This is a genomic window from Paenibacillus sp. J22P15 (assembly GCF_056269345.1).
In genome coordinates this window covers 1-57,179 of sequence record NZ_JBWDNT010000024.1, presented here as the reverse complement: position 1 = coordinate 57,179, position 57,179 = coordinate 1, and the positions used below count along the sequence as shown (strand labels likewise).

The 57,179-nt window shown below is 45.1% G+C and carries 68 protein-coding genes and 1 other annotated feature; of the genes, 1 reads left to right on the top strand and 67 read right to left on the bottom strand.

Going from position 1 to position 57,179, the window contains the following annotated elements:
- Positions 1-34: 34 nt before the first annotated feature.
- The 58 genes from AC0YN6_RS27110 to AC0YN6_RS26825 all read right to left on the bottom strand — a co-directional run bounded on the left by AC0YN6_RS27110 (position 35) and on the right by AC0YN6_RS26825 (position 45,082).
- Complete coding sequence (locus AC0YN6_RS27110; protein ID WP_475750921.1) at positions 35-979, bottom strand: DNA-directed RNA polymerase subunit alpha; 945 nt, start codon at positions 977-979, stop codon at positions 35-37.
- Positions 980-1,105: 126 nt separating this feature from the next.
- The gene (gene rpsK, locus AC0YN6_RS27105) at positions 1,106-1,501 is read right to left on the bottom strand and encodes a 30S ribosomal protein S11 (protein ID WP_054025307.1); all 396 of its coding nucleotides are present in this window, start codon (positions 1,499-1,501) and stop codon (positions 1,106-1,108) included.
- Between the two features lie 19 nt (positions 1,502-1,520).
- Positions 1,521-1,889, bottom strand: a complete 369-nt coding sequence (rpsM, locus tag AC0YN6_RS27100) for a 30S ribosomal protein S13 (RefSeq protein ID WP_475750919.1) — start codon at positions 1,887-1,889, stop codon at positions 1,521-1,523.
- Positions 1,890-1,908: 19 nt separating this feature from the next.
- A complete protein-coding gene (gene rpmJ / locus AC0YN6_RS27095; RefSeq protein WP_003333770.1) occupies positions 1,909-2,022 on the bottom strand; it encodes a 50S ribosomal protein L36 in 114 nt (37 codons plus the stop codon).
- A 44-nt stretch (positions 2,023-2,066) separates the two neighbouring features.
- Positions 2,067-2,282 (bottom strand): translation initiation factor IF-1, encoded by a 216-nt coding sequence (gene infA, locus AC0YN6_RS27090; RefSeq protein ID WP_053373919.1) that lies wholly within the window; start codon positions 2,280-2,282, stop codon positions 2,067-2,069.
- 3 nt (positions 2,283-2,285) lie between these two features.
- Positions 2,286-2,567, bottom strand: a complete 282-nt coding sequence (locus AC0YN6_RS27085; RefSeq protein ID WP_475750944.1) for a hypothetical protein — start codon at positions 2,565-2,567, stop codon at positions 2,286-2,288.
- Between the two features lie 8 nt (positions 2,568-2,575).
- Positions 2,576-3,334 carry a type I methionyl aminopeptidase gene (map, locus tag AC0YN6_RS27080; protein ID WP_475750917.1) on the bottom strand — a complete coding sequence of 253 codons (759 nt, stop codon included), beginning with the start codon at positions 3,332-3,334 and terminating at the stop codon, positions 2,576-2,578.
- Positions 3,334-3,984, bottom strand: a complete 651-nt coding sequence (locus AC0YN6_RS27075) for an adenylate kinase (RefSeq protein ID WP_475750915.1) — start codon at positions 3,982-3,984, stop codon at positions 3,334-3,336. Before AC0YN6_RS27075 ends, map begins: the two co-directional genes overlap by 1 nt.
- Positions 3,985-4,075: 91 nt before the next feature.
- Positions 4,076-5,377 (bottom strand): preprotein translocase subunit SecY, encoded by a 1,302-nt coding sequence (gene secY / locus AC0YN6_RS27070; protein WP_475750913.1) that lies wholly within the window; start codon positions 5,375-5,377, stop codon positions 4,076-4,078.
- Positions 5,378-5,818 (bottom strand): 50S ribosomal protein L15, encoded by a 441-nt coding sequence (rplO, locus tag AC0YN6_RS27065; RefSeq protein WP_475750911.1) that lies wholly within the window; start codon positions 5,816-5,818, stop codon positions 5,378-5,380.
- Between the two features lie 45 nt (positions 5,819-5,863).
- Entirely contained in the window at positions 5,864-6,043 is a 180-nt protein-coding gene (gene rpmD, locus AC0YN6_RS27060) for a 50S ribosomal protein L30 (protein WP_076338888.1), read from the bottom strand.
- A gap of 13 nt (positions 6,044-6,056) precedes the next feature.
- Positions 6,057-6,554 (bottom strand): 30S ribosomal protein S5, encoded by a 498-nt coding sequence (rpsE, locus tag AC0YN6_RS27055; RefSeq protein WP_054025314.1) that lies wholly within the window; start codon positions 6,552-6,554, stop codon positions 6,057-6,059.
- Between the two features lie 30 nt (positions 6,555-6,584).
- On the bottom strand, positions 6,585-6,953 hold the full coding sequence (gene rplR / locus AC0YN6_RS27050) for a 50S ribosomal protein L18 (RefSeq protein ID WP_475750909.1): 369 nt from the start codon (positions 6,951-6,953) through the stop codon (positions 6,585-6,587).
- A 60-nt stretch (positions 6,954-7,013) separates the two neighbouring features.
- Positions 7,014-7,556, bottom strand: a complete 543-nt coding sequence (gene rplF, locus AC0YN6_RS27045) for a 50S ribosomal protein L6 (protein ID WP_475750908.1) — start codon at positions 7,554-7,556, stop codon at positions 7,014-7,016.
- A gap of 31 nt (positions 7,557-7,587) precedes the next feature.
- A complete protein-coding gene (gene rpsH, locus AC0YN6_RS27040; protein WP_053373909.1) occupies positions 7,588-7,986 on the bottom strand; it encodes a 30S ribosomal protein S8 in 399 nt (132 codons plus the stop codon).
- 30 nt (positions 7,987-8,016) lie between these two features.
- Positions 8,017-8,202: a type Z 30S ribosomal protein S14 gene (locus AC0YN6_RS27035; RefSeq protein WP_054025317.1), complete on the bottom strand. Its 186-nt coding sequence runs from the start codon at positions 8,200-8,202 to the stop codon at positions 8,017-8,019.
- Between the two features lie 26 nt (positions 8,203-8,228).
- Entirely contained in the window at positions 8,229-8,771 is a 543-nt protein-coding gene (gene rplE / locus AC0YN6_RS27030) for a 50S ribosomal protein L5 (RefSeq protein ID WP_053373908.1), read from the bottom strand.
- Between the two features lie 31 nt (positions 8,772-8,802).
- Positions 8,803-9,156 (bottom strand): 50S ribosomal protein L24, encoded by a 354-nt coding sequence (gene rplX, locus AC0YN6_RS27025; RefSeq protein WP_076271424.1) that lies wholly within the window; start codon positions 9,154-9,156, stop codon positions 8,803-8,805.
- 46 nt (positions 9,157-9,202) lie between these two features.
- Positions 9,203-9,571, bottom strand: a complete 369-nt coding sequence (gene rplN / locus AC0YN6_RS27020; RefSeq protein ID WP_102715333.1) for a 50S ribosomal protein L14 — start codon at positions 9,569-9,571, stop codon at positions 9,203-9,205.
- A 48-nt stretch (positions 9,572-9,619) separates the two neighbouring features.
- Positions 9,620-9,883: a 30S ribosomal protein S17 gene (rpsQ, locus tag AC0YN6_RS27015; RefSeq protein WP_053373906.1), complete on the bottom strand. Its 264-nt coding sequence runs from the start codon at positions 9,881-9,883 to the stop codon at positions 9,620-9,622.
- A 51-nt stretch (positions 9,884-9,934) separates the two neighbouring features.
- On the bottom strand, positions 9,935-10,135 hold the full coding sequence (rpmC, locus tag AC0YN6_RS27010) for a 50S ribosomal protein L29 (protein WP_053373905.1): 201 nt from the start codon (positions 10,133-10,135) through the stop codon (positions 9,935-9,937).
- Positions 10,125-10,559, bottom strand: coding sequence for a 50S ribosomal protein L16 (gene rplP / locus AC0YN6_RS27005; protein ID WP_028609647.1), 435 nt, complete (start codon positions 10,557-10,559; stop codon positions 10,125-10,127). The genes rpmC and rplP overlap by 11 nt, the downstream gene beginning before the upstream one ends.
- A gap of 2 nt (positions 10,560-10,561) precedes the next feature.
- Positions 10,562-11,224, bottom strand: coding sequence for a 30S ribosomal protein S3 (gene rpsC, locus AC0YN6_RS27000; RefSeq protein ID WP_475750906.1), 663 nt, complete (start codon positions 11,222-11,224; stop codon positions 10,562-10,564).
- 13 nt (positions 11,225-11,237) lie between these two features.
- Positions 11,238-11,573 (bottom strand): 50S ribosomal protein L22, encoded by a 336-nt coding sequence (gene rplV, locus AC0YN6_RS26995; protein WP_475750905.1) that lies wholly within the window; start codon positions 11,571-11,573, stop codon positions 11,238-11,240.
- Positions 11,574-11,616: 43 nt separating this feature from the next.
- Positions 11,617-11,898: a 30S ribosomal protein S19 gene (gene rpsS / locus AC0YN6_RS26990; protein WP_053373902.1), complete on the bottom strand. Its 282-nt coding sequence runs from the start codon at positions 11,896-11,898 to the stop codon at positions 11,617-11,619.
- A gap of 67 nt (positions 11,899-11,965) precedes the next feature.
- A complete protein-coding gene (rplB, locus tag AC0YN6_RS26985) occupies positions 11,966-12,796 on the bottom strand; it encodes a 50S ribosomal protein L2 (protein ID WP_475750903.1) in 831 nt (276 codons plus the stop codon).
- Between the two features lie 17 nt (positions 12,797-12,813).
- Positions 12,814-13,107, bottom strand: a complete 294-nt coding sequence (gene rplW / locus AC0YN6_RS26980; protein ID WP_053373900.1) for a 50S ribosomal protein L23 — start codon at positions 13,105-13,107, stop codon at positions 12,814-12,816.
- Positions 13,107-13,730, bottom strand: a complete 624-nt coding sequence (rplD, locus tag AC0YN6_RS26975) for a 50S ribosomal protein L4 (RefSeq protein WP_475750901.1) — start codon at positions 13,728-13,730, stop codon at positions 13,107-13,109. The genes rplW and rplD overlap by 1 nt, the downstream gene beginning before the upstream one ends.
- A gap of 28 nt (positions 13,731-13,758) precedes the next feature.
- Positions 13,759-14,382 carry a 50S ribosomal protein L3 gene (rplC, locus tag AC0YN6_RS26970; RefSeq protein ID WP_475750899.1) on the bottom strand — a complete coding sequence of 208 codons (624 nt, stop codon included), beginning with the start codon at positions 14,380-14,382 and terminating at the stop codon, positions 13,759-13,761.
- Positions 14,383-14,423: 41 nt separating this feature from the next.
- A complete protein-coding gene (gene rpsJ / locus AC0YN6_RS26965) occupies positions 14,424-14,732 on the bottom strand; it encodes a 30S ribosomal protein S10 (protein ID WP_017692074.1) in 309 nt (102 codons plus the stop codon).
- A 453-nt stretch (positions 14,733-15,185) separates the two neighbouring features.
- Positions 15,186-15,983 carry an ABC transporter ATP-binding protein gene (locus AC0YN6_RS26960; protein ID WP_475750898.1) on the bottom strand — a complete coding sequence of 266 codons (798 nt, stop codon included), beginning with the start codon at positions 15,981-15,983 and terminating at the stop codon, positions 15,186-15,188.
- The gene (locus tag AC0YN6_RS26955) at positions 15,983-16,897 is read right to left on the bottom strand and encodes an ABC transporter permease (protein ID WP_475750896.1); all 915 of its coding nucleotides are present in this window, start codon (positions 16,895-16,897) and stop codon (positions 15,983-15,985) included. The genes AC0YN6_RS26960 and AC0YN6_RS26955 overlap by 1 nt, the downstream gene beginning before the upstream one ends.
- Before the next feature lie 98 nt (positions 16,898-16,995).
- On the bottom strand, positions 16,996-18,039 hold the full coding sequence (locus AC0YN6_RS26950; protein WP_475750894.1) for an ABC transporter substrate-binding protein: 1,044 nt from the start codon (positions 18,037-18,039) through the stop codon (positions 16,996-16,998).
- Positions 18,040-18,351: 312 nt separating this feature from the next.
- Positions 18,352-19,542, bottom strand: coding sequence for an elongation factor Tu (gene tuf, locus AC0YN6_RS26945; RefSeq protein WP_475750892.1), 1,191 nt, complete (start codon positions 19,540-19,542; stop codon positions 18,352-18,354).
- Positions 19,543-19,653: 111 nt separating this feature from the next.
- Entirely contained in the window at positions 19,654-21,729 is a 2,076-nt protein-coding gene (gene fusA, locus AC0YN6_RS26940) for an elongation factor G (protein ID WP_475750890.1), read from the bottom strand.
- 29 nt (positions 21,730-21,758) lie between these two features.
- Positions 21,759-22,229, bottom strand: coding sequence for a 30S ribosomal protein S7 (rpsG, locus tag AC0YN6_RS26935; RefSeq protein ID WP_028609662.1), 471 nt, complete (start codon positions 22,227-22,229; stop codon positions 21,759-21,761).
- 66 nt (positions 22,230-22,295) lie between these two features.
- The gene (gene rpsL / locus AC0YN6_RS26930) at positions 22,296-22,718 is read right to left on the bottom strand and encodes a 30S ribosomal protein S12 (protein WP_054025332.1); all 423 of its coding nucleotides are present in this window, start codon (positions 22,716-22,718) and stop codon (positions 22,296-22,298) included.
- Positions 22,719-22,974: 256 nt separating this feature from the next.
- Complete coding sequence (locus AC0YN6_RS26925) at positions 22,975-23,205, bottom strand: ribosomal L7Ae/L30e/S12e/Gadd45 family protein (protein ID WP_475750887.1); 231 nt, start codon at positions 23,203-23,205, stop codon at positions 22,975-22,977.
- Between the two features lie 246 nt (positions 23,206-23,451).
- Entirely contained in the window at positions 23,452-27,078 is a 3,627-nt protein-coding gene (rpoC, locus tag AC0YN6_RS26920) for a DNA-directed RNA polymerase subunit beta' (RefSeq protein ID WP_475750885.1), read from the bottom strand.
- 95 nt (positions 27,079-27,173) lie between these two features.
- Entirely contained in the window at positions 27,174-30,722 is a 3,549-nt protein-coding gene (rpoB, locus tag AC0YN6_RS26915; RefSeq protein WP_475750883.1) for a DNA-directed RNA polymerase subunit beta, read from the bottom strand.
- Positions 30,723-31,106: 384 nt separating this feature from the next.
- On the bottom strand, positions 31,107-31,706 hold the full coding sequence (locus AC0YN6_RS26910; RefSeq protein WP_475750882.1) for a class I SAM-dependent methyltransferase: 600 nt from the start codon (positions 31,704-31,706) through the stop codon (positions 31,107-31,109).
- A gap of 226 nt (positions 31,707-31,932) precedes the next feature.
- On the bottom strand, positions 31,933-32,292 hold the full coding sequence (gene rplL / locus AC0YN6_RS26905) for a 50S ribosomal protein L7/L12 (RefSeq protein ID WP_475750881.1): 360 nt from the start codon (positions 32,290-32,292) through the stop codon (positions 31,933-31,935).
- A gap of 91 nt (positions 32,293-32,383) precedes the next feature.
- Positions 32,384-32,887: a 50S ribosomal protein L10 gene (gene rplJ / locus AC0YN6_RS26900; protein ID WP_475750879.1), complete on the bottom strand. Its 504-nt coding sequence runs from the start codon at positions 32,885-32,887 to the stop codon at positions 32,384-32,386.
- A gap of 57 nt (positions 32,888-32,944) precedes the next feature.
- Positions 32,945-33,111 (bottom strand) — a sequence feature (ribosomal protein L10 leader region).
- Between the two features lie 12 nt (positions 33,112-33,123).
- Positions 33,124-33,816, bottom strand: a complete 693-nt coding sequence (rplA, locus tag AC0YN6_RS26895) for a 50S ribosomal protein L1 (protein ID WP_475750878.1) — start codon at positions 33,814-33,816, stop codon at positions 33,124-33,126.
- A gap of 101 nt (positions 33,817-33,917) precedes the next feature.
- The gene (gene rplK, locus AC0YN6_RS26890; protein WP_054025340.1) at positions 33,918-34,343 is read right to left on the bottom strand and encodes a 50S ribosomal protein L11; all 426 of its coding nucleotides are present in this window, start codon (positions 34,341-34,343) and stop codon (positions 33,918-33,920) included.
- A 123-nt stretch (positions 34,344-34,466) separates the two neighbouring features.
- Entirely contained in the window at positions 34,467-35,000 is a 534-nt protein-coding gene (nusG, locus tag AC0YN6_RS26885) for a transcription termination/antitermination protein NusG (protein ID WP_475750875.1), read from the bottom strand.
- Positions 35,001-35,024: 24 nt separating this feature from the next.
- Positions 35,025-35,234: a preprotein translocase subunit SecE gene (gene secE / locus AC0YN6_RS26880; protein ID WP_475750874.1), complete on the bottom strand. Its 210-nt coding sequence runs from the start codon at positions 35,232-35,234 to the stop codon at positions 35,025-35,027.
- Positions 35,235-35,252: 18 nt separating this feature from the next.
- Positions 35,253-35,402, bottom strand: a complete 150-nt coding sequence (gene rpmG, locus AC0YN6_RS26875; protein ID WP_015847242.1) for a 50S ribosomal protein L33 — start codon at positions 35,400-35,402, stop codon at positions 35,253-35,255.
- 313 nt (positions 35,403-35,715) lie between these two features.
- Positions 35,716-36,366, bottom strand: coding sequence for an RNA polymerase sporulation sigma factor SigH (sigH, locus tag AC0YN6_RS26870; protein ID WP_475750872.1), 651 nt, complete (start codon positions 36,364-36,366; stop codon positions 35,716-35,718).
- A gap of 301 nt (positions 36,367-36,667) precedes the next feature.
- The gene (locus AC0YN6_RS26865) at positions 36,668-37,192 is read right to left on the bottom strand and encodes an NYN domain-containing protein (RefSeq protein ID WP_475750870.1); all 525 of its coding nucleotides are present in this window, start codon (positions 37,190-37,192) and stop codon (positions 36,668-36,670) included.
- 3 nt (positions 37,193-37,195) lie between these two features.
- Positions 37,196-37,924 carry a 23S rRNA (guanosine(2251)-2'-O)-methyltransferase RlmB gene (gene rlmB, locus AC0YN6_RS26860; RefSeq protein ID WP_475750942.1) on the bottom strand — a complete coding sequence of 243 codons (729 nt, stop codon included), beginning with the start codon at positions 37,922-37,924 and terminating at the stop codon, positions 37,196-37,198.
- Between the two features lie 74 nt (positions 37,925-37,998).
- Positions 37,999-38,427, bottom strand: coding sequence for a Mini-ribonuclease 3 (locus AC0YN6_RS26855; protein WP_475750869.1), 429 nt, complete (start codon positions 38,425-38,427; stop codon positions 37,999-38,001).
- Positions 38,424-39,866 (bottom strand): cysteine--tRNA ligase, encoded by a 1,443-nt coding sequence (gene cysS / locus AC0YN6_RS26850; RefSeq protein ID WP_475750867.1) that lies wholly within the window; start codon positions 39,864-39,866, stop codon positions 38,424-38,426. Before cysS ends, AC0YN6_RS26855 begins: the two co-directional genes overlap by 4 nt.
- The gene (gene cysE / locus AC0YN6_RS26845) at positions 39,863-40,525 is read right to left on the bottom strand and encodes a serine O-acetyltransferase (protein WP_475750865.1); all 663 of its coding nucleotides are present in this window, start codon (positions 40,523-40,525) and stop codon (positions 39,863-39,865) included. The genes cysS and cysE overlap by 4 nt, the downstream gene beginning before the upstream one ends.
- A 522-nt stretch (positions 40,526-41,047) precedes the next feature.
- On the bottom strand, positions 41,048-42,520 hold the full coding sequence (gene gltX, locus AC0YN6_RS26840) for a glutamate--tRNA ligase (protein ID WP_475750863.1): 1,473 nt from the start codon (positions 42,518-42,520) through the stop codon (positions 41,048-41,050).
- Between the two features lie 120 nt (positions 42,521-42,640).
- Positions 42,641-43,123, bottom strand: coding sequence for a 2-C-methyl-D-erythritol 2,4-cyclodiphosphate synthase (gene ispF, locus AC0YN6_RS26835; RefSeq protein ID WP_475750861.1), 483 nt, complete (start codon positions 43,121-43,123; stop codon positions 42,641-42,643).
- Positions 43,120-43,839, bottom strand: a complete 720-nt coding sequence (gene ispD / locus AC0YN6_RS26830; protein ID WP_475750859.1) for a 2-C-methyl-D-erythritol 4-phosphate cytidylyltransferase — start codon at positions 43,837-43,839, stop codon at positions 43,120-43,122. Before ispD ends, ispF begins: the two co-directional genes overlap by 4 nt.
- 148 nt (positions 43,840-43,987) lie before the next feature.
- Positions 43,988-45,082 carry a PIN/TRAM domain-containing protein gene (locus tag AC0YN6_RS26825; RefSeq protein WP_475750857.1) on the bottom strand — a complete coding sequence of 365 codons (1,095 nt, stop codon included), beginning with the start codon at positions 45,080-45,082 and terminating at the stop codon, positions 43,988-43,990.
- A 176-nt stretch (positions 45,083-45,258) separates the two neighbouring features.
- On the opposite strand from AC0YN6_RS26825, the gene AC0YN6_RS26820 reads away from it, so the two are divergent.
- Entirely contained in the window at positions 45,259-45,654 is a 396-nt protein-coding gene (locus AC0YN6_RS26820; RefSeq protein WP_475750855.1) for a nucleoside triphosphate pyrophosphohydrolase family protein, read from the top strand.
- A gap of 111 nt (positions 45,655-45,765) precedes the next feature.
- On the opposite strand, the gene AC0YN6_RS26815 is transcribed toward AC0YN6_RS26820, so the two are convergent.
- From AC0YN6_RS26815 to AC0YN6_RS26775, 9 genes are all read right to left on the bottom strand, one after another.
- A complete protein-coding gene (locus AC0YN6_RS26815; RefSeq protein WP_475750853.1) occupies positions 45,766-47,853 on the bottom strand; it encodes a serine hydrolase in 2,088 nt (695 codons plus the stop codon).
- Positions 47,854-48,058: 205 nt separating this feature from the next.
- Complete coding sequence (pssA, locus tag AC0YN6_RS26810; protein WP_475750851.1) at positions 48,059-48,805, bottom strand: CDP-diacylglycerol--serine O-phosphatidyltransferase; 747 nt, start codon at positions 48,803-48,805, stop codon at positions 48,059-48,061.
- Between the two features lie 88 nt (positions 48,806-48,893).
- Positions 48,894-49,970 (bottom strand): DNA integrity scanning diadenylate cyclase DisA, encoded by a 1,077-nt coding sequence (gene disA / locus AC0YN6_RS26805; protein WP_475750850.1) that lies wholly within the window; start codon positions 49,968-49,970, stop codon positions 48,894-48,896.
- A gap of 11 nt (positions 49,971-49,981) precedes the next feature.
- Positions 49,982-51,349, bottom strand: a complete 1,368-nt coding sequence (gene radA, locus AC0YN6_RS26800) for a DNA repair protein RadA (protein WP_475750848.1) — start codon at positions 51,347-51,349, stop codon at positions 49,982-49,984.
- Positions 51,350-51,736: 387 nt separating this feature from the next.
- Positions 51,737-52,084, bottom strand: a complete 348-nt coding sequence (locus AC0YN6_RS26795) for an antibiotic biosynthesis monooxygenase (protein WP_475750846.1) — start codon at positions 52,082-52,084, stop codon at positions 51,737-51,739.
- Positions 52,085-52,214: 130 nt separating this feature from the next.
- The gene (gene clpC, locus AC0YN6_RS26790) at positions 52,215-54,674 is read right to left on the bottom strand and encodes an ATP-dependent protease ATP-binding subunit ClpC (RefSeq protein WP_475750844.1); all 2,460 of its coding nucleotides are present in this window, start codon (positions 54,672-54,674) and stop codon (positions 52,215-52,217) included.
- Positions 54,675-54,676: 2 nt separating this feature from the next.
- Positions 54,677-55,756: a protein arginine kinase gene (locus AC0YN6_RS26785; RefSeq protein ID WP_475750842.1), complete on the bottom strand. Its 1,080-nt coding sequence runs from the start codon at positions 55,754-55,756 to the stop codon at positions 54,677-54,679.
- 28 nt (positions 55,757-55,784) lie between these two features.
- On the bottom strand, positions 55,785-56,306 hold the full coding sequence (locus AC0YN6_RS26780; protein WP_475750840.1) for a UvrB/UvrC motif-containing protein: 522 nt from the start codon (positions 56,304-56,306) through the stop codon (positions 55,785-55,787).
- A 35-nt stretch (positions 56,307-56,341) separates the two neighbouring features.
- Complete coding sequence (locus AC0YN6_RS26775) at positions 56,342-56,803, bottom strand: CtsR family transcriptional regulator (protein ID WP_475750839.1); 462 nt, start codon at positions 56,801-56,803, stop codon at positions 56,342-56,344.
- Between the last annotated feature and the right edge of the window lie 376 nt (positions 56,804-57,179).

Here is a 57,179-nt window from a genome sequence, read left to right as displayed (position 1 = left end):
CCTCCCTTGCTCTTTTGTCTTAACTAGTTGGTTACTACTCTTCCATGCGAAGGCCCAAACCGAGCTCTTCAAGCTTTTCTTGAACTTCCTCAAGGGATTTACGTCCGAGGTTACGAACTTTCATCATGTCCTCTTCGGATTTCGTGATAAGCTCTTGAACAGTATTGATACCAGCGCGCTTCAAGCAGTTGTAAGAACGGACGGAAAGATCAAGTTCCTCGATCGTCATCTCTAGAACTTTCTCTTTCTTATCTTCTTCTTTCTCAACCATAATTTCAGCGTCTTTGGCTTCATCGGTCAATCCAACGAACAAGTCCAAATGCTCGGTCAAAATTTTAGCGCCGAGGCTTACAGCCTCTTCCGGTCGAATACTACCGTCAGTCCATACTTCAAGTGTTAGCTTGTCGTAGTTAGTTACTTGACCAACACGTGTATTTTCAACGCTATAATTTACACGAGTAATTGGCGTGTAAATCGAATCAACGGGAATTACCCCAATCGGTTGTTCTTCTTTCTTGTTGCGATCCGCTTGCACGTAACCGCGTCCCCGATTAGCAAATACCCGCATATGGAGCCGCGCGCCGGAGGCCAAGGTTGCGATGTGAAGATCAGGGCTTAAAATCTCGACATCGCTGTCTGCTCGAATGTCGCCCGCTGTAATATTCCCTTCGCCATCCGCGTCGATTTCCAACACCTTTTCTTCATCGGAGTGGATTTTCAACGAGAGGCCCTTCAGGTTCAGAATGATTTCGGTAACATCCTCAATCACTCCGGGAACCGTAGAGAACTCGTGAAGCACTCCATCGATTTGAACCGAGGTTACTGCTGCACCCGGCAACGACGACAACAAAATTCGGCGAAGCGAATTTCCAAGCGTCGTTCCATATCCGCGTTCAAGCGGTTCGACGACGAAACGTCCGTAAGTTCCTTCATCATTCAGTTCTACGGTTTCGATTTTCGGCTTTTCGATCTCAATCACTAATAGTACCCTCCTTCAAACGTCGCTCCGTTAGCTTACGTTATTTTAAGTCAAACCTTGTAGTATGCCAAACCTTCACAACCATTATTCACAAGTTGTTGATATTTGATACCACATCAGATCCAACTATACGCGACGACGTTTCGGAGGACGGCATCCGTTATGAGGAACTGGTGTTACGTCTTTAATGAGGTTAACTTCCAATCCAGCAGCTTGAAGCGAACGAATCGCAGCTTCACGGCCGGCGCCTGGACCTTTTACCATCACTTCGACAGTTCTCATGCCATGCTCCATCGCTGCTTTCGCAGCAGTTTCAGCAGCCATTTGAGCTGCGAAAGGCGTGCTCTTACGTGAGCCTCTGAAGCCCATGTTACCAGAGCTTGCCCATGAAATTGCATTGCCGTGAGGATCCGTGATCGTAACGATCGTATTGTTGAACGTTGAGCGAATGTGCGCAACGCCAGTCTCAATGTTTTTCCGGTCGCGACGTTTCGTACGAACGACTTTTTTTGGTTTAGCCATTGTCCATTATCCTCCCTTCTTATTTCTTCTTGTTAGCTACAGTCCGACGAGGACCTTTACGCGTACGTGCATTTGTTTTCGTACGTTGACCGCGAACAGGCAAGCCGCGACGGTGACGAAGTCCACGGTAGCATCCGATTTCAGTCAGACGTTTAATGTTAAGTGAAATTTCACGACGCAAGTCGCCTTCTACTTTAACAGATTTATCAATTGCTTCGCGAAGGCGAGCAAGTTCGTCTTCTGTCAAGTCACGAACACGAGTGTCGAAGCTAACTTCAGCTGTATTCAAAAGTTTTTGCGACGTTGTTTTGCCGATACCGAAAATGTATGTCAGGGCGATTTCGACGCGTTTATCACGCGGCAAGTCTACACCAGCTATACGTGCCATAGGCTATATTCCCCTCCTTCTATCCTTGTTTTTGTTTGTGTTTCGGATTTTCACAAATCACCATAACGTTGCCTTTGCGACGAATGACTTTGCATTTTTCGCAGATCGGCTTTACCGAAGGTCTAACCTTCATTGTGATTACCTCCCGAATCTTTCGTAACAAGCCCCTAATTGGACTTATTTACGATAGGTGATGCGCCCTTTTGATAAATCATAAGGCGATAACTGTATAACCACCTTGTCTCCTGTCAGGATGCGAATAAAGTGCATTCTGAGCTTACCGGAAACATGTGCGAGAATTTGATGACCGTTCTCCAGCTCCACCTTGAACGTGGCATTCGGCAACGGCTCTATAACCGTACCTTCGACTTCAATGATGTCTTCCTTAGCCAACCGTCATTCTCCTTTCGCATTTACATACTTCTGTATTGCATAACGTAACTTTGCGTTTGTCACCCTGCCGGTTTCTTGCATACTGCTTGAAACCTCTGAACTTATTGCAGACTGTAACTCGAGATGTAGAACGTTCTTTTTCTTCGGCCCATCGAATCGGCGCTTATGGCCATCGGCAATCATGACGAATCGCTCATCAACGATTGCTATGATAACAGCATAGCTTTCCTCATCTTTACCGCGAAGAACTTTGACGAACTGACCAATCTGGGGACGAGCTTCCATCGTCATAGTTATGGCTGCTTCGGCAAAATGGTCAATATTTCAAAGCCGTCCTCTGTAACAGCTACTGTATGCTCGAAGTGAGCACACCATGAGCCGTCTTCCGTTACAACCGTCCAATTGTCTTCGAGCGTCCGGACATATCGTTCACCGATATTAACCATTGGTTCGATTGCAAGCACCATTCCGGTCTTCAGACGAGGTCCGCGATCCGGTAAACCGTAGTTCGGTATTTGTGGTTCCTCATGGAGGTCCGCGCCGATTCCGTGCCCTACGTATTCCCGTACTACGGAGAATCCTGCATCTTCAATTACCTTTTGAATAGCATGCGAAATTGTATATAGTCTAATATCCGGTTTGATGAGCGCAAGCCCCGCATAAAGCGATGCTTCCGTCACCTCTAGCAGCTTTTGAACTTCAGGGGTCACAGCTCCAACCGCATAGGTCCAAGCTGAATCTCCGTGATAGCCCTCAAATTGCGCTCCGATATCGATACTAATTATATCGCCTTCGTTCAACTTGCGTGACCCAGGGAAGCCGTGCACCAGCTCGTCATTCACAGAAGCACAAATGCTGGAAGGGAAACCATTGTAACCTTTGAAAGAAGGGATTGCATTTTGACTCTTAATGAACGTTTCAGCGATTTGGTCAAGCTCACGAGTAGTGATGCCTGGTTTCACAGCCTCCGCCATCAATCGATGCGTTTCCGCAACAATGCGTCCAGCTTCTCTCATATATCGCAGCTCCGAATCGGATTTGCATATAATCATTACAATGAACCTCGCAAGCAGGATACGATGTCAGATGTTACAACATCAATGTCCTTCTCGCCGTCGACTTCGCGAAGGAGACCTTTAGCACTGTAGTAATCGAGTAGAGGTGCGGTTTTGGATGTATACTCATCCAAACGCGTTCCGACCTTTTCCTCTGTATCATCAGAACGTTGATACAATTCTCCGCCGTCTTTGTCGCAGATACCTGCAACCTTAGGTGGATTAAAGATTACATGATAAGTCGTACCAGTCGTTTTCGATATGCGTCTGCCCGTCAAGCGAGCAAGCAGCAAGCTGCGATCAACCTTTAAATTAACAACATGGTCAATACTGCGTCCGAGCTCCGCAAGCATAACATCAAGTGCTTCTGCTTGCTGCAGTGTGCGAGGAAACCCGTCGAGCAAGAATCCATTTTTGCAATCGGCTTGTTCAAGTCTTTCCTTTACAATACCGTTCGTGATCTCATCGGGAACGAGCAAGCCTTGATCGACATACTCTTTCGCTTTGATTCCAAGTGCGGTTCCTTGTTTCATAGCGAGGCGAAATGCATCACCAGTTGAAAGATGGGGAATACCGAACTCTTCTACGATCCGTTCAGCTTGTGTACCTTTACCGGCGCCCGGAGGGCCCATGAATAAAATGTTCATTGCTGAGTTCCTCGCTTTAAGCACAATAGGCTCGGGCGGGCAGCCGCAGAGCGCCTGTTGACGAACGCGGAAGCCCGGTCAGAACCTATTGTTATTTATTGATAAACCCTTTGTAATGGCGTTTGATCAACTGGCTCTCGATTTGCTTCATCGTATCAAGTGCAACACCGATAACGATTAGTAATGAAGTACCACCTAGCTGCACTGACTTAGGTAATCCAGCAAGTGTCCCGAAGAATACCGGAATTATAGAGATAACCGCCAAGAAAATTGCACCTGTCAACGTAATACGCGACATAACGCGTGTTAGGTAAGACGAAGTTGGCTTTCCTGGACGAATACCTGGAATATATCCGCCATTTTTCTTCATTTGATCGGCCATTTGAACCGGATTAATTTGTACGAAAGTGTAGAAGAAGGTAAACCCGATGATTAACAATACGTACAATACCATACCCAGCGGTTGGTCATAGCTCATATTTTTAATGATCCAGTCTGCCCAACCCTGAGTGGACCAAAACTGAGCAATCGTAACCGGGAACATGATAAGTGAAACCGCGAAAATGACCGGAATAACGCCTGCGCCGTTCACTTTCATCGGAATGTGCGTCGATTGTCCGCCGTACATTTTCCGTCCAACAACGCGTTTTGCGTATTGAACAGGAATTTTACGAATACCTTGTTGTACGAATATAACACCAACGATGATAGCGATAATCGCGATCACAATCAGTACCATTTTGACGATGTTCAAGAACAATTGGTCTTGGGCACCTACGAACTGATCTTCATAGATCGTACGAATGTGTCCCGGAATACCAGCTGCAATTGCTGCAAAGATAAGAATGGAAATACCATTTCCGATTCCTTTTTCCGTAATTTGCTCACCCAGCCACATCAAGAAAGCAGTACCTGCTGTCAAGATAATAGCAATAAGCAAGTAATCAACGAATGTTGCGCCAACAATCATTTCATAACCGTATTGACGGTTAAAGCCGATCGCTGTTGCGAAACCTTGGATCAAACCAAGAACAATCGTACCATAACGAGTGATTTGTGCGAGTTGACGTTTACCGTTCTCGCCTTCCTTTGCCCACTCTGCGAATTTAGGAATAACGTCCATCGATAACAGCTGTACGATAATCGACGCTGTAATGTAAGGTGTAATTCCGATTGCGAAGATTGAGAATTGGAACAAAGCACCGCCGGAAAACGTGTTAAGCAAGCCGAACAATTCCGCACCGGCTGTATCAACCTGCTTAAACACATCTTTGTTTACACCGGGTACCGGAATAAAGGCACCGATGCGGTATATTAATAGGATGAAAAGGGTGAAGAGGATCCTTGTACGAAGATCCGCCACTTTCCAAATATTGGACACGGTCTTGAACAATTAGATCACCTCGGTTTTACCGCCGGCAGCCTGGATTTTCTCTACCGCAGATTGAGAGAACTTGTTTGCTTTAACAGTAAGTGTAACGCTAACTTCACCATTACCCAAAATTTTGATTCCTGCGAGTGGGTTCTTAACGATCCCTGTCTCGATGAGAACTTCTGGTGTGATTTCAGTACCTGCTGCAAAAGCATTAAGTTCTTCAATGTTGACAATCGCGTACTCTTTGCGGAACGGATTGTTAAATCCGCGCTTAGGCACTCGACGATACAAAGGATTTTGTCCGCCCTCGAAACCAGGACGAACGCCGCCGCCGGAACGAGCGTTTTGACCTTTGTGACCTTTACCGGCAGTTTTACCGTTGCCGGATCCGATACCGCGACCCTTACGCTTAGGCGCTTGGGTTGAGCCCGGTGCTGGTGCTAGCTCATGCAATTTCATCGTTCGTGCACCTCCTTATTTATTTCTTGGAACCTACATCTATTCTTATACTTCTTCTACTTTTACCAAGTGACTAACAGTGTTAACCATGCCGCGGACAGCTGGGCTATCGTTCAAAACAACTGCTTGACGAATCTTCTTAAGACCGAAAGACTCAACCGTTGCACGTTGTTTCTCGTTGCGACCGATTAAACTGCGAACGAGGGTGATTTGCAATTTTGCCATCTTATTTCCCTCCTTAGCGTAGCAATTCTTCGACTGTTTTTCCACGAAGCTTTGCAACTTCTTCCACGCGTTTAAGACGGGAAAGACCTTCAAGCGTTGCATTAACCATATTCATGGAGTTCGAAGAACCTAGCGATTTCGTCAAGATGTCGCCGACGCCAGCAAGTTCAAGAACTGCACGAACCGGGCCGCCAGCGATAACGCCAGTACCTTCTGAAGCAGGCTTCAAAAGAACTTCACCTGCACCGAAATGTCCTAGTACAAGATGGGGGATAGTAGTACCAACGATTGGTACATGGATCAGGTTTTTCTTAGCATCTTCAATACCTTTGCGGATTGCATCAGGTACTTCGCCTGCTTTACCGATCCCTGCGCCAACGTAGCCTTTACCGTCGCCGACTACTACAAGTGCACTAAAGCTGAAACGGCGTCCGCCTTTTACAACTTTAGATACGCGATTGATATTAACAACTTTTTCAGTCAGTTCTAACGTATTTGGATCTACACGCAAGTCGTTTAACCTCCTTATAAATAAAGTCGATTAGAATTCTAGGCCAGCTTCGCGAGCTGCTGTAGCAAGAGCCTGAATTCTGCCGTGATACAAGTAACCGCCGCGGTCAAATACTACTTGGGTTACACCCTTAGCTTGAGCGCGTTTCGCAATCAATTCTCCAACTTTGCTAGCAGCATCGATGTTACCACCGTTGCCGATTGCTTCAGTCAAATCTTTATCCTGTGTGGATGCTGAAACGATAGTTACTCCAGTAACATCGTCGATTAATTGTGCATACATATGCTTGGAGGAACGGAATACAGATAGACGCGGACGTGCAGCTGTACCGTTAATTTTTTTACGAACACGAAGGTGTCTTTTTAGACGAGCCTTGTTTTTGTCGCCTTTCGTAATCATACAAAGTTCACTCCTTTCTTTATGCCTTAAGACGCTATCTTAAGCAAACGATACGTTTGCTTATTTTTTCTTACCAGCTTTACCTTCTTTGCGGATGATGCGTTCGCCTTCATACTTGATACCTTTACCTTTATACGGTTCTGGTTCACGTACGGAACGAATTTTCGCTGCAGTTGCGCCAACTAGCTCTTTATCGATACCACGAACAGTAATCTTAGTGTTCGCAGGAACGTCGAACTCGATGCCGCCCTCTGGAGTGATCTCAACTGGGTGAGAGTAACCAACGTTAAGTGTGATTTTGTCTCCAGTTTTGCTTGCACGGTAACCTACGCCAACTAGCTCCAAGTTTTTGGAGAAGCCTTCAGTAACGCCGCTCACCATGTTAGCGATGATGCTGCGAGTTGTTCCGTGCAACGAGCGATGCAATTTATTATCGGAAGGACGTTCTACTAGGATTTCAGTTTCAGTTACATTCACAACCATATCTTTGTGAACTTCACGGGAAAGTGAGCCTTTCGGTCCTTTTACAGTAATAACTGTGTTGTCCAAGCTAATTGTTACGCCGTTAGGCACTTGGATTGGTTTGCGACCAATACGGGACATTGTTACACCTCCTATCTTTGTGACTTGTTACTTACCAAACGTAGCAAACTACTTCGCCGCCAGATTTAACTTGACGAGCTTCTTTATCAGTCATAATCCCTTTGGAAGTGGAAATGATAGCAATTCCAAGTCCACCGAGTACACGAGGGATTTCAGTTGATTGTGTATAAACGCGAAGGCCTGGTTTTGAAATACGTTTCAAACCTGTAATAACGCGTTCTTGGTTAGGGCCGTATTTCAAGAAAATACGGATAATCCCTTGTTTGTTGTCTTCGATATATTCAGCGTCGCGGATAAAACCCTCGCGCTTCAAAATCTCAGCGATTTGCTTCTTCATTTTCGAAGCGGGCATTTCCACGGTCTCGTGACGAACGACATTCGCGTTACGAATACGCGTCAACATATCTGCAACCGGATCAGACATAACCATTGTGTTAACCTCCTTCCCAAACTAGGCTGATTACCAGCTTGCTTTTTTAACGCCAGGAATCTGGCCCTTATGTGCTAACTCACGGAAACAAATCCGGCAAACTTTAAACTTTTGCAAAACAGAATGCGGACGGCCGCAACGCTCACAGCGCGTATACGCGCGCACTTTAAATTTCGGTGTGCGTTGTTGCTTCACTTTCATCGAAGTTTTTGCCACTGGGTATTACACCTCCTAAAAGTGGATTACTTCGTGAACGGCATGCCCATTTGGGTCAGCAATTCACGAGATTCTTCGTCCGTTTTTGCCGTCGTGACGATGACGATGTCCATACCGCGCACTTTATCGACTTTATCGTACTCGATCTCTGGGAATATCAATTGCTCTTTCAAACCAAGCGTATAGTTACCGCGGCCGTCAAAAGCTTTGTTAGATACACCGCGGAAGTCACGCACACGCGGTAAAGAGATGTTGAACAGTTTATCAAGGAAATGGTACATACGCTCGCCGCGCAATGTAACTTTAACCCCGATTGGCATGTTCTCACGAAGTTTAAAGCCTGCAATAGACTTCTTCGCACGAGTAACGACTGGTTTTTGACCAGAAATGATACGTAGTTCTTCAACAGCTACATCAAGGATTTTCGAATTGGAAACCGCTTCGCCTACCCCCATGTTGATAACTACCTTCTCAATTTTCGGCACTTGCATAACAGACGTATAGTTGAACTTCTGCATAAGAGCAGGAGTTATTTCGTTTAAGAAACGACCTTTCAATCTTGCTGCCATTGATCATGGACCTCCTTTCCTACCGTAACGATTAGTCGATTACTTCTCCGGAACGTTTCGCGATCCGAACTTTCTTGCCGTTGTCGAGCACTTTGTATCCGATACGTGTTACTTTACCGCTCTTCGGATCAATATGCATAACGTTTGATACGTGAATTGGCGCTTCTTGTTCGATAATACCGCCCTGTGGATTAGCTTGCGATGGACGAGTATGTTTCTTAACAGTGTTAACACCTTCTACGAGTACGCGATTTTCACGCGGGTACGCAGCGATAACGCGGCCCTTCTTACCTTTGTCTTTACCGGTAATTACGATAACCGTATCATCTTTTTTCACGTGCAATTTGTTGTTATGGGATTCGAGTACTTTTTTCAGCCTTGGCATGAGTTACACCTCCTGCACGCTTGTGCTTTCAAGCTTATATAGGTTCTTAGATTACTTCTGGAGCTAGAGATACGATTTTCATGAAATCTTTATCACGAAGTTCACGGGCAACTGGTCCAAAGATACGTGTGCCACGTGGGCTTTTATCTTCTTTAACGATAACAGCTGCGTTTTCGTCAAATGCGATATACGAACCGTCTTTACGACGAACCGAACGCTTTGTACGAACGATAACCGCTTTAACAACGTCACCCTTTTTGACAACGCCGCCTGGTGTTGCTTGTTTTACTGAGCAAACGATCAAATCGCCGATGTGAGCAACGCGACGTCCCGTTCCACCAAGTACACGGATACACATCAATTGTTTTGCGCCAGAGTTGTCAGCAACCGCTAAGCGCGAAAATGGTTGAATCATTTTTCAACGTCCTCCTTTCGAAAAATGCTCAGATACTGCATACGCTCATTAGATAATAACAGCAACTTCAACAACTTCTACAAGTCTGAAGCGTTTGTCTTTCGATAGCGGACGAGTCTCCATGATTTTCACGATGTCGCCAATTTTCGCTTGGTTATTTTCATCGTGCGCCTTAAATTTTTTCGTAACTTTAATGCGTTTATGGTACAAATCGTGTTTTTTATATGTTTCAATAGCAACTACGATTGTTTTGTCCATCTTGTCGCTTACCACTTTGCCAATTAACACTTTGCGGGCATTGCGTTCGCTCATGTTCTTCCTCCTTCCTTCAGCCGTGATTTATGCAATCATGTAAGGGATATACTAGCTGCTAATTCCGAGTTCTCTTTCACGCAAAATCGTTTTAGCACGAGCGATTCCTTTACGCACATCACGGATCCGAGTCGGGTTATCCAATTGGCCAGTAGCCAGTTGGAAACGAAGATTGAAAAGCTCTTCTTTAAAACCAGCGACCTGTTGTTCAAGCTCAGCAGAGGTTAGGTTTCTAAATTCACTAGCTTTCATTTGCTTCACCACCCACTTCTTCACGCTTCACGAATTTAGTCTTGATTGGCAATTTATGAGCCGCAAGACGCATCGCTTCACGAGCGGTTTCTTCGGATACACCAGCAAGTTCAAACAGGATTTTACCTGGTTTAACTACGGCTACCCATTTCTCAACGTTACCTTTACCACTACCCATACGCACTTCAAGAGGCTTTTGAGTAATAGGTTTTGCAGGGAAAATTTTGATCCAAACTTTACCGCCACGTTTGATGTAGCGAGTCATAGCGATACGAGCCGCTTCAATCTGACGGTTTGTGATCCATGATGGTTCTAGAGCTTGAAGACCAAATTCACCGAATGCTACTGTAGTGCCGCCTTTAGCGCGACCCTTCATATGACCGCGTTGTTGTTTGCGGTGTTTGACACGTTTAGGTACCAACATGATTAGTTGCCTCCTTCCTGGGGAGCTTTCTTCTTAGTCGGAAGGACTTCGCCGCGATAGATCCATACTTTAACGCCAATACGGCCGTATGTTGTAGCCGCTTCAGCCGTGCCATAATCGATATCTGCACGTAGTGTATGAAGTGGTACTGTTCCTTCGCTGTAGCCTTCCGAACGTGCGATTTCCGCGCCACCGAGACGACCGCTAACAGCGGTTTTGATCCCTTTAGCACCTGAACGCATGGAGCGTTGAATTGCTTGCTTCAATGCGCGACGGAAAGATACACGACGCTCAAGTTGTTGTGCGATGCTTTCAGCTACAAGAATAGCGTCAAGATCTGCATGTTTGATTTCAGAAATGTTGATGTGTACTTTTTTGCCTTTAGTGATTTTACCAAGCTCAGTACGAAGGTTTTCTACTTCGGAACCGCCTTTACCAATAACCATACCTGGTTTTGCGGTTTGAATCGTTACGTTCACGCGGTTAGCTGCACGTTCGATCTCGATGTGAGAAACTGCTGCGTCTTTCAGCTTGTTTTTCAAGTATTCACGGATTTTAACGTCTTCCATGAGAAGATCGCCGAAATCTTTGCCCGCGAACCATTTGGACTCCCAATCACGGATAACTCCGACCCGGAAGCCTATTGGATTTACCTTTTGACCCACACGTAATCCCTCCTTATTTTTCAGATACCACCAAGGTAATGTGGCTGGTTCTTTTATTGATCCGGCTTGCGCGACCCATCGCACGTGGACGGAAACGTTTCATCGTTGGCCCTTGGTTAACAAAGGCTTGCGAGATAAACAATTTGTTTACGTCAAGCTGGTAGTTATGCTCAGCGTTAGCAATAGCAGAGTTCAACAGCTTCTCCAAAATTGGGGATGCAGACTTAGGCGTGTGACGCAAAATCGCGATTGCTTCGCCAACTTGTTTACCGCGAATCAAATCCGCAACAAGCTGTGCTTTACGAGGAGCAATACGAATATATTTAGCGTGCGCTTTAGCTTCTGACATGTAGGAACCTCCTCTCGTTCAGTTAGAGATGTTTAAGGGCAAATTAACGTCTACCCGTTTTTTTGTCTTCACCGGCATGGCCTTTATACGTACGAGTTGGTGCAAATTCACCAAGCTTGTGTCCAACCATATCTTCCGTTACATATACAGGCACGTGCTTGCGTCCATCATATACCGCAAACGTGTGACCAATGAATTGTGGGAAAATGGTCGAGCGGCGGGACCAGGTTTTGATAACGACCTTTTTCTCAGCTTCGTTCAATACCTCGACTTTTTTAAGCAGGTAACCGTCAATAAACGGACCTTTCTTTAAACTGCGACCCATTTGTGTTCCTCCCTTCAAATAAGCGGTAGCGATACTTTCGTATCATGCGGTTTTTATCAAGCAGTTATTATTTCGTGCGACGACGAATAATGTATTGGCTTGATGCTTTTTTCTTCTTACGCGTTTTGTAACCAAGAGTTGGTTTACCCCATGGTGACAATGGCGATTTACGTCCGATTGGAGCACGGCCTTCACCACCACCGTGTGGGTGATCGTTAGGGTTCATTACAACACCACGTACAGTTGGACGATTGCCTAACCAACGGTTACGACCGGCTTTACCGATTTTCACGAGTTCGTGATCTCCGTTACCAACAGAACCAATTGTAGCACGGCAAGTGTTCAAGATACGACGAACTTCACCTGAAGACAAACGAACAGATACATAGTTTTCTTCTTTACCAAGAAGTTGAGCACTAGTACCAGCTGCACGAACAAGTTGTCCGCCTTTGCCTGGTTTCAATTCGATGTTGTGGATAACTGTACCGACAGGGATATTAACAAGTGGCAACGCGTTGCCCGGTTTAATATCAGAACCTACTCCAGATACCACTTGATCTCCAACTTTCAAACCTTTAGGAGCGATGATATATGCTTTTGCACCATCAACATAATGGATCAAAGCAATGTTGGAAGAACGGTTCGGATCATACTCGATCGTCGCTACGTTACCAACGATACCGTCTTTAGTACGTTTGAAGTCGATGATACGGTATTTACGTTTGTGTCCGCCGCCATGGTGACGAACCGTAATTTTACCTTGGTTGTTGCGACCAGCTTTTTTGAAAAGTGGAGCAAGCAACGATTTCTCCGGTGTACTTGTCGTGATCTCTTCGAAAGTCGAGACTGACATGTTACGACGTGCAGGAGAGGTCGGTTTGTACTTTTTAATAGGCACTTTGATTTCCTCCTTTTCTAAACAGACGTTTCAAAGAATTCAAGTTCTTTGCTGTCAGCGCTCAATTGAACGATGGCTTTTTTCCAATCCGGTCTGTATCCGCTATGTTTACCATAACGTTTCGGTTTACCCGCAACACGCATTGTGTTAACGCCGGTTACTTTTACTTTAAAGATTTGCTCAATTGCAAGTTTGATTTCAGTTTTGTTTGAACGAAGATCTACTTCGAACACATACTTCTTATCAACCATGTAATCGCTCGTACGTTCGGTGATAACCGGGCGCTTGATAATATCGCGTGGATTTTTCATTACGCAAGCACCTCCTGTACTTTCTCTACTGCTTCTTTAGTGATGATTAGGTTGTCATGCACCAATACATCCAGAACATTAATGCCGTCAGCTGCAACGAACTTCACACCTGGGATGTTACGAGCAGACAATGCTACGTTATCTTCATAATTAGCCGTTACTACAAGAGCTTTGCGGCCAACTTTAAGGTTGCTTAGAATTGCTGCAAATTCCTTCGTCTTAGGAGTCGCAAGTGTCAATTGATCCAAAACGATAATCTCGTTTGCAATCACTTTAGAAGACAATGCTGATCTAATCGCTAGACGACGAACTTTCTTAGGAAGTTTGAAGCCGTATGAGCGTGGAGTAGGTCCGAAAACCACACCGCCGCCAACCCATTGCGGGGAGCGAATGCTACCTTGACGTGCACGGCCAGTACCTTTTTGTTTCCAAGGTTTACGACCGCCACCACGTACTTCAGAGCGTCCTTTAGTTTTGTGATTACCGAAGCGTTCAGATGCTTGTTGATTAACAACAGCACTGTGCAGAACGTGTACATTTGGCTGGATTCCGAAAACCGTTTCAGCCAATTCAAGTTCGCCGACTTGTGCGCCGCTCACGTTAAATACTGTTACTTTTGGCATTTCCTGTTCCTCCTTTCTTAAAAATTAATTATTTCTTAACTGTTTGTTTAACTTTTACGAATCCGTTTTTCGGGCCAGGGATTGAACCTTTAATTAGAAGAACGTTACGCTCTACATCTACACGGATAACTTCAAGTTTTTGAATCGTGATTGTTTCGTGACCCATATGTCCTGGAAGGCGTTTGCCTTTCGGTACACGGTTCGCTTGGATAGAACCCATCGAACCTGGTCCACGGTGGTAACGGGAACCGTGAGACATAGGACCCGTGCTTTGTCCCCAACGTTTGATAACGCCGGCAAAGCCTTTACCTTTTGAAATACCTGTTACGTCAACGAATTCGCCCTCTGTGAATAGGTCAGCTTTCACTTCTTGGCCAACTTCATAATCACCTAGATTAATTCCGCGAATTTCACGAACGTAGCGCTTAGGTGTTGTGTTAGCTTTTTTAGCGTGACCAGCTTCTGGCTTATTCGATCTGCTTTCCTTCTTATCGGAGAAACCGAATTGAACAGCTTCGTAGCCATCGCTTTCTTGGTCTTTCTTTTGAAGTACTACGCAAGGTCCAGCTTCGATAACCGTTACAGGAACGACATTACCTTCAGCAGTAAACACTTGAGTCATACCAAGTTTTTTTCCTAAGATACCTTTCATGTTGACACCTCATTTCCTTTCTATGATCGCATATGCTGATATTACAGTTTGATTTCGATATCTACACCGGATGGTAAATCCAGGCGCATCAACGCATCAACCGTTTGCGGCGTTGGGTTTACAATGTCGATCAAACGCTTATGAGTGCGTTGTTCGAATTGCTCCCTTGAATCCTTGTACTTGTGTACCGCACGGAGAATGGTGATGATTTGCTTTTCCGTTGGCAACGGAATCGGCCCGGATACGCCTGCACCGGAACGTTTTGCAGTTTCAACGATTTTCTCTGCGGATTGATCAAGAATCCTGTGATCGTATGCTTTCAAGCGGATACGAATCTTTTGCTTTGCCATATAAGTCCCTCCTTCTATCGCCCAATTTATTATCGGACATACTCCGTGAGAAAACCCTGCACATGCCCCATGGCAAAGGGGCCGGGTGTGTCGGCAACCTCTCACATCATCGCAACGTCAGACCAACAGTCAATATTATACCTAATCTAATAGGCAATTGCAACATAAAGTTTCTTCTCACATTATGGTATTGTACGATGACATCATAGACAACTATCATTCCGCGCAATTTTCCATTTGATAGACCCATTATGTCCCTTATTACAATCCTTTAGAACACATTCATTATAATAACGGAAGTAATGGGCGCTTTATGATTATATACATCATTCGGTGGAAAAGACACCGCCAAATAACGCCAACATCCTTCATTAATGGCTATCATCAGAAAAACACGCACCGACTACTAGTCGCTGCGTGCCATTCGTCTATAAAACAGAGTTGAAATGAAGTTTACACATGCAGCACGATACGATCATCAGCCAGTTTCTTACCGCTAATTTGCTCAAATTCGCCAAGCAATTGTTCAACAGTAAGATCCTTTTTCCGTTCTTCAGGAACATCAAGAATGATTCGGCCCTTATCCATCATTATTAGTCTATTGCCAAGACGGATCGCCTGCTCCATATTATGAGTAACCATAAGTGTAGTTAAATTCATCTCACGAACAAGGTTTTCCGTTAATATAGTAATGAGCTCCGCTCTTGAAGGATCAAGAGCAGCGGTGTGCTCATCCAGCAATAAGATTTGCGGTCTAGTAAAAGTAGCCATAAGCAGGCTTAATGCTTGCCGCTCACCACCCGATAGTAAACCTACCTTTGCACCAAGTCGATTCTCAAGTCCAATTCCAAGACGCTGCAGCTCTTGTTTAAAAATCGTACGTTTTGCGCGTGTTACTCCAAACGAGAAGCCACGAGACTTACCTCGCGCATATGCAATCGCCAAATTCTCTTCAATAGACATACGTGGCGCTGTACCTGCCATCGGGTCTTGGAATACCCGACCAATCCAGCGGCTGCGCTCATACTCTGATAGTTGACTAATATTATTGCCGTCAATTCGAACCTCACCGGCATCAGGCTTCATCACACCGGAAATAATGTTCATTAAAGTTGACTTCCCTGCGCCGTTACTACCGATAACTGTAATAAACTCGCCTGGCTTCATAATAAGGTTAGCGCCTACGAGCGCTGTTTTCTCATCCACAGTACCAGGATTGAACAGCTTGGACACTTTAACAATCTCCAACATTAGCGTCCACCTCCAGGCTGCGTTTTATCCAACGACGCCAACATTTCTGCCGTTCGCCTTTTTGCTGTGTTTTTTTGCTTCCATGCTCGTCTTACTGAAGGTACGATCAAAGCAAAAATAATGATTACAGCAGTAATCAGCTTCATATCGGAAGTTTCCAGCCATTCTACACGGAGAGCAAACGCGTAAATGATCCGATAAATGATCGAACCAAGTACTACAGCTAATGTAGCTCTAAAGATCGTGCGTGATCCGAATATAGCTTCACCGATAATAACTGAAGCAAGCCCTATTACGATCATTCCAATACCCATGCTGTTATCTGCATATTTATTGTAATGTGCGACTAATGCACCTGATGTTGCAACTAGTGAATTTGACAAGGCCACTCCAAATATCGTCGTATTGTCGGTATTTGCACCAAAACTGCGAATCATACGAGAGTTATCCCCAGTTGCCCGAAGGCTTAAACCGATATCTGTTCGGAAAAATAAATCGAGAATCAGCTTAACCGCAACAACAAAAATGATCATTACAAGTATAGTTGAAACATTATCAAATAAATTTTCCTGACCTCTTAGGGAAACATTCGGTTTACCCAAAATTCTTAAATTGATAGAATATAGAGCAATCATCATAATAATACCCGACAATAACCCATTTATCTTACCCTTTGTATGGAGTAATCCCGTACAAGTTCCCGCTATTGCTCCTCCAATAAATGCGCATATTACAGCAATCCATGGAGCAGTTCCATTTACCGTCAAAACTGTACCGATAGCTGCGCCTGTTGTGAAGCTGCCATCCACCGTTAAATCCGGAAAATCAAGAATCCGGAACGTGATATATACTCCAAGTGCCATAAGCGCATACAATAAACCACTCTCTACAGCTCCCTGCATCGATACGAGCATATGACATACCTCCTTTTTCATAACAATGGGGTGAACGAGTAGCCCGGTCACCCCATTGTTACCTATACTTTTACGATTTTAAGTTAATGAATATGAACTTACTCTATGATGTTGCTTTCTTGATCTTTAACGAATGCTTTCATCTCATCAGTAACGGTAATGCCTTGCTCTGCTGCTGCTTTCATATTGAAAATGAAATCAAGCTTCTGTGGTACGGTAACATCCATTTCAGCTGGTTTTTTGCCATTTTTCAAAATCTCAACAGCCATTTCACCAACTTCATATCCATGATCAAAATATTTGAAGCCTACAGCTGCGAATGCGCCTTTTTCCACCGTATCACGATCAGCCGAGAAGAAAGGAATGTCATTATTATTAGCAACTTCAATAATGGCATCTACACCGCTTACTACCATGTTGTCCAAAGTAATATAGATGGCATCTACACGACCAACAAGTGAATCAGCAGCTTGCTTAACATCAGACGAGTTAGCTACAGCAGCTTTAACAAGCTTAATACCATGCTCTGCAAGTGCTTTCTCAGCAATGTCACCCATTACAACCGCATTAGGTTCGCCTTCATTAATGACAAGACCTACATTTTTCACATTAGGAAACTGCGCCGCGATAAAATCCATCGTTTGTTTAATCGCATCTGGATTTGTATCTGAAGCACCTGTAACATTGCCGCCTGGTGCTTTCAATTGCGTTACGATACCTGCATCAATTGGATCTGTTACAGCAGCGAACAACACAGGGAAATCCTTCACTTCATCTACTAAGCTTTGTGCTGTTGGAGTAGCGATCCCTAGTGCAAGGTCACTTTTGCTAGTTGCAATTTTTTGCGCAATGGTGCCTATATTCGCCTGCTCACCCTGTGCATTATTAAAATCAATTTTTAAGTTTTTGCCTTCTTCAATACCTGCATCTTTAAGTGCTGCAATAAAACCTTCGCGTGTCGCATCTAAAGACGGGTGCTCAACAATCTGCGAAATGGCAATCGAATACTGTTTTTCACTGTTGCCTGAACCAGCTTTATTGCCGTCGCTCTCTGCACCTGATTTACCAGAGTTGGCACCACATGCTGCTGTTACTACCATGACCGAAGCTAATACCAGACTAAGTAAAAACTTTCTGTTCATTCTTTAAAACCCCTCTCGTCTTATAAGTCCTCTTGAATCGAAGCCTCTTGCAAGAATACATGTACAGCAAAGCATCATCGCTTTCTCTCATTAAAGAGTATGACTGAACCGTGTGACTGATTTTTAATGAACAAAGGACAAGCCTCACTTACTATTCCTTAATATTAAGGGGGTTAGAGGTGTACAGTCAATGAATAGTTATATGTAAAACTATGTTATAAGTCCTATTGACCAAATTAGATGATAAAATAATAAAAAGCCCTCACCGAAGTGAGGGCTTTTGTCATTCATAGCGGCTAAAGCCGCCATAAATTATTTTTGGATAGAAGCTACAGCGCCAGCGCCTACAGTACGGCCGCCTTCACGAATAGAGAAACGAGTTCCCTCTTCAACAGCGATTGGAGCGATAAGCTCAACCGTTACAGTGATGTTGTCGCCAGGCATAACCATTTCAGTACCTTCTGGAAGGTTGATGATACCAGTTACGTCAGTTGTACGGAAGTAGAACTGTGGACGGTAACCAGTGAAGAAAGGCTTGTGACGGCCACCCTCTTCTTTAGTAAGAACGTAGATTGAAGCTGTGAAGTTAGTGTGTGGTTTAACCGAACCCGGTTTAGCCAAAACTTGTCCACGCTCGATGTTGCTGCGGTCTACACCACGAAGCAAAGCACCTACGTTGTCACCAGCTTGAGCAGAGTCAAGCAGTTTACGGAACATTTCTACGCCTGTTACTACAGACTTACGGGACTCTTCTTGAAGACCGATAATTTCGATCTCGTCGCCAACTTTGATAACGCCACGCTCAACGCGACCTGTAGCAACAGTACCACGGCCAGTGATTGTGAATACGTCCTCGACAGGCATAAGGAAAGGCTTAGCTGTGTCGCGCTCTGGAGTTGGGATGAAAGTATCAACTTGCTCGAAAAGCTCGACGATTTTGTCAGCCCAAGGACCATCTGGGTTAGCAAGTGCTTCACGAGCAGCACCACGGATGATTGGAGTGTCGTCACCTGGGAACTCATACTCAGAAAGAAGATCGCGAACTTCCATTTCTACTAGCTCAAGAAGCTCTTCATCTTCAACCATGTCGCATTTGTTCAAGAATACTACGATGTAAGGAACGCCAACTTGCTTAGAAAGCAAGATGTGCTCACGAGTTTGTGGCATTGGGCCGTCAGTAGCGGATACTACAAGAATAGCTCCGTCCATTTGTGCAGCACCTGTGATCATGTTTTTAACATAGTCGGCGTGACCTGGGCAGTCAACGTGTGCGTAGTGACGAGCAGGCGTCTCATACTCAACGTGAGCTGTCGAGATCGTGATACCACGCTCGCGCTCTTCTGGAGCTTTATCGATTTGGTCGAATGCAGTTGCTACACCGCCGTATTTTTTAGAAAGTACAGTTGTGATAGCTGCTGTCAAAGTCGTTTTACCGTGATCGACGTGACCGATAGTACCGATATTAACGTGCGGTTTGTTACGTTCAAATTTAGCTTTAGCCATTGAACTTGAGCCTCCTCAATATATCATGAATTTTATAGGTGGGCCGGCATCTGGTTTGCAAGCAAACTTAGTTGACGGCCAAAAACAATTAGTTTAGAAGGACAAAAGCGATTATTCGCCTTTGTTCTTAGCAATAATCTCATCAGAGATTGATTTTGGAACTTCTTCATAGTGAGAAAGTTCCATAGAGAATACGCCGCGTCCTTGAGTACCGGAACGTAGTGTAGTGGAATAACCAAACATCTCGGAGAGAGGTACCTTGGAGCGGATAATTTGTGCACCTGCACGAGTATCCATACCTTCGATACGACCACGACGGGAGTTAAGCATACCCATAACATCGCCCATGTACTCTTCTGGAACAGTAACTTCTACTTTCATGATTGGCTCAAGAAGAACTGGCTTACATTTTTCTTTGGCAGCTTTAAGCGCCATCGAACCTGCAATTTTAAACGCCATCTCCGAGGAGTCAACATCATGGTATGATCCGTCAACAACAACAGCTTTAACATCAACGAGCGGGAAGCCGGCTACTACACCGTTCTTCATTGACTCTTCGATACCAGCCTGGATAGGAGCGATAAATTCACGAGGAATTGATCCACCAACTGTTTTGTTTTCGAATATGAAGCCTGAACCAGGCTCAAGTGGTGAAAACTCAACCCAACAATGACCGAATTGGCCTTTACCACCGGACTGACGAACGAACTTACCTTCAACCTTCGCAGCTTGACGGAACGTTTCACGGTAAGCAACTTGTGGTTTACCAACGTTTGTCTCAACTTTGAATTCGCGGAACATACGGTCAACTAGAATCTCAAGGTGAAGCTCACCCATACCAGAGATAATCGTTTGGTTTGTTTCTTCATCCGTATGTGCACGGAAAGTAGGATCTTCCTCAGCAAGCTTGGAAATAGCGATACCTAGTTTATCTTGGTCAGCTTTCGTTTTTGGTTCGATAGCAACCGAGATAACCGGCTCAGGGAAGTTCATCGATTCAAGAATGATGACGTTCTTCTCTTCGCAAAGTGTATCGCCAGTAGTTGTATCTTTAAGACCAACAGCTGCAGCGATATCGCCGGAATAAACTTCCGTGATCTCTTGACGGCTGTTTGCGTGCATTTGAAGAATACGTCCAATACGTTCACGTTTGCCTTTAGTTGAGTTAAGGACATACGAACCGGATTTGAGTACGCCTGAATACACACGGAAGAAAGTCAATCTACCAACGTAAGGGTCAGTCATGATTTTGAATGCCAGCGCCGCGAACGGAGCTGAATCTGAAGATGGACGTTCGCCTTCTTCACCATCTTCAAGAGTACCTTTGATAGCTGGTACATCAAGTGGGGAAGGAAGGTAATCCACAACAGCATCCAACATCGGTTGAACACCTTTGTTACGGTATGAGGAGCCAGCTACAACTGGGAAGATTTTAACTTCGCAAACACCTTTACGGAGTGCTGCTTTAATTTCTGGAATAGTGATTTCTTCACCTTCCAAATATTTCATCGTTAATTCTTCATCCAATTCTGCTACTTTCTCAATCAATTCCGTGCGAAGTGCATCAACTTGTTCTACATACTCCGCAGGAATTTCAACTTTCTCAGGGTCCTTACCAGTATCGTCTTTGTAGATATAAGCTACACGTTCAACGATATCGATAATTCCTTTAAAGTCGCTTTCCGCGCCGATAGGAATTTGAATTGCAACGGCATTGGCACCAAGACGTTCCCGCATGTCTTTAATAACATTTAGGTAATCTGCACCAATGATATCCATTTTGTTTACGTACGCAATCCGAGGTACGTTGTAACGATCAGCCTGACGCCATACGGTTTCAGACTGTGGCTCAACGCCTTCTTTTGCACTGAAAACCCCAACGGCCCCGTCCAATACGCGTAGGGAACGTTCAACTTCAACAGTGAAGTCAACGTGTCCCGGGGTGTCGATAATATTAATGCGGTGTCCATGCCATTGAGCAGTCGTCGCGGCAGACGTAATCGTAATACCGCGCTCTTGTTCTTGTTCCATCCAGTCCATCGTAGCAGCACCTTCGTGCACTTCTCCGATTTTGTGAGTACGGCCCGTGAAGAACAAGATCCGTTCAGTAGTTGTGGTTTTACCGGCATCAATATGCGCCATAATCCCGATGTTACGCGTATTATTCAAGGAGAACTCTCTTGACATAAAATTGTCTCCTCTCGAATGTAAAGATTCTACCAGCGGTAGTGAGCAAACGCTTTGTTTGCTTCAGCCATTTTGTGAGTGTCTTCGCGCTTCTTAACAGCTGCGCCAGTGTTATTGGAAGCATCTGTGATTTCAGCAGCTAAACGCTCTTCCATCGTTTTCTCACCGCGGTTACGTGAGTAGTTCACGAGCCAACGGAGACCAAGTGCCGTACGGCGCTCTGGTTTAACTTCGATAGGCACTTGATAGTTTGCACCGCCGACACGGCGTGCTTTAACCTCAAGTACAGGCATAATATTTTTCAAAGCAGCTTCGAACACTTCCATCGGATCTTTACCCGTGCGTTCTTGAATCAGTTTGAAAGCATCATACAATAGTGTTTGTGCAACGCCTCTTTTACCGTCAAGCATAATGCGGTTGATTAGGCGTGTTACCAGTTTGCTATTATAAAGCGGATCTGGAAGCACATCGCGTTTCGTTACAGGACCTTTGCGTGGCATGAGAAAGTCCCCCTTTCTTCTAATAGTCGCTATTTCTAGCATTTCAATGACCCGTTAGGGTTATACTTATGATTTTTTAACTTTCGGACGTTTCGTACCATATTTCGAACGAGCTTGCATACGGTTGTTAACACCCGCAGTATCAAGTGCTCCACGAACGATATGATAACGTACTCCTGCTAAGTCTTTTACTTTACCACCACGGATCAATACAACGCTATGCTCTTGCAAGTTGTGACCGATACCCGGAATGTAAGCCGTAACTTCTAAGCGGTTCGTTAAACGAACACGAGCATATTTACGAAGTGCGGAGTTCGGTTTCCTTGGAGTCATAGTTCCTACACGAGTGCACACACCGCGTTTTTGAGGAGCGCTGATGTTTGTAGCTTCACGTTTCAATGCGTTGAAACCTTTTTGCAATGCCGGCGATTTCGATTTAACGACTTTCGCTTGGCGTCCTTTACGGACTAGCTGGTTAATAGTTGGCATGTTGCCACCCCCTTCCCTATATTCATGTCTTTTGAAAATATAAGCATTTATAAATTTGTTATTTATAAATCAACTTATATCCTTTCGCGTAAGCGAGCTCTTTCCACCAGAAGACGGCAATAGCCGTTTACGCTTATATGGTAGACATTTTACCTAAATTTAAGCCCACAGATCCAGGCGGTTCATCAAAGAACAAACAAAAGTTCTCGCCAGTTAATCATCGTTAAATAATCAACTAACAAAAACGGTTATTGCGTTATTCTTCTTCGGTAACGAGCGCTGCCATTGCGGCCCCGACATCGATGCCGCAGGTTTCCCCGAGGTCTTCCATCGTATCGACCCATTTCATTGGAACTCCCGACCGCTCACATAGATGAACAATTTTCTCTTTCATCTGCGGATCTGCATCTCGTGCAACATAGACTTCAATGGCCTTTTGCTGCTCGATCATCTTAGTCGTCTGCTTCGCGCCAACTTTGAATTGCATGATAATCACCTTCAATTCTTCCATTCAGCGAATGCACAATTAGGCACACTTCGATATAGTACCACCTACTATGTGCTTGTGTCAAGAACCTTCAGGGATAATCATTTGTAAACATTTTGTAAATGAATTTCATACTGTAAACATGCAAAAGAGCGATCATCTTCCGCTTCCTATTAAAGCGGAAGATGTCACACTCCTTCGTTATAGTTTAGTATCCGGTTCTAAATACGAGAGTTGCTCCGACAACTAGTCGACGGTCACAGCTTCTGTTTCAAGTTCACCTTCAACTACAGTAGTAGCTTCATCTTCTAGGCCAGCAAAACGAATGTTACGATAACGGGCCATTCCAGTACCTGCTGGAATCAACTTACCGATAATAACATTTTCTTTGAGTCCAAGCAACTGGTCAACTTTGCCTTTAATAGCCGCATCAGTCAAAACGCGAGTTGTTTCTTGGAAGGAAGCTGCTGACAAGAACGAATCTGTCTCAAGCGATGCCTTCGTAATACCGAGCAAAACTGGTTTTGCAACAGCTGGTTCGAGATCTGCGAAGATCGCAGCGCGGTTTTGAGCTTCATATTCATGAATATCAACGAATGCGCCAGGAAGCAACGTTGTGCCGCCTGCATCTACGATACGAATTTTACGGAGCATTTGTTTAATCATGACCTCAACGTGCTTGTCATTGATTTCTACCCCTTGATTTCGGTAAACGCGCTGTACTTCTTGCAAAATGTAGTTTTGAACGCCACGAATACCTTTGATGCGCAGCATATCCTTAGGGTCAATCGAACCATCAGTCAGCTCATCGCCGGCTTCGATTTGTTGACCTTGCGTTACGCGAATACGCGAACCATAAGTAACGGCATACACTTTCGATTCCGCTTCACCTTGTACCTCGATTTCACGACGGTCTTTAGCTTCACGAATTTCTTTAACCACACCGTCAAGCTCAGAAATAATTGCTTGACCCTTCGGATTACGCGCCTCAAACAACTCTTGGATACGCGGCAAACCTTGTGTGATATCATCTCCCGCAACGCCGCCTGTATGGAACGTACGCATTGTGAGCTGTGTTCCTGGCTCCCCGATTGATTGAGCTGCGATAATACCTACCGCTTCCCCAATTTCAACGTGTTTACCAGTTGCTAGGTTACGTCCGTAGCAGATCTTACATACGCCATGACGAGCACGGCAGCTTAGTACGGAACGAATTTGGAGCTTTTCAACGCCAGCGTCAATAATTGCATCCGCTTTGTTAGAGTCAATCAACTCACTGCGGTTAACAATAATTTCACCTGTTATTGGATTACGAACCGTTTCAAACGCATAGCGGCCTTCAATACGGTCATAAAGATCTTCAATAACCTCTTTACCGTCTTGAATTTTGCTTACGGAGAAGCCTTTATCCGTACCACAATCTTCTTCACGAACGATTACGTCTTGTGCAACGTCAACAAGTCGACGAGTCAAGTAACCGGAATCGGCAGTACGAAGTGCTGTATCGGCTAGACCTTTCCGCGCTCCGTGGGTCGAGATAAAGTACTCGAGTACCGTCAGACCCTCGCGGAAGTTCGATTTAATTGGCAACTCGATGATACGACCGGATGGATTGGCCATCAATCCGCGCATACCGCCAAGCTGTGTAATTTGAGATTTGTTACCCCGTGCTTTGGAGTCCACCATGAGCATGATGTTGTTATAACGATCCATCGATTTCATAAGAATATCGGTGATTTCGTCTTTACACTTACTCCAAATGCTGATAATCCGGCCATAACGCTCTTCGTTTGTAATCAAACCACGACGGTATTGATTCATAACGGTAGCTACCTTCTCATCAGAGAGCTTCATGATTTCGTTTTTCTCTTTCGGGATGATAACGTCGGACACGCCGATCGTAATACCAGCCTTAGTAGAGTAAGTGAAGCCAAGCTGCTTAATACGGTCAAGAAGCATCGCAGTAAGCGTTGTGTGGTATTTACGGAAACATTCCGCAATAACTAACGCAAGATAGTCTTTACCTACAGCACTTGGCGTGTCGATTGCATCCAGGAACTTAGGAAGATCGGCACCTTTTTCGTATACGAAATATTTATCAGGCGTACCTTGCAATAGGTTCGTTTTCGTTGCTTCGTTGATGTAAGGGAAATCTTCAGGGAAAATTTCATTGAAGATTACTTTACCAACCGTCGTAACGAGTAACGATTGTTGCTGTTGCTCGGTGAAATTAACTTTTTTAAGCACACGCACTGGAATCATAATTCTCGCGTGCAAGGAAACAATACCACGTTGGTAAGCAGAGATTGCTTCGTTAATGGTACCGAATACGGAACCACTACCTTTAGCTTCTTTGTTATCCATCGTCAAGTAGAAGCTTCCTAGAACCATATCCTGTGAAGGAGTAACGACCGGTTTGCCGTCTTTCGGGTTAAGGATATTGCCTGATGCAAGCATTAGCAAACGTGCTTCCGCTTGTGCTTCAGCAGACAACGGAACGTGAACAGCCATTTGGTCACCGTCGAAGTCAGCGTTATAAGCTGTACATACGAGTGGGTGAAGCTTAATAGCGCGGCCTTCAACCAAGATAGGTTCAAATGCTTGAATACCTAGTCTATGGAGCGTCGGGGCACGGTTAAGCAATACCGGGTGCTCCTTGATTACTTCCTCAAGAACATCCCATACCTCAGGGCTTACGCGTTCAACCTTGCGCTTCGCACTCTTAATATTATGTGCCAAACCTTTATTAACAAGCTCTTTCATTACGAAAGGCTTGAACAATTCAAGTGCCATTTCCTTCGGAAGACCGCACTGGAACATTTTGAGGTTAGGGCCTACTACGATAACCGAACGACCAGAATAGTCAACCCGTTTACCTAGTAAGTTCTGACGGAAACGTCCTTGCTTACCTTTCAGCATGTGGCTGAGAGATTTAAGTGGACGGTTACCCGGACCTGTAACAGGGCGACCGCGACGACCGTTATCGATCAACGCATCAACCGCTTCTTGCAGCATCCGTTTTTCATTTTGCACGATAATATCAGGAGCACCCAAGTCTAGCAGACGCTTCAGACGGTTGTTACGGTTAATAACACGACGATACAAATCATTAAGGTCAGAAGTCGCGAAACGTCCACCATCAAGCTGTACCATCGGACGAAGTTCAGGAGGGATGACAGGAAGCACGTCTAGAATCATCCATTCCGGTTCGTTACCGGAATTACGGAATGCTTCTACCACTTCAAGGCGCTTGATCGCACGATTGCGTCGTTGCCCTTGAGCTGTACGCAGTTCTTCCTTCAATTGCTCTAGTTCTTTATCAACGTCGATATCTTGCAAAAGTTTTTTTACAGCTTCGGCGCCCATACCAGCATGGAAACCATACCCGTACTTCTCACGATAGCTGCGGTATTCTTTCTCCGAAAGAAGTTGTTTTCTCTCAAGCGGGGTATCACCTGGATCCGTTACAACATAGGATGCAAAATAAATGATCTCCTCAAGCGAACGAGGCGACATATCTAGTGCAAGACCCATACGGCTTGGAATCCCTTTGAAGTACCATATATGAGAAACTGGAGCCGCTAGCTCGATGTGACCCATACGTTCACGACGAACTTTAGCGCGAGTTACCTCAACGCCGCAGCGATCACAAACGACGCCTTTATAACGGACACGCTTGTACTTACCGCAATGACATTCCCAGTCTTTCGTAGGTCCAAAAATTTTCTCGCAGAAGAGTCCTTCCTTCTCCGGTTTTAAGGTCCTATAGTTGATCGTCTCCGGTTTCTTAACTTCTCCGCGGGACCACGAGCGAATTTTATCCGGCGAAGCCAGACCTATCTTCATATACTCGAAGTTGTTCACGTCCAACAAGGAGCAACCCTCCTCCGTCATGTATGACAATGTCTATCTAATCAGCTAGATTCCGTCATAGGCGCGTGACCATGTGACGGAATCCAGCAACTAGTTTATTCAGCAGCGCCGACTTCGGCACCTTCTATATTGAGGTTCAGCTTATCGCCAGTAGCCTCGTCTTCATCATCCATTTCCTTCATTTCGATCTCTTCTTCATTCTCTGATAGGATTTTGACATCCATACCTAAGCTTTGAAGCTCTTTGATCAAAACTTTAAACGATTCCGGAACACCTGGTTCTGGTACGTTTTCACCCTTAACGATGGATTCGTACGTTTTAACACGACCAACCACGTCATCGGATTTAACCGTCAATATTTCTTGAAGCGTGTACGCAGCGCCATATGCCTCAAGCGCCCATACCTCCATCTCCCCGAAACGTTGACCACCGAACTGTGCTTTACCACCGAGCGGTTGTTGTGTAACAAGTGAGTAAGGACCAGTGGAACGGGCATGGATTTTATCGTCGACCATGTGCGCAAGTTTGATCATGTACATGACCCCAACTGTAACTTCACGTTCGAAATTTTCACCTGTCCGGCCGTCATACAGTACCGTTTTACCGTTACGCTGCATGCCTGCTTCTTCCATTGTATCGAAAACGTCATTCTCGCGCGCGCCGTCAAATACTGGCGTAGCGGCGTGGATGCCGAGATGCTTACAAGCCATACCCAAGTGAACCTCAAGCGCCTGACCGATGTTCATCCGCGATGGAACGCCGAGCGGGTTAAGAACAACCTCTACTGGTGTGCCATCTGGTAGGAACGGCATATCTTCTTCAGGCATGATACGAGCGATAACCCCTTTGTTACCATGACGGCCGGCCATTTTGTCACCTTCGGAAATTTTCCGTTTTTGAGCAATATAAGCACGTACCAATTGGTTAACGCCAGGCGGCAATTCATCGCCGTTCTCACGAGTAAACACTTTTACGTCTACAACGATACCATCCGTACCATGCGGTACGCGTAGCGATGTATCACGAACTTCACGAGCCTTCTCACCGAAGATAGCGTGCAGCAATCTTTCTTCCGCAGTCAATTCCGTTACACCCTTAGGCGTTACTTTACCAACAAGGATATCGCCAGCGCCAATTTCAGCACCGACACGAATGATACCGCGCTCATCCAGGTTGCGAAGAGCTTCTTCACCGACATTCGGAATGTCACGAGTGATTTCTTCCGGTCCAAGCTTCGTATCACGAGCTTCAGACTCGTACTCCTCGATGTGAATGGATGTATAAACATCCTCTTTCACGAGTTTCTCACTCAGTAGGATCGCATCCTCATAGTTGTAGCCTTCCCACGTCATAAACGCTACGACAACGTTGCGTCCAAGAGCCAATTCACCCTTTTCAGTAGAAGGACCATCTGCAAGGATATCACCTTTTTTAATTACATCGCCTTTTCGTACGAGCGGGCGTTGATTGATGCACGTTCCTTGGTTAGAGCGCATAAACTTGTGTAGCTTATGTTTCACCAAGTCACCAGTAACCGGCTTGCCATCGACTTGCTCTACGCGGCGAAGCCAGATTTCATTAGCGGAAGAACGTTCGATTATACCGTCATGTTTCGCAACGACACAAACGCCGGAGTCTTTCGCTGCCTTGTGCTCCATACCAGTACCAACAAGTGGTGATCTAGGGATAAGAAGCGGAACCGCCTGACGTTGCATGTTTGATCCCATTAGGGCACGGTTGGAGTCATCGTTTTCCAAGAATGGAATTAACGCTGTCGCAACGGATACTACCTGTTTAGGAGATACATCCATGTAGTCTACGCGATCACTAGGCATGGTCAAAATGTTATCAGCTTGTTTATTGTAACGAACGATCGTGTTCTCTTCTGCAAACTTGTCTTCCGGAGTAAGCCTTGCATTCGCTTGCGCGATTACATAGTTATCTTCCTCATCAGCAGTTAGGTATGCGATTTGTTCTGTTACAATTCCTGTCTTCGGATCTACCCAACGATATGGCGCTTCAATGAAGCCATACTCGTTTATGCGAGCAAAGGATGACAAGGAGTTGATCAAACCGATATTCGGGCCCTCTGGCGTCTCGATCGGACACATCCGCCCATAGTGGGAGTGATGGACGTCACGAACTTCAAAGCCCGCGCGTTCCCGAGTCAAACCGCCGGGTCCGAGTGCGGATAAACGACGCTTATGCGTCAGTTCAGCAAGCGGATTCGTTTGGTCCATAAACTGGGACAGCTGCGAGGAACCGAAGAACTCTTTTATAGATGCAATAACCGGACGAATGTTGATTAGCGCCTGCGGCGTAATTGCATTCGCATCTTGAATGGACATTCTCTCGCGCACTACGCGCTCCATCCGAGACAAACCGATACGGAATTGATTTTGAAGAAGCTCGCCTACAGAACGCAAACGACGGTTACCCAGATGATCGATATCATCCGTGCTGCCTACGCCATGAAGCAAGTTAATAAAGTAGTTAATGGAAGAAATGATGTCCGCAGGCGTAATATGCTTCACGGATTTATCAATAATGCCATTAGCAATGACTTTAATTACTTTGCTTTCGTCATAAGGTGAGAATACGCTGATTGTTTGTAGTGGAATACTATCAGCATCCAATACACCATTTGCAACGTGGTATGTCTTAAATCCAACGTCTTTCTCGAGTTTTTCAAGAATTTCATCAAGCAAGCGACGGTCAATCATTTGTCCTGACTCAGCGATAATTTCGCCAGTTGTAGGATCAACAAGATTTTCCGCAAGCCTTTGATTGAAAAGACGGTTCTTAATGTGAAGTTTTTTGTTTATTTTGTAACGGCCTACATTGGCCAAGTCATAACGTTTTGGATCAAAGAAACGAGCAACTAGCAAGCTCTTCGCATTATCCAAAGTTGGAGGTTCGCCCGGACGAAGACGCTCATAAATTTCGATAAGCGCTTTTTCAGTCGAATCCGTGTTATCTTTGTCTAACGTGTTGCGAATATACTCATCATGTCCTAGCAACTCTAGAATTTCAGCATCAGTACCAAATCCAAGCGAACGCAAAAGTACCGTTACCGGTATTTTCCGGGTCCGGTCAATACGAACGTAGATGATGTCTTTAGCATCCGTTTCGAGTTCTAGCCATGCGCCACGGTTAGGAATAACTGTAGCTGTGTAGTTTTTCTTCCCGTTCTTATCGACCTTCGTGCTGAAGTACACACTCGGGGATCGAACCAATTGGCTGACTATGACACGTTCAGCTCCGTTAATAATAAACGTACCTGTCTCTGTCATAAGCGGGAAATCACCCATGAAAACTTCTTGTTCCTTTACTTCGCCAGTCTCCTTATTGAAAAGTCGCACCTTAACGCGTAAAGGAGCTGCATACGTCACATCGCGTTCTTTTGATTCATCGACCGAATATTTCGGTTCGCCCAAGCTATAGTCGATAAACTCAAGCGATAGATTGCCCGTAAAGTCCGAAATCGGAGAAATATCTTGGAACAACTCAATTAAGTCGCTGTCCAAAAACTTCTCATACGATTTTTGTTGGATTTCAATCAGGTTCGGGACTTCCAGCACCTCGTTGATCCTGGCGTAGCTTCTGCGCGCGCGCCGACCATACTGAACAAGTTGTCCTGCCAACTTAACCTCACCCCTCATGTCTGTATCACAGCATCGATAATCACTGCGTCACTATAGACGAACCAGCCGCCTATATAGTCAAATAAAGAAAAGCCCTTATCGAATGGTTCGAAAAAAGAGCATGTTCCGGCAGTTAACAAATCACAGCGCGGCTGTGATAGTCTCATATCAAATAATTTTGCCCAAAACGTAAACATTATACGTCAATTGTGTAAAACTTATGCATTCCGCGCTTTAAATTTACACTTGACATTTTAGTTAACTAAAGAGATCGAGCCCAATTTAATGCTGACATTTTATAATCTTACCATATCTAAAATGTCAAGTCAATAAATATTATTCAATTTTCAAACGGATTTCAAAACCATCTTTTCCTTTTTTTACCTAACCTTTTACAGCTCGGAAAATACGATAGCCTTTATCCTTCGTTACTTCTTCAACCTCTGTGAATAATGATTCCAGTTTCGCCTTGGCTGAAGGTGCGCCTTGCTTCTTCTGAATGACTACCCACATGCTTCCGCCTTGTTCCAGCAACTCATAACCTTCTTCAAAAATCCGATGAACAACCGTTTTGCCCGCTCTTATTGGCGGATTCGTTACGATAACATCGAATTTTAAATGCTTAACGGCATCGAATAGATCACTTTGCAAAACCGTAACATTCGAAATTTTGTTTAGCATCGCATTTTCGCGTGAAAGCTCAACCGCTCTTTCATTTATATCAATCATCGTTACTTGCCCTTGCGCGGCGAGTTTTGCCGATGTTAATCCAATAGGACCATAGCCGCAGCCAACATCCAGAACCTTCGCTTTAGCATCCAGCTCCAATACATCAATCAACACCTGACTCCCATAATCGACTCCCGATTTAGAGAATACGCCAGCATCCGTCATGAATCGGAATGAAAAGCCTCGAAGAGACACTTCATGAATTTGACGATTATGCTTCACATCTGGGCTCTGTGAGTAATAGTGATTCGACATTATTCATCACTCCCCGCTATTCCATAGTGCTTCGAATGTAACCAATGCCGCGTTTCCTCTTCGACACGGATACAATTCTCGTTGAAGGATAAGAATGAATAAGCCTAAAACTTATACATTCTTATCCTTCAACATAGAACGAACCCCTTGAAACCTGACGGTTCAAGGGGCTCGCCAGCCGATTCATCATTCAATCGCATGATCAGCTTATTCTATTGAAACAATACTACTTAACTTCTACGGAAGCGCCAGCTTCAGTAAGCTTAGCTGCAACAGCTTCTGCTTCTTCTTTAGAAACTTTTTCTTTAACTGCTTTAGGAGCGGAATCAACCAAGTCTTTCGCTTCTTTCAGGCCAAGACCTGTGATTTCGCGAACAACTTTGATTACGTTGATTTTTGAAGCGCCAGCGCCGTTAAGGATAACGTCGAATTCAGTTTGCTCAGCTTCTACAGCTGCGCCAGCTCCTGCTGCTGCTACTGGAGCTGCTGCAGTTACGCCGAATTCTTCTTCAATTGCTTTAACAAGGTCGTTCAATTCAAGAACGTTCATAACTTTAATCGCTTCTAAGATTTGTTCTTTAGACATGATTATACCTCCGGGAATATGGTTTATTTTTTTGTTATATCAGGCAACCGACTTTTGTCGGTTCATTACTAAAAGAGACTCTTGAATAAAATTAAGCTTGTGCTTCTTGTTTCTCGCCGACTGCTTTAACTGCAAGCGCGAAGTTGCGCACTGGAGCTTGCAATACGCTGAGGAGCATAGAGAGCAAACCGTCGCGGGACGGAAGTTCCGCAAGAGCCTTAATTTCTTCTTGAGATACGACTTTACCTTCAACAACGCCGCCTTTAAGTTTCAAAGCATCGTTTTTCTTAGCGAAATCGTTCAAAATTTTTGCTGGAGCAACAGCGTCTTCGTTACCGAATGCAATTGCTGTAGGACCTGTAAGAATTTTGTTCAACTCTACATAATCCGTACCTTCAGTTGCGCGACGAACGAGCGAGTTTTTAAGAACTTGGAATTCAATCCCTGCTTCACGAAGCTGTTTCCGAAGTTCAGTTACTTGCGAAACGTTCAATCCACGATAGTCAGCTACTACTGTACTGGAGCTAGCAGCAATTTTTGCTGCGATTACCGCAACTGCTTCTTGTTTCTCTTGGATGATATTTGCGTTAGCCAAACTGTACACCTCCCGTAATAGTATACATTCCGTTAATTACGACGGGCTTTCCACGCCTCGATGCATGAGAAAGGCCTTCGCAGACACTGCGAAGGCCATGATGTCGTTATCGCGCATCAATCCAGAATGGATCGAATGTTGCTTACAAACGTTTTATCATAACACCTCGGTAGGAAATTAAGCCTTAAGGCACCTACTGTCTACGGTATGCGTATTCGAATTTAGTTCCGTTCTTCTTAGCGGAATGCCGCTGTAGAAACACGAGCGCCAGGGCCCATTGTTGAAGAAACGGCAATGTTTTTCAGGTAAACACCTTTTGACGCAGCCGGTTTAGCACGATTAAGTGCATCGATCAATGCTTTGAGGTTCTCGTTGAGTTTCTCAGCATCAAAAGATACTTTACCGATTGGCGCATGGATTTGACCTGCTTTATCAAGACGGTATTCAATCTTACCGGCTTTGATTTCTTGAACGGCTTTAGCAACGTCAAACGTTACTGTACCAGCCTTAGGGTTAGGCATCAAACCTTTACCACCAAGGATACGTCCAAGTTTACCAACTTCAGCCATCATATCCGGCGTTGCTACGCAAACGTCGAATTCGAACCAGCCTTGTTGGATTTTGTTGATCATGTCTGCATCGCCAACAAAGTCAGCACCCGCAGCTTCCGCTTCTTTCACTTTTTCGCCTTTTGCGAAAACGAGAACGCGTTTTGTTTTACCAGTACCGTGTGGTAGTACAACTACGCCACGAACTGCTTGGTCTTGTTTACGAGGGTCTACACCCAAACGAACTGCTACTTCAACGGACTCGTCAAATTTAGCTGTCGCTGCCTTTTTAACAAGATCGATTGCTTCTTGCGGCTCGTATGTTGCTTCGCTGTCAAACAGCTTAGCAGCTTCTACATATTTCTTACCTTGTTTAGCCATTTAAATTTCCTCCTTATGTGGTTGTAGCGGAAAATCCTCCTAAGGATGATCCTCCCACTCGCGAAAGCCGAAGCTAACGCAAAGCAAGCTACTTCGCGGTATTAGTCAACAATAGTTACGCCCATGCTGCGAGCAGTACCTTCAACCATACGCATTGCTGATTCTACAGACGCTGCGTTCAGATCCGGCATTTTTTGCTCAGCGATTTCGCGAACTTTGTCACGTTTCACAGTAGCGACCTTTTTCTTGTTAGGCTCGCCTGAACCTTTTTCGATACCAGCTGCGACGCGTAGCAATACTGCTGCCGGCGGCGTTTTTGTTTCGAAAGTGAAAGAACGGTCTTCAAATACTGTAATAACAACCGGAATAATCAAGCCTGCTTGATCTGCGGTACGAGCATTAAACTCTTTACAAAACGCCATAATGTTAACGCCTGCTTGACCTAGTGCTGGACCGATCGGTGGCGCTGGGTTTGCTTTACCTGCAGGAACTTGCAATTTGACCATCTTGATGACCTTTTTTGCCATGCCTGACACACCTCCTTACCCTTTATTCCATGCGTAAATAGCATCCGCCTCAGTTAAGGGGCATCGCTACTTCGCGTCCAAACCTCCACCGGATTAACTCCGGTGGGCTTTAGAAACCAGATATTATATCTTCTCCACTTGAGTGTAATCCAGCTCTAGTGGGGTCTCCCTGCCAAACATGTTTACATGAACTTTCAACTTCGCTTTGTCCAGCAAAATCTCTTCTACTGTACCAACAAAATCTGCGAAAGGACCTACTTTGACGCGAACGGCTTCTTTCAAATCGAACTCGATTTTCGGTTTTGGCTCATCCATGCCCATGTGCTTGAGTATTTGCTCAACCTCATCTGGCAAAAGAGGAATCGGCTTCGAACCGGAACCTGTTGATCCTACGAATCCAGTCACACCTGGTGTATTCCGAACAACGTACCATGAATCGTCGGTTTGAACCATTTCCACAAGAACATAGCCGGGATAGACCTTACGTTGGATGACCTTCTTCTTGCCATCCTTCTCTACCACTTCTTCTTCCATAGGAACAAGCACACGGAAAATCTTATCTTCCATGCCCATTGATTCAACACGGCGCTCCAAATTGGCTTTCACCTTGTTCTCATAACCTGAGTAGGTATGCACGACGTACCATCTTTTTTCCATCACAAATCCACCTTTGGACCCTTCTTAAACAATGAGTTCAACCAGAGACGAGATCCCGATGTCAAGAAGCCAGAAGTAAATAGTTACAAACGTGATCGTGAGCAAAACCACAATCGAATAGCTTGTCAACTCTTTACGGTTTGGCCAGCGGACCTTTTTAAGTTCCGCCCAGCTGTCGGCAAAAAAACTAAACGTTGTACCAAAGCTTTGCTTTAGTTTAGCCAAAAATGCCACGTTCACACCTCCATTTGACTATCTCGTCTCGCGATGAGGAGTCTGCTCGTTACAGAACTTGCAAAACTTCTTCAACTCGATGCGGTCGGGGTGATTGCGTTTGTTCTTGCTGCTCGCATAGTTTCTCTGTTTGCAGTTTGTGCATGCCAACGTGATAATTACCCGCATTGAATTACACCTCCCGAACTGCTACAAAATACGAATCATGAAGCTCTATATGAAAGTTCATTGATTCCAATACCAAAACGAAAAAAACCTCGATCTTAGGCCACTTAAACACTTTATCATACAGCAATTTTGATGTCAATGTAAAAGATAAGTGTTAAGCCTGTGAATGATTGGAAACCTTAACGACATCGGGCTCGTATCTATTAGTATAGTCTACTTTTGCCCATTTAAAACAGAAAGGACCGTAGATTCCACCTAGACACCGCCAGCTGGAAGACAGTCCTCGTAAAACATTATTTACTTATGAATGCGGCTAACCGCTAAGGTCTCTGACTTCCAAGTAGCGTTCGAGCTTACGTTTCACCCGTTGAAGTGCGTTGTCAATGGATTTCACATGCCGATCCAAATCAACAGCAATCTCCTGATACGATCTTCCATCCAAATAAAGCATAAGCACCTTACGTTCAAGGTCGCTTAATATTTCGGACATCTTATCTTCTAAGCCGATGAATTCTTCTTGATTAATAATTAATTCTTCTGGATCAGATACTCGCGTACCACAAATGACATCCAACAGCGTGCGATCCGAATCTTCATCATAAATGGGCTTATCGAGCGATACGTAGGAATTTAGCGGAATGTGTTTTTGACGCGTGGCTGTTTTGATGGCGGTAATAATTTGCCTTGTTATGCACAATTCAGCAAAGGCTTTGAAGCTTGCAAGCTTGTCCCCTTTGAAATCTCGAATTGCTTTATATAGACCAATCATACCCTCCTGCACGATATCTTCACGATCCGCACCTATAAGAAAATATGAACGCGCTTTAGCTCTCACAAAATTCTTATACTTGTTGATCAAATATTCCAACGCCATGCTGTCGCCATTGCGGACCGCTTCGACGATATCCTCGTCCGTACTGCTGTCATACTCGAGCGTACTCCATTCTTTGAGGTCGATACTCACGAACTATCCCTCCGGCCTGCAAGGCGTACACTGCTAGATTCGTATTCACGCAAAGCTATCTGATTGAACTCATTGTTATGAGATCAACAGCGTTTCACGTCGAAAGATAAGAATGTATACTGAGTAAAATCAACACGTTCTTATCGCTAATAATAGAGTCAGTATACATTATGTAACCTTACACCGTCAACCAATCCACACCCCGAAATCTATCAATATACTGGTGATTTTGTAACTTAGTGGAATGTTGATCGCTATTCATTCCAGATCCTTTTTGCACCTTATAATACTCTTATTCCATTTACTTCTTCCCGCGGCGAAGTTTCTCAAGCTGACTGCGTATCTCAAGACTAACCATCCCGTCTACCGAATTGCGTTTACCTGGCTTATCCTCACGGAGGGTAAGTTCAATGTCTTTACGGTTTTGATTAATATCTATAAGCAGCTCTCGAGCGGATATACGGAGCGCCCCCTTACCGAATGCCACATGCTGCTCTACCAAATCAGAAGTCGCTACGTAAATATTTCTGCGCCTTGCAAACAACTCCGAGCAAAGGCGTTCAATACATTCATCAGCTGTTTCCTTCTCTTTCGTGTAGACAATAGTCAACCTATGGTGCCGGTAAGTGGCGCCTATTCCAGGAACCTGATGAGCGTCAAACACGATATAAACTTTCATACCTGTAAAACCTTGATAGTCCGCCATTAAATCCAACAACTTGTCCCGCGCGTCTTCCAGATCATGTTCCTTCAGCTTCTCGAGTACCGGCCAGGCACCAATTATGTTATAACCGTCGACTAATAAAATATCGTCGCGCCGGTTCATAATCTAAATGCTCCGGCGCTGCCGAACGACCTCATACATAAGAACACCGGCTGCAACAGAAGCATTTAGCGAGTTCAATTGGCCAAGCATTGGGAGTTTAACGAGAAAATCACACTTCTCCTTAATGAGTCTCCCCATACCCTTGTTCTCGTTGCCAATTACTACTACAAGCGGCATATCAAATTTCATTTTATATACATCCTGTGAAGCACTTACATCGGTACCTGCTACCCATACTCCCGCTTCCTTAAGCTTTTCGATGGTCTGGGCTAAATTGGTCACACGAGCAACCGGTACATGCTCAGCTGCACCTGCAGAAGTTTTCAATACCGTAGCCGTCAGTCCAGCAGCACGACGCTTCGGAATAATGACGCCATGGACGCCTGTGCATTCAGCTGTACGCAGGATAGAGCCTAAGTTATGAGGATCTTCAATTTCATCCAACAGCAAGATAAAAGGAACCTCATCACGTTGCTTCGCTCTCTCCAGTATCTCCTCAACCTCCACATAAGCGAAAGCGGCTGCCTGAGCAACAACGCCCTGATGTGTAACTCCAGGAACTAAGCTGTCGAGTTTCCTCTTGTCTACAAACTGTACGACGATACCGGCTTTTTTGGCTTCCGCAACAATCGGCTGCGTCAACGTTTTCTGTGCACCGTCAGCGATCCATATTTTATTAATCTCACGGCCGGAACGCAGAGCTTCCAGCACAGGATGTTTACCGGCAATCATTTCATCTTGGTCTTGCAATGTTTCCTCTGTCACCTTAAACCCTCCTCTAATTTTCTCACATCGCTCAAAGAGCCTTATTTATTCTCATGCTTCTGAATTGCAATCGCAAACAGTTCATTTATTCTATCTATCCGGCCTTCATAGTAGAGGTATCCGACCAAACTCTCCAAAGCGGTAGCTAGACGGTAATCAGCTAAATCAGCATTTTTGGGAGGAGCTCCTGATTTCGAATTGCGGCCGCGACGGACGATGTCCGCCTCTTCCTCCGTCAAGTGAGGCTGCCAGATATCCAACGTTTTCTTTTGTCCCTTAGCGGATACGAATTTCGTCGCTTCACGATGAAGATGGTGTGACTTCTGATTCGGAAGCGAAATAAAATATTGCCTTACGAGCAGTTCAAAAACAGCATCTCCCATATAAGCGAGCACAACTGGATTCATGAGCTGCGGCGATTTGGCTGGCGGATGAAAGAGCAGCATGTTCAACTCGTTATGCTCGCTCATTTGCGCCGCCAACGGATACCTTGCGGTGTATCCTCAAGGACAATGTTTTTTTCGATCAGCAAATCACGTATTTCATCCGCTCTTGCCCAGTTTTTCGACTGGCGAGCTTCAGTCCGCTCTACAATAAGCTGTTCGATATCCGCAGCAAGCAGCTCTGCGTCTGCTTGCTGCTGAGGCAGCAAGCCAAGCACGGCATCCATACGTTCAAGCAGCGTCAATAAAGCGTAGACAGCACTTGGAGCAGCATCGGAGCGATTCAAATATTGATTAGCCTCTGCAACCAAATCAAACACCGTAGTTATCGCATCCGGTGTATTGAAATCATCACCCATTTTTGCATGGAATTGTTCGTGTATCAGTTTAAGTCTAGCATCAAGTGCTTCATCGCCAGATGGAACAAGACCATTCCCCTTGCCTGCCGCTTGAGTAAGCCCGCCATCAAATGATGAAAGTCTATGTTTTAGATTTGCTGCGCTGTTTGCAATGCGCTCCACGCTATTCTCAGCTTGAGCAATCGTATCATCGCTGAAATTCAGCGGACTGCGATAATGTGTAGCAAGCATAAAGTAACGGATAGCATGCGGCTTAACCCGCTTCACCAGTTCATGCACCGTAATGCCGTTTCCAAGCGATTTGGACATTTTCTCATTGTTGATATGAATATAACCGTTGTGCATCCAATAGTTCGCCAGCGGCTTACCCGTTAGCGCCTCCGATTGTGCCACCTCACATTCATGATGAGGGAATTGCAAATCATGTCCGCCGCCGTGAATATCAAGTGTATCGCCAAGGTAAGTGCGAGCCATTGCCGAGCATTCAATATGCCAACCTGGGCGTCCATCACCAAATGGACTCTCCCACTTAATTTCTCCCGGCTTTGCGCCTTTCCACAAAACAAAGTCCTGTTGATTTTCTTTACGATCGCCAATTTCAACTCGAATTCCGAATTGAAGCTCTTCAATATTCTGATGCGAAAGCTTGCCGTAATCGGCAAATGCAGCTGTACGATAATAGACATCGCCTTCACTCATATAAGCATAGCCTTTATCAATTAGATCTTGAATAAACGTTACGATCTGAGGAATATGTTCCGTTACTCTCGGATTAAGCGTTGCCTTGTGAACACCCAGCGCTTCAATATCTTCGTAAAATGCTGCTATGAACTTTTCCGCTACTTCAGGTACGGTCGTCCCAAGCTGCTCTGCTTTTCGAATTAGCTTATCATCTACGTCTGTAAAGTTAACGACATATTGAACCTCGTTCCCGATATCCTCTAAATAACGACGAGCGACATCAAAGAAAATGACGGGCCTTGCATTACCGATATGAATGTAATCATAGACTGTTGGTCCGCAAACGTACATTTTCACTTTACCTGGCTCTTGCGGTACAAAGGGCTCTTTAAGCCGCGACACTGTATTATAAATGGATACTGTCATTTTCGTATTTCTCCTCCAGCTACTGGATTCCCAAGCTTCACCAGCTCGGATTTCAATTCGTCTATTTCCTTCTGCATCGCACGGAACATCTCAATGACAGGATCGGGCAGCTGCGTATGATCAAGCCGGTCGCCTACACGCTCCCCATTTCTTCTAACGACACGCCCTGGGTTTCCAACTACTGTACAGTTTGTAGGAACCTCCCGAAGTACAACCGCATTCGACCCTATGTTAGAAAATTCGCCCACCTGAAATGAACCGAGCACCTTGGCTCCTGAGCCTATAACTACATTATTGCCAATTGTCGGATGACGCTTACCTTTTTCTTTCCCTGTTCCACCGAGAGTTACACCTTGATAAATAACGACATCATCACCGATTTCACAAGTCTCGCCAATGACGACACCCATTCCGTGATCGATGAATAATCGTTCTCCGATCTTAGCGCCTGGATGAATCTCGATGCCAGTCATAAAGCGGCCTACCTGAGAGATTAAGCGGGCTGTCGTAAACCAGCCTTTGCGATACAAGGGATGGGCAATGCGATGAGCCCATATGGCGTGTAAGCCTGAATAGGTGAAAATAACCTCGAAGCGACTGCGAGCAGCCGGATCATTCTCAAAAACCGCTGATATGTCCGATCGAAAATGACGAAACATAAGCTATGCTCCTTTATCCTACGCTCATAAATTTCTAATAAAAGAAAAGCCTCTGCAGCATATTATGCTGCAGAGGCGTGTTATCTCGCGGTTCCACTCTGCTCGAACAAATCGACAGCTTCCCTCACTGAAGATCGTTCATCTTAAGGTCTTTAACGCAGACGTTACGTTGCTGCCTACCCTGCCCAGTCAAATACACACCATCAAGAACGACTAAGCGTCTCCGCTCATCTTTATGATGATATATTTCTTACTGAAGCAGCTCGGAACAAAGCTCCCAGGTGCATATTTCCGTTCGGCGGACCAGACAACTTGCAGCCACATTCTGTTTCCTCATAGTCACATTACGATGCGACTCCGACTTGAATGACGGTTGTCCTCTCTGCGAATCCACAAGCAAACGTACTTCTCCTGTTCATGGCCGTTTGATTCATTCTATTATTTATTAGTCATAGTATACCGAATACCCAAAAATGTGACAAGGGCATTATGTTTACCCACATTAACATTTATGATGGGTGCCTATGCTCCAAAGCCAGCCAATCGATCGCGTAGACGCTGTGCAACCTTCTCCTTGCCAAGCAAGGCAAGCGATTGATTCAAGTCAGGACCATGTGTTTGTCCAGTAAGCGCAGCACGAATCGGCATAAAGAGCTGTTTACCTTTAAAACCTGTTTCCTTCTGAACAGCTTTAATCATTTCTTTAATGCCATCCACTTGAAATGGTATTTCTCCCGCTTCAATTTTTGCTAAGAAGGCTTGAAGCACAGCGGGCACCTGTCCCTCAGCAAGAACTTCAGCAGCTTCGCTTTCATCCTCTACCGTTTCGCGGAAGAATAGCTCAGTCATAGGTACGATTTCAGAAGCATAACGCAGCTTATCCTGATGGAGTGCAACAAGATCCGTCACCCATGCTCTTCCTTCTGCATCAAGATCTACAGCTGCACGACCTGCTTTTTGAAGATGCGGCAAGCAAAGATCTACAAGGCGAGTCAAATCCGTTTTTTTCAAATATTCATTGTTCATCCAGCTAAGCTTCTGCGTATCAAATACAGCAGGGCTTTTACTTAGTCGCTCAGGATTAAACACGTTAACAAGCTCTTCGCGAGTGAACATTTCCTGCTCGCCTTCTGGCGACCAGCCTAGCAAGGTAATAAAGTTGAACATCGCTTCAGGCAAGTAACCAAGATCATCATATTGTGAAATAAACTGAATGATGGATTCATCCCGTTTGCTTAGTTTTTTACGCTGTTCGTTAACGATAAGCGTCATATGACCGAATTTCGGCGCTTCCCAACCAAACGCTTCATAAATCATCAATTGACGAGGCGTATTGGAGATATGGTCCTCCCCACGCAAAACATGACTGATTTTCATCAAATAATCGTCCAGCACGACAGCAAAGTTGTAAGTTGGAATGCCATCCTTCTTCACGATGACGAAATCACCCATCTCCGTTGTATCGAAGCTGATCGAGCCTTTAACGATATCGTCAAAAGCATACGTCCGTCCCTCTGGAACACGAAAGCGAATACTTGGAATACGTCCTTCTGCTTCGAATGCTTGGCGCTGATCCTCCGACAAATTGCGGTGCGCTCCGGAGTAACGAGGGGTTTCACCGCGCTCCGTTTGCTCTTCCCGCTCCTTCTCAAGCTCTTCCTCTGAGCAGTAGCAACGATAAGCAAGACCACGATCCAGCAGTTCCTGCCAGTACTTGTTATAAATATCAAGACGCTCTGTCTGGCGATAAGGACCGTACCCGCCGCCGATATCGATGCTCTCGTCCCAATCCATGCCGAGCCATTTCAAATATTTAAGCTGGCTTTCTTCTCCGCCCTCAACATTACGCTTTACGTCTGTATCTTCAATCCGAATAATAAATTTACCGCCTTGGTTTCTTGCGAACAAATAATTGAATAAGGCCGTTCTAGCATTACCAATATGTAAATGACCCGTTGGAGATGGGGCATAACGTACTCGAACTTCTGCAGTCATCTTGAATTACCTCCTAAAAGTTTTGCGAAGCAAAATCTAGCTTCGTAAGCATATACCAATAAAGTTTTGCGAAGCAAAATCTAGCTTCGTAAGCATGCTCTGCTTAATGAATACTCCCGATCATAGCACATCCTTGATCAGACAGACAACGGATTGCGCTGCAATTCCTTCGCCTCTCCCTGTGAAACCAAGCTGCTCCGTAGTCGTCGCTTTTACATTCACCTGCGTGATGTCTGCCTCCAGTGCCTTTGCAATAATTTCAGCCATTTGTGGAATATACGGAAGCATTTTGGGCTTCTGAGCAATAATCGTGGAATCGATGTTGCCAAGCTTATAACCGCGCTCGCGCACAAGCTTCCACACATCCTCAAGCAGCTTCAAGCTGTCGGCATCTTTATATGCCGCATCCGTATCAGGAAAATGTTTACCAATATCACCAAGTCCAAGCGCTCCTAGAACCGCATCCGTTATCGCATGCAGCAAGACATCCGCATCAGAATGACCTAGCAAGCCTTTCTCATATGGGATCGTTACTCCCCCAATAATGCACGGACGGCCTTCTACCAATTGATGCACATCAAATCCATTTCCAACTCGAATCATCCTTGCTCACCATTCCCCTCTACCTTATCAGCATGACGCTTCGCAAGCAAAAATTCCGCCCACGGTAAATCTTCAGGCGTCGTAATTTTTATATTCGTGTATTCGCCTTCTGCCACAGTGACGCTTGCGCCCATACGCTCTACTACCATTGCGTCATCTGTTCCAATAAACTGTTCTGCAAGCGCACGCTCATGCGCCTCCAGCAGTAGAACACGTCGAAAAGCTTGCGGCGTTTGTATCGCCCACAAGCTTCGACGGTCCGGTGTCGAAACGATAATTCCCGCTTCATTCACTTGTTTAATCGTATCTTTAACTGGAACAGCCAGTACAGAAGCACCGCTCTGCTCAGCTTGCGAGCAGCAAGCACGGACGGCATTCGCGGATACAAGCGGACGTACTCCGTCGTGTACCATCACCCAGTCGCTCTTCAGCTCCTGCAGACCATAGTACACGGAATGCTGTCGTTCTTTTCCCCCGGCTACAACAGCCGTTACCTTCGTTATGCCATATAGGGAAGCCCAATTGCGGCAGCGCTCCACATCCTCACTGCCTACGACCAGAACCATTTCTTTAACCAAATCCATTGACTGAAACAACTCTAGCGTATGAACAAGAATAGGCTTGTCCCCTAGCTTCAAATACTGCTTACTTTCTTTCGTACCCATCCGCGTGCCTCGTCCGGCCGCTACGATGATAACTCCCCAATCTGCTCCCATGCCTTCGACCCGCCTCACACTGAGTTAAAAGTAAGTATCTATAAAACTTAGTTTATAAATAGACTTACCTTTCGCTGCGAAACGAGCTTGTGCCGCCAATTGTCGACGTTAGCCGTTTGCGCTGTAACAATAGTACTATCATACCTCGTTACTGCGCTTTTTCCAACAACTTCGGCTTCGCAAATATCATTCGGCCCGCTGACGTTTGGAGTACGCTCGTTACAAGCACTTCCATCGTCGTCCCAATATATTCACGTCCGCCCTCAACGACAATCATCGTTCCGTCATCCAAATAGGCTACACCTTGACCATGCTCTTTGCCGTCTTTTATCACTTGTACAATAATTTCTTCTCCTGGTAGAACAACCGGCTTTACGGCATTAGCCAAATCATTAATGTTGAGCACCGATACACCTTGAAGCTCGCATACTTTGTTTAAATTGAAGTCATTGGTAACAACCTTACCATGAAGCGCCTTAGCAAGCTTAACAAGTTTGCTGTCCACTTCTCCGATTTCTTCGAAATCACCTTCATAAATAAGTACCTTAACATCCAGCTCTTTCTGAATCTTGTTCAAAATATCGAGCCCGCGGCGTCCTCTGTTGCGCTTCAGTAAATCAGAAGAATCTGCAATATGCTGCAATTCCTCAAGCACAAACTCAGGAATAACTAGAGTTCCTTCAATAAAACCTGTCTTGCAAATATCTGCAATTCGTCCATCAATAATAACGCTCGTATCCAGTATCTTATGCTCCTCATACCCGCCCGCTTCGTCTACTGGCGCAGTTCTGCGTTTCTCCAGCAGAGCTGCAAAGCCTTCTGCCAACTCTTCCTGCTTATGCAAGCCAATTCGCATGCCTAAATAACCGAAGCATAACATCATAGCAGCAGGTAGTAGGCTCCCAATACCCTCTAGACCGGAAACTGCCGGATAGATCAATACAGTGAGCAATAAACCTGCAAGCAGTCCGCCTGCCCCCGCAAAAAGCTGCTGCATCGGAAGAGCCGCTGTTTGCTCCGCACCCTTCTGCATATAACGAATGACTTGCCCCGCTACCATCGTTGCCACAACTACACCAAAAACCGCGCCAATTGCTACATTCATGTAATAAGTGCCGGATCGCTGTAGCATTCCGAAGGATGAGCCAGACCATACGGCCGCTCCATTTACCCATCCGTATACTTCACCGCCTGCCATACCACCGAACAACATACCCAATATTTGAATTATTCGTCTAACCATTATGGTTCACCTCCACTACAATTATGTTCCAATAATTGGCTCGCTAACCGTGGGGGCGCGTATTAATTGCAAACATTTATAAATTTTAATAATTCACATTTTGTAAAAGCTGGATATGAAGCTTATAATGTATAATAAGAATAAAACATAAGAGGTTGGTGAAAGAGGTGGAACCGATGAGTGCTCCTACACTGGATCAATTTCAGCAGCAAGTATCCGAATTGCTGCTACGGCACCGCAGCTTGCTAGATGTTATGTCCAAATTTGGACAGTCAGGCGCTTCGGTTAATCGTGCAGTAACGAAAGCAGTTACAGATTGCGGATGTATTGAATTAAATGCCCGCAAGCAGCAGTACTCAAACGAACTAAATCTTGAAAATGCCAAAACGACTCTACAAAGCCATCTGACCGGAGCCGTATGTGAGCATTGCCGCGACGCACTTAAAGCTGATCTTGGCCGCAACTTGTTTTATATGACTGCGCTATGCAATTTACTGAATATCCAACTCGATGAGGTTATCGCTGACGAGTACGACAAATGCTCGACTTTAGGCTTGTTTAATTTAACGTAACGATGAAATACATTAATCGAGAGAGGAAGAGTCTATCGTCTCTTTCTCTGAACATCGAAATACACAAGAGGCCTCCCATATTGGGAGGCCTCTTTTATAGCGCTACTACGGCTACTTCTGTTGCATGAACCCAGAAACAATAACATCTAACGGACGTGTAAGAAGAGAATATAAAATAGCAGCTTCCTCTTGGCGGTTCAGAACTTTCTTAGAATAATAATTGAAAATGCCTTTCTCTGACTCTTGAACCTCTGGTCCATAGATGCCGAGCTTAACGATCATCTTCACAGCTGGCAGCGCCCATACATCAGTCTCTCCGGAGAGCTTAACCGATTCGAACAACTCTGCTGGATACTGCTGAGAGAAGACGCGCCACATCATAACGGCCGCTTCTTGACGAGTAATGCTACGATTCGGCTCGAACCGATTCGTTGTTGTTCCTTTGACCAGTCCAAGCTCATAAGCCTGCTGGACAAAAGCCGCTGCCGAATGGCCTTTCAAATCCGTAAAAACGAGTTCTTCCGTGCTGCTTCCTTTTAATCCGCTAATCTCCATAAGATGCTTAACAAATTGTCCACGAGTGACAGATTGCTCGGGATTAAATTTCTCATCCCCAATCTCTGAGTAATGACCTAACGTTTTCAGCGTATAGATCGCTTTCTCATACGGATGATTTTTCGCAATATCAGCAAACAAGGTCGGTGCTTTATGTTTCATCCCATAGCCGAGCGGATTCAGATATGGCTCCTTTAAGTAAAGTACTTCATCGCCAGACCCTAACGCAAATGCCGTGAAGTTTCCAGAAAGACTATCTACAAACAGGTTGTTATCTACCTGCTTAAGCACGCGAGGTCCGATGAAAGCATCTGAAATCATTAAATTGCCTTTATCATCTGCTTCTATTGATGTATTTAGTTGACCAATACGAAGGTCAGTATAAATGCCCGTGAATTTATCTAACTGATTACTCGTATTTGGCGTGAATGCGTCAAGCTTGGCAGGTTCAGCATACACCGGGAAAAACGATTTAATAAAAGCCTGATAGAAGAAATCACGAAGAGGGCCCAGCTTGTTGTACGTGATAAATACTCCCGTCTTTTGTTCCGGTATAAGGAACATAAGCGAGCTTGTCCCCACAATATCTCCCAGTTTCGCAATTACGGAAGAGCTGCTTCCCGCTCCAGGAAGCTGGATAGGCGCTTCAAAACCATAGGTTGTGTTCGGCATTAACGGATGAATTTGGGAACGATACGTTTCCATCTGATCAACGGTCACTTGCTTAAGGATGCGACCGGATTCTGTTGTGCCGCCGTTCAGAAAAGCAATCATGAACTTACCTATGTCTTCAGAAGTAGAGAACATCCCTCCTTGCGGCATTACAGTAGGAGTAACTGCGTAAAGTTCATGTTTGCCGTTCACCGCATCGTATTCCGAAACAAGATTTTCTTTAAGCTTCTTATCGAGTAAAAAACGGCTTGAATCCATATGCAGTGGCTTGAATATGTTCTGCTCCATATAATCGTTAAAAGGTACACCGCTAACTTTTTGTACAATTAATCCAAGCAGCATCGAAGCAAAGTTATCATACATGTACGCGCTGCCCGGCTCCCGAACGACAGAAGGCATCTGCTTGCGAACATAGTCTTCAATTTCAACAACTTTCCCGAAGTCGGTATGTATATCCTCTGGCTGCGGATCACGTATCTCAAAACCAGTCGTATGCGTAAGTAAATTCTCAATCGTAATCGGTTTGCCAAATGGATTGTCGAACTTCAAATCCTTTACGTACTTGGTGAAATCGTCTTGAAGGCCGATCTTCCCCTGCTCTACAAGCTGCATAACCGCCGCTGCGGTAAAGGTCTTGGACACTGAGGCGATACGAAACACGCTTGAAGCAGGATCGACAGGTTTTTTCGTTTCCAGATCCGCTAGGCCATAACCTCGCTGTGCGACTGTTTTACCATCCTTCACAATAACGACAGAGGCTCCTACATATTGCGATTTGATTTGTTCCGATGCAAAGAAATCATCCAGAAACGCTGCGGCATTTTCAGTATTTAACGCTTTTGGAGCAAGCGCAGCACTCGGATCCACGGGGGCTGCATATACGGCTGGAGCCAGCAGGCTAACTGATAAAGCAGCAGTAACAATCGTTTTGGTCCATAAAGACGGCTTTTTAATACTAAATAGTCGTTTCAAACCAGCATCTTCTCCATTCGAATTCGATTTTGATTGCCTACTAAATACGAATTTGGATGGAGAATCGTTTCAATATTATTCCAAAAAAGATTGTTAAAAAGAGGACATCATTGCTTTCATCCATAAGGGAAGACAAAAAAAATAACGCCCCGAGCAAGAAGATCTGTGCTTGGAACGCTATTTCTTATTCAATATTTTAAGCAACTTAAGCTGGCTTCTCTGATTGAACAGGATCCTCTGTGTCTTCATCCCGTTTCTTCCGTTTACGGTTTCGCTTGGGTAAACGGCGATCAACGTTTTTTTTTAGGCCGTACAGCGCATAAAGCAGCAGCGGTACAAACAATATTTTGGATAAGTCATTTTTAAATAGAAGACCTAATACGACAGAAACCACAATGACAATAGGGACAACCCATACTGCGCTCTTCGGTATGCCGACCTTTTTGAAATTCGGATATTTAATCGTACTAACCATTAAGATGGATAACAATACAGTACTTGCAAGCAGCACCGATACATAAATATCATCTTTAAACAAAGCTAGAGTCGCTAGCACACCACCCGCAGCCGGTATAGGCAAGCCGATAAAGTATCCAGGCGCACTTGATATCACGTTGAAACGAGCAAGGCGCAATGCCCCGCAAATCGGAAACAGTGCCGTTACAATCCAAGCAAAGGCTGGATTAAGCTCTTGAAAAGCGACTACATACATAATAAATGCCGGCGCTACGCCAAACGAAATCACATCGGATAATGAGTCCAGCTCCTTACCGAATTCACTTTGAACGTTCAGCGCCCGAGCAACGCGTCCGTCTACACCATCAAGCAGCATGGCGATTAACACCATCATTGCCGCAGTATCTGGTTTTTCATTAAATACAAGAATGATGGCGATTACTCCTAGGAATAAGTTCCCCACCGTGAGAAGGCTCGGTATCGATTTTGTGATCATCTTTTCCACCTCTTCTCTACTATGCCCCAAAAACCTTAACGAATGTATCTCCAAGTTATAGGATCACATTCAATCCATTGTATGGGATTTAGATTTGCCTGTCAATGAACATCTGCTCTTGGATCCGCTTGAGACCTTCTTTAATCGCACGTGCCCGTACCTCGCCAATCCCTTCAACCTCATCCAATTCTTCGATCGTCGCCATCAAAATATGAGGCAATCTTCCGAAGGTTTCAATCAAATTGTTCATAATAATAAGCGGCAGCCTCGGAATCTTATTCAGCAGGCGATAACCACGCGGAGATACCGATTCATCGTTCATATTGCTCGTATGTGGATAACCGATCAAACGGATGATTGGCGGCGCATCCAGCAGTTCATCAGAGCTTAGCTTCTTGAGACCTGCCCGAATTTCGCGTATCTTCTCATCCGAATTTTCTTTGGCATAATCCTTAAGTAAGTACCAGGCTTCCTCTTCTACGCCGCCTACAAGCTCATCCATTTGCATGCTGATAAGTCGGCCTTCCGTGCCTAGCTCATTCACATAACGCTTAATTTCCATCTTGATGCGCAGCACCATTTCAACCCGCAAAATAACATGCGCCACTTCCTGCAGCGTAACGAGTTCTTCGAACTCCAGCGCAGAGAGGTTCGTAAATGACTGGCTAAGCACTGCTTTATATTTCTCGAGCGTTTGAATCGCTTGGTTGGCCTTTGTCAAAATTACACCCATGTCCTTCAATGAGTAGCGAAGGTTGCCTTGATACAACGTAATGATATTACGACGCTGTGAGATCGATACAACCAGCTTGCCTGTTTGCTTAGCTACCCGTTCAGCCGTACGGTGCCTAATGCCTGTTTCAATAGACGGAATCGAGCTGTTAGGAATAAGCTGCGTATTTGCATATAGAATCCGGCGCATATCCTCGCTCAAAATAATCGCGCCGTCCATTTTTGCAAGCTCATACAAATAGTTCGGTGAGAAATCACAATTGATAGAAAATCCTCCGTCAACGACCTCCATTACTTCTGGACTATAACCTACAACAAGCAATGCCCCCGTTTTGGCCCGCAGCACATTTTCAAGCCCATCACGAAAAGGGGTACCTGGTGCGACTAATTGCAATAATTGATTCATAATTTCAAGCTGAGTAGGTTCCTTCATCGTCTGTCCCCCTATCCAAGTGTTGCCTTAAGTGCTTCCGACACTGTAGTTACGCCTATAATTTCTATGCCCGCCGGATGCTTCCACCCCTTTAAGCTCTTCTCAGGCATAATGACACGTTTAAATCCTAGCTTCTCGGCTTCCTTTACCCGTTGCTCTGCACGCGATACGCCGCGCACCTCTCCCGTCAGTCCTACTTCACCAAAAACAACGTCAAATGGCTTCGTCGGAGCATCCCGAAAACTGGAGGCTATGCTGACCGCAGCTGCTAGATCGACTGCCGGCTCGTCGAGCTTGACTCCACCTGCTACGTTCAAATACGCATCCTGTGTTTGTAGAAACATACCGTTTCGCTTCTCCAGCACTGCAATGATGAGTGCCAATCGGTTATGATCAATACCCGTGGACATTCTGCGTGGAGATGGAAAGTTAGTTGTTGCAACAAGCGCTTGAATTTCCACAAGCACGGGTCTGGTACCCTCCATACTTGCAACCACTGTGGAGCCTGATACGCCAAGCGGACGTTCTGACAAAAACAGCTCAGAGGGATTGGTAACTTCCCGCAGCCCATCCTCGCCCATTTCGAAAATACCAATCTCATTCGTTGAGCCAAAGCGATTTTTGACAGCTCGCAAAATCCGGTAAGTATGATGGCGCTCACCCTCGAAATAAAGGACACAATCCACCATATGCTCGAGCATCCTCGGTCCGGCAATTGCGCCTTCCTTCGTTACATGGCCGACAAGCACCGTTGCAATTCCTTTAATTTTGGCTACTCGCATAAAATGTGCCGTACATTCACGAACCTGTGACACGCTCCCAGGTGCAGATTGAACGTTTGGATCATAGACGGTTTGAATGGAGTCAATCACGAGAAAATCTGGCTGAACCGATTCTATAGCATCGTTAATTTGCTCCATATTGGTCTCGCATAGTACATATAGCGATTCCGTAAGCGCTCCAAGGCGATCTGCCCTAAGCCTCGTTTGTCGCACCGACTCCTCCCCAGAAATATAGAGCACTTTCAATCCCTTCGCCGCAAGCGCATGAGAGGTTTGCAGCAGCAGCGTAGACTTTCCGATACCAGGATCACCGCCAACAAGAATTAGCGAGCCAGGTACAACACCGCCGCCGAGCACTCGATTAAGCTCCAGCATCTTTGTTTCTATACGAGGCTCTTGCCCACTTTCTATATGTATGATGGACTGCGGCTTTTCTTTCGCATGAAACGACGACAATCCGACGCCCTTCGTTTTCACAACGGTTTCTTTCTCTTCCACCATAGAGTTCCAAGCATGGCAGCCGGGACACTTCCCAAGCCATTTTGCCGATTCTGTACCACACTCTGTGCAAACAAACTTTGTTTTAATTTTGGCCATTCGATACTCCTTAAACGTGATGGACCAGCTCTATTTCACGATACTAGTCCCAGCGATTTCGCTTAAAATCACACTACATAAAGTTTACCATTTTATCATCCAGGTATAAACCCACATTGTTAACGAATAAAAGGCGATAATCTGCTTATTATTCGTTTCCCAATGCTTCACTTATCCACATCAGTAATTTTTATCGTTATCCACAGATTTACCAACAAGTTATCAACATTATCCACAAACTCATCAACATATCCCCATAGCCTTCATGGATAAATCAGCATAAAAAACGCTCTCGTTATCCACAGTGGATAAGAGAGCGAAATGTTGGCCGCCAATTCAGCCTTATTTATTTGAGTTCAGTCTTTTATATTATAAGTCCTGAAGATGCTAAACTTCAATTCCAGCTTGCCGAGCAACCAGCACGCGATGCGTTGTCACCTGTGAGCCGAGCATCACACTTTCCTTTTGCTCACCTTCATTACCCTGCTGCTGACTGCCTTTATGAGCATGAGCTTGTCTGAAAGAATCACTGTTTACCCAGCCGTCGAAGGAAGCTTTATTTTCCCACGTGGTACTCACTTTAAGCTCGTCGTATTCCTCCAAGCCTTCCGTCAGCAATACTTCCATTCGCACAAAACCAGCCGATAAATCTATACCTTTAGAATTTTGAAATCTTTTTGCCACCGTCTCTCCGTGACCCTTTTTTACTTTTATCGTATTGGTAACAACTATCATCGTTGCTCCTCCATTCTATGTATTACTTTAGTTTCATTATACGATAATGATTATCATTGTCAATTTATAAAAATAAGAAAAACTGTCCCGCAAACAGCTGCTCTGATTACGGGACAGTTTTATAACATACTTATTTCGTTGCTGTTTCTTCTGGTTCTTGCTCCGAAATCGACTTCGCAACCGTTAGGCCGCCATCTTTCTCATCAATAGTGAACGTATCGCCTTTTTGGATCTTGCCCATCAACAAATCTTCGGACAGACGGTCTTCGATATGTTTTTGGATAGCCCGGCGAAGCGGACGTGCTCCGTATTGCGGATCATAGCCTTCCTTCGCGAGGAACGCTTTCGCTGCATCCGTCAGAATGAAGTCAACCTCCTGCTCACGAAGCCGCTTGCGCAGCTCATCCGACATCAGCGTAACGATTTGAGCAATATGCTCCTCGCCAAGCGAGTGGAACACGATACTTTCATCGATACGGTTCAAAAATTCTGGACGGAAGTTTTTCTTAAGTTCACTGAGCACTTTATCCTTCATTTGAAGGAAATCACGTCCCGCATCCTGAACGGCTGTGAAACCGAGCGAAGAATTACGCTTAATTTGATCAGCTCCGACGTTGGAAGTCATAATGATCAATGTGTTGCGGAAATCGACGACACGACCTTTGGAATCGGTCAAGCGACCATCCTCCAGCACTTGAAGCAAAATGTTAAATACTTCAGGGTGAGCTTTCTCGATCTCATCTAGCAATACAACGGAGTACGGCTTACGGCGTACCTTCTCAGTCAGCTGTCCGCCTTCTTCGTAGCCTACATACCCTGGAGGAGCTCCGACTAAACGTGAAGTCGAATGTTTCTCCATATACTCTGACATGTCGATACGGATAACTGCATTCTCATCTCCGAACATAGCTTCAGCCAGCGCTCTTGCAAGCTCTGTCTTACCTACACCCGTTGGCCCTAGGAAGATGAATGAGCCGATAGGACGCTTCGGATCTTTAAGACCGGCACGAGCACGACGAATCGCTCTGGATACCGACTTAACTGCATCATCTTGACCAATGATCCGATCATGAAGGATATCCTCCATTTTCAGAAGCCGCTCTGTCTCTTCTTCAGCCAGCTTGCTCACAGGAATCCCCGTCCAGCTTGCTACAACCTGTGCAATATCCTCAGGTGTTACTTCAGAATCGGTACGGCCTTGTTTTTCTTTCCACTGGTTTTTCGTGATATCGAGCTCTTCGCGAATCTTTTGCTCCGTATCGCGCAGTGCTGCCGCTTTCTCGAATTCTTGGCTTTGAACCGCTGCATCCTTCTCCTTGCGGATATCTTCCAAACGGTTTTCAAGCTGCTTCAAATTTGGCGGTACCGTATAAGAATGTAAGCGTACCTTTGACCCAGCTTCGTCGATAAGGTCAATCGCTTTATCCGGCAAGAAGCGATCTGGGATATAACGATCCGATAGCTTCACAGCTTGCACGATAGCTTCATCTGTAATTTTTACACGGTGATGAGCCTCATAACGATCACGCAAACCGTACAAAATTTGAATCGCTTCTTCCGGCGAAGGCTGATCCACTGTGATTGGTTGGAAACGGCGCTCAAGCGCTGCATCTTTTTCAATATATTTGCGATACTCGTCAAGCGTAGTTGCACCAATACATTGCAGTTCACCACGCGCTAATGCAGGTTTGAGAATGTTGGATGCATCGATTGCACCCTCTGCTCCGCCTGCACCGATCAGCGTATGAAGCTCATCAATGAATAGAATGATATTGCCCGCTTGGCGAATTTCATCCATGATCTTTTTCAAGCGATCTTCAAATTCTCCACGGTATTTCGTTCCTGCTACAACAGAGCCCATATCCAGCGTCATAACACGCTTATCGCGCAAAGTTTCAGGAATTTCATTCTCGATAATCTTTTGCGCTAGTCCCTCGGCGATTGCAGTTTTACCTACCCCTGGCTCTCCGATTAGCACTGGATTGTTCTTCGTCCGGCGGCTAAGCACTTGAATGACGCGCTCAATTTCCTTGCTCCGACCGATAACAGGATCCAGATTTCCTTCCTTCGCATAAGCAGTCAAGTCTCTTGCAAGACCATCAAGCGTAGGCGTGCTAACATTAGCCTGCGAACCGTGATTGCTCGAAACTGCTTCGCTGCTTCCAAGCAGCTGCAGCACTTGTTGACGAGCCTTATTAAGGCTAATGCCAAGGTTGTTGAGCACTCGTGCCGCAACACCTTCTCCTTCGCGAATTAAACCAAGTAAAATATGCTCTGTTCCAACATACGTATGTCCAAGCTTTCTAGCCTCATCCATCGAAAGCTCAATTACTTTTTTCGCGCGTGGCGTATAGGCAATGTTATTCGGCTGTTCTTGTCCACGACCGATTAACGCTTCAACCTCGTCTTGAATTTTCTCAAGCCCCAGTCCTAATCCAATCAATGCTTTAGCCGCTATTCCTTCCCCTTCGCGAATAAGGCCTAGCAAAATATGCTCTGTACCAATATTGTTATGTCCGAGACGAACCGCTTCCTCTTGCGCCAACGCTAGCACCTTCTGTGCTCGCTCCGTAAATCTTCCAAACATCATATTTACGCACCCCCATGGCCTTTTTCACCGCGCAATTGCTTGCGTATAAGTTCTGCTCTCCTGAAATCCCTCTGCTCTGGACTCATCTTCTCGTCGAAGGTTTGTTGTAAAAATCCAGGCTGAGTCATGACCAAAAGTTCATTCAACACTTGCGGTGTTACATCTGACAAAATACCAAGATCCGCGCCCAGCCGCACATCTGACAACCGCTGTGCTGCTTCCTTGGAATCCATAATTGAAGCGTAAGCTAAAATGCCAAATGATCGTTTTACGCGATCCTCAGTTCTCAGCCTCGATTCCTGCATAAGACGCTTGCGTGCTGCCTTCTCGTGCTCGATAATTTGCCTTGCTACACCATAAAGGTTATCAATAATTTCAGTCTCAGACTGTCCCAGCGTAATTTGGTTGGACACTTGAAACAAATTGCCAAGTGCTTCACTGCCTTCGCCGTACAGCCCTCTTACTGCTAAGCCTACCTGCGTTACTGCTGATAATATACGATTAATCTGAGACGTTAAAACAAGTGCTGGTAAATGCATCATGACCGAAGCCCTTATGCCTGTTCCAACATTAGTCGGGCATGTCGTTAAATAACCGCGTTTCTCATCAAACGCATAGTCAGCTGATTCTTCAAAAATATCGTCAATTCCGCTGGCCAATGCCCACGCTTCCTGGATTTGAAAACCTGGATATAAACATTGAATGCGTAAATGATCTTCTTCGTTAATCATTATGCTGACAGATTCATTATTGCTTAAAATAACGGCCCCGCATTGCGATTCGTTCGCTAAATTAGGACTGATTAAATGCTTTTCAACAAGAACCCTTTTATCAAGCTCGCTTAAATCTGACAACACAATGGTCTCAAAAGAACCTATAGACTTCAGCTTGCCGCTTTGGCTCACTTCAGTCAGCTGTTCCATGACATCCTTAGATTGCTGATTCGTAGCTAGTAATGGAAAAGGCTGATGACGTAAATTTCGGGCTACTCTCACTCTGCTGCTAATGACAATTTCAGATTCGGGACCTGCGTCCCTCATCCATTCGCTAAGCGCATGCTCTGAGAATCGATGCTTAGTCAAGAGATTCCTTCACTCCTTCTATTCCAGCCTAAAGGTCTGCCATTTTGCGCTCTAATTCACGTATGCGATCACGCAGCTGAGCCGCGCTCTCAAATTCCTCTTGATCTATCTTCTCTTGCAAATCCCGTCTCAGCTGTTCAATCTCGCGCTTGCACTGGATTTGCCCGCCTGAGCGCTTAGGTATCTTGCCGCTGTGTACAGTACTGCTGTGAACGCGTTTGAGCAGTGGATCAAGCTTACTTTCAAACGCTTGATAACAGGAGCTGCAGCCGAAACGTCCAATCTTGCTGAACTGTGTATAGGTTAATCCGCAATCCTCGCAGCGAAGCGCTGGCTGCTTTATACCGGTAATGGTTGACCCGCTGAGTTGTTCGAAATCAAGAAGCCCTGACAATAAGCTGTGAATAGAAAAACTATTCGGTGTGCCAGGAATACCTTCGCCTTTCTCCCGAGCACAGCTTTCACAAATATGGAATTCGGTCTTCTCTCCATTAATAATTTTTGTAAAATGAAGCGTAGCAGGTTTTTTACCGCAATCTTGGCAAAACAAGCTTGATCCCTCCTCCCGGTATAAGCGGCTTATTATTATTTAACCAGCAGTGTGATCAGCATAGTCCTGAGCAACCTCGCCCGAACTTCATCCCTTAGCGGCAGCTTGAGTGCAATCGTATCACGATGCACAGCAGCACGGAGCAGGTTTCCCTCCCGCTTGGAGATCAGTCTTGCTTCCTCCAGCTGATAAATAAGTCCTTCAGCAGCACTTTGGTCGACACATTCACCAATCGTTTCTTCGATGTGGAATTGAATCGTCTTCAGTGCCGGAAGATCAATCCGTTGTATTCGGATATAGCCTCCGCCTCCGCGCTTACTTTCAACCATGTATCCTTTCTCCATGGTAAATCGAGTGCTAATGACGTAGTTGATTTGGGATGGTACACACGAAAACTTATCAGCCAAGTCATTACGTTGAATTTCTACCGCTCCCTCTGGACTATCTTGGAGCATATGCTTCAAATACTGTTCGATGAGATCGGAAATGTTACGCAAACCACCAACCTCCCTGAGAAATAACCAATAAAACCAAAGTTGAAACACAAAAATTAAATAAATCTTTCAATCATTATAACATAATCACCGAATATTCGGACAACTGACTTTGACTTTCTTTGACCTTGATTTTATTATATGCAATTTTAGCAAAAGGTCAAGTGCTCGATTCATTTGATTTTCCATTAGCTTGGTACGGATGCAGGCTGTTTATACATTCCAAGACCCATTCCGTACAATAAAGTTAACATACGCTTACAAAAACAACAAAAAACCTATCGCATAACATGCGATAGGTCTCTCGTGCTTGGCGACGTCCTACTCTCCCAAGACCCTGCGGTCTAAGTACCATCGGCGCTGAAGGGCTTAACGGTCG

Excerpts from the sequence above, each read along its gene's own strand:
- disA (WP_475750850.1), bottom strand. The coding sequence starts at position 49,970 with ATGAAGGAACCTACTCAGCTTGAAATTATGAATCAATTATTGCAATTA.
- AC0YN6_RS26855 (WP_475750869.1), bottom strand. The coding sequence starts at position 38,427 with ATGAGCGAGCATAACGAGTTGAACATGCTGCTCTTTCATCCGCCAGCC.
- cysE (WP_475750865.1), bottom strand. The coding sequence starts at position 40,525 with ATGTTTCGTCATTTTCGATCGGACATATCAGCGGTTTTTGAGAATGAT.
- rlmB (WP_475750942.1), bottom strand. The coding sequence starts at position 37,924 with ATGATTGCCGGTAAACATCCTGTGCTGGAAGCTCTGCGTTCCGGCCGT.
- rplX (WP_076271424.1), bottom strand. The coding sequence starts at position 9,156 with ATGCCAAGGCTGAAAAAAGTACTCGAATCCCATAACAACAAATTGCAC.
- AC0YN6_RS27075 (WP_475750915.1), bottom strand. The coding sequence starts at position 3,984 with ATGAACATTTTATTCATGGGCCCTCCGGGCGCCGGTAAAGGTACACAA.
- rpsS (WP_053373902.1), bottom strand. The coding sequence starts at position 11,898 with ATGGGTCGCAGTTTAAAGAAAGGTCCGTTTATTGACGGTTACCTGCTT.
- rpsJ (WP_017692074.1), bottom strand. The coding sequence starts at position 14,732 with ATGGCAAAGCAAAAGATTCGTATCCGCTTGAAAGCATACGATCACAGG.
- AC0YN6_RS26795 (WP_475750846.1), bottom strand. The coding sequence starts at position 52,084 with ATGATAGTTGTTACCAATACGATAAAAGTAAAAAAGGGTCACGGAGAG.
- radA (WP_475750848.1), bottom strand. The coding sequence starts at position 51,349 with ATGGCCAAAATTAAAACAAAGTTTGTTTGCACAGAGTGTGGTACAGAA.
- rpsL (WP_054025332.1), bottom strand. The coding sequence starts at position 22,718 with ATGCCAACTATTAACCAGCTAGTCCGTAAAGGACGCCAAGCGAAAGTC.
- map (WP_475750917.1), bottom strand. The coding sequence starts at position 3,334 with ATGATTATATGCAAATCCGATTCGGAGCTGCGATATATGAGAGAAGCT.
- rpmC (WP_053373905.1), bottom strand. The coding sequence starts at position 10,135 with ATGAAAGCTAGTGAATTTAGAAACCTAACCTCTGCTGAGCTTGAACAA.
- rpsQ (WP_053373906.1), bottom strand. The coding sequence starts at position 9,883 with ATGAGCGAACGCAATGCCCGCAAAGTGTTAATTGGCAAAGTGGTAAGC.
- AC0YN6_RS26955 (WP_475750896.1), bottom strand. The coding sequence starts at position 16,897 with ATGCTCGTATCGATGCAGGGAGCTGTAGAGAGTGGTTTATTGTATGCG.
- ispD (WP_475750859.1), bottom strand. The coding sequence starts at position 43,839 with ATGGGAGCAGATTGGGGAGTTATCATCGTAGCGGCCGGACGAGGCACG.
- rpmD (WP_076338888.1), bottom strand. The coding sequence starts at position 6,043 with ATGGCAAAATTGCAAATCACCCTCGTTCGCAGTTTAATCGGTCGCAAC.
- AC0YN6_RS27085 (WP_475750944.1), bottom strand. The coding sequence starts at position 2,567 with ATGGAAGCTCGTCCCCAGATTGGTCAGTTCGTCAAAGTTCTTCGCGGT.
- rpsH (WP_053373909.1), bottom strand. The coding sequence starts at position 7,986 with ATGGTTATGTCTGATCCGGTTGCAGATATGTTGACGCGTATTCGTAAC.
- clpC (WP_475750844.1), bottom strand. The coding sequence starts at position 54,674 with ATGATGTTTGGAAGATTTACGGAGCGAGCACAGAAGGTGCTAGCGTTG.
- rplP (WP_028609647.1), bottom strand. The coding sequence starts at position 10,559 with ATGTTGGTACCTAAACGTGTCAAACACCGCAAACAACAACGCGGTCAT.
- rplW (WP_053373900.1), bottom strand. The coding sequence starts at position 13,107 with ATGAAAAATCCACGCGATATTATCAAGCGCCCGGTTATCACCGAACGT.
- tuf (WP_475750892.1), bottom strand. The coding sequence starts at position 19,542 with ATGGCTAAAGCTAAATTTGAACGTAACAAACCGCACGTTAATATCGGT.
- rplO (WP_475750911.1), bottom strand. The coding sequence starts at position 5,818 with ATGAAATTGCATGAGCTAGCACCAGCACCGGGCTCAACCCAAGCGCCT.
- rpmG (WP_015847242.1), bottom strand. The coding sequence starts at position 35,402 with ATGCGGGTAATTATCACGTTGGCATGCACAAACTGCAAACAGAGAAAC.
- rplA (WP_475750878.1), bottom strand. The coding sequence starts at position 33,816 with ATGGCTAAACAAGGTAAGAAATATGTAGAAGCTGCTAAGCTGTTTGAC.
- AC0YN6_RS26925 (WP_475750887.1), bottom strand. The coding sequence starts at position 23,205 with ATGCAATTCAAAGTTGGCGCGAAGCAGACGACTAAGATGATCGAGCAG.
- AC0YN6_RS26820 (WP_475750855.1), top strand. The coding sequence starts at position 45,259 with ATGAGTGCTCCTACACTGGATCAATTTCAGCAGCAAGTATCCGAATTG.
- gltX (WP_475750863.1), bottom strand. The coding sequence starts at position 42,520 with ATGACTGCAGAAGTTCGAGTACGTTATGCCCCATCTCCAACGGGTCAT.
- rplR (WP_475750909.1), bottom strand. The coding sequence starts at position 6,953 with ATGATTACGAAAGGCGACAAAAACAAGGCTCGTCTAAAAAGACACCTT.
- rplD (WP_475750901.1), bottom strand. The coding sequence starts at position 13,730 with ATGCCAAAAGTAACAGTATTTAACGTGAGCGGCGCACAAGTCGGCGAA.
- rpmJ (WP_003333770.1), bottom strand. The coding sequence starts at position 2,022 with ATGAAGGTTAGACCTTCGGTAAAGCCGATCTGCGAAAAATGCAAAGTC.
- AC0YN6_RS26865 (WP_475750870.1), bottom strand. The coding sequence starts at position 37,192 with ATGAACCGGCGCGACGATATTTTATTAGTCGACGGTTATAACATAATT.
- rplV (WP_475750905.1), bottom strand. The coding sequence starts at position 11,573 with ATGTCAGAAGCTAAAGCGCACGCTAAATATATTCGTATTGCTCCTCGT.
- pssA (WP_475750851.1), bottom strand. The coding sequence starts at position 48,805 with ATGATCACAAAATCGATACCGAGCCTTCTCACGGTGGGGAACTTATTC.
- rplC (WP_475750899.1), bottom strand. The coding sequence starts at position 14,382 with ATGAAAGGTATCTTAGGAAAAAAACTTGGTATGACTCAAGTGTTTACT.
- AC0YN6_RS26950 (WP_475750894.1), bottom strand. The coding sequence starts at position 18,039 with ATGAACAGAAAGTTTTTACTTAGTCTGGTATTAGCTTCGGTCATGGTA.
- nusG (WP_475750875.1), bottom strand. The coding sequence starts at position 35,000 with ATGGAAAAAAGATGGTACGTCGTGCATACCTACTCAGGTTATGAGAAC.
- ispF (WP_475750861.1), bottom strand. The coding sequence starts at position 43,123 with ATGATTCGAGTTGGAAATGGATTTGATGTGCATCAATTGGTAGAAGGC.
- rpsG (WP_028609662.1), bottom strand. The coding sequence starts at position 22,229 with ATGCCACGCAAAGGTCCTGTAACGAAACGCGATGTGCTTCCAGATCCG.
- AC0YN6_RS26910 (WP_475750882.1), bottom strand. The coding sequence starts at position 31,706 with ATGTCGAATCACTATTACTCACAGAGCCCAGATGTGAAGCATAATCGT.
- AC0YN6_RS26960 (WP_475750898.1), bottom strand. The coding sequence starts at position 15,983 with ATGTTGGAGATTGTTAAAGTGTCCAAGCTGTTCAATCCTGGTACTGTG.
- cysS (WP_475750867.1), bottom strand. The coding sequence starts at position 39,866 with ATGACAGTATCCATTTATAATACAGTGTCGCGGCTTAAAGAGCCCTTT.
- fusA (WP_475750890.1), bottom strand. The coding sequence starts at position 21,729 with ATGTCAAGAGAGTTCTCCTTGAATAATACGCGTAACATCGGGATTATG.
- rplE (WP_053373908.1), bottom strand. The coding sequence starts at position 8,771 with ATGGCAGCAAGATTGAAAGGTCGTTTCTTAAACGAAATAACTCCTGCT.
- rplF (WP_475750908.1), bottom strand. The coding sequence starts at position 7,556 with ATGTCCCGTATTGGTCGCAAACCAATCCAAGTGCCTAACGGCGTAACA.
- rplL (WP_475750881.1), bottom strand. The coding sequence starts at position 32,292 with ATGTCTAAAGAACAAATCTTAGAAGCGATTAAAGTTATGAACGTTCTT.
- rplK (WP_054025340.1), bottom strand. The coding sequence starts at position 34,343 with ATGGCAAAAAAGGTCATCAAGATGGTCAAATTGCAAGTTCCTGCAGGT.
- rpsM (WP_475750919.1), bottom strand. The coding sequence starts at position 1,889 with ATGGCACGTATAGCTGGTGTAGACTTGCCGCGTGATAAACGCGTCGAA.
- rpsK (WP_054025307.1), bottom strand. The coding sequence starts at position 1,501 with ATGGCTAAACCAAAAAAAGTCGTTCGTACGAAACGTCGCGACCGGAAA.
- AC0YN6_RS26825 (WP_475750857.1), bottom strand. The coding sequence starts at position 45,082 with ATGGTTAGACGAATAATTCAAATATTGGGTATGTTGTTCGGTGGTATG.
- rplN (WP_102715333.1), bottom strand. The coding sequence starts at position 9,571 with ATGATTCAACCATTTTCGCGCTTAGCGGTTGCTGACAACTCTGGCGCA.